The 56,786-nt window shown below is 74.8% G+C and carries 47 protein-coding genes, 4 tRNA genes and 1 pseudogene (2 of these 52 only partly in view); 26 read left to right on the forward strand and 26 right to left on the reverse strand.

Annotation, left to right across the window (positions count from 1 at the left end; genetic code table 11):
* The 4 genes from ACIF8T_RS06140 to ACIF8T_RS06155 form a co-directional block, all read right to left on the reverse strand.
* On the reverse strand, window positions 1-785 hold the 5' portion of the coding sequence (locus ACIF8T_RS06140) for an ATP-binding protein (RefSeq protein WP_400031695.1). 910 nt of this gene lie to the left of the window's left edge; the window shows 785 of its 1,695 coding nt (coding positions 1-785); it begins with the start codon at window positions 783-785; its stop codon lies beyond the left edge, outside the window.
* Window positions 782-1,522, reverse strand: coding sequence for a response regulator transcription factor (locus ACIF8T_RS06145; protein ID WP_400031697.1), 741 nt, complete (start codon window positions 1,520-1,522; stop codon window positions 782-784). Before ACIF8T_RS06145 ends, ACIF8T_RS06140 begins: the two co-directional genes overlap by 4 nt.
* A 171-nt stretch (window positions 1,523-1,693) precedes the next feature.
* Window positions 1,694-2,137 (reverse strand): antibiotic biosynthesis monooxygenase family protein, encoded by a 444-nt coding sequence (locus ACIF8T_RS06150; RefSeq protein WP_400031699.1) that lies wholly within the window; start codon window positions 2,135-2,137, stop codon window positions 1,694-1,696.
* Window positions 2,138-2,240: 103 nt separating this feature from the next.
* Entirely contained in the window at window positions 2,241-3,116 is an 876-nt protein-coding gene (locus ACIF8T_RS06155; protein ID WP_400031701.1) for a DUF2797 domain-containing protein, read from the reverse strand.
* Window positions 3,117-3,592: 476 nt separating this feature from the next.
* Here ACIF8T_RS06155 and ACIF8T_RS06160 point away from each other — a divergent pair, with 476 nt between their 5' ends.
* Window positions 3,593-4,030: a hypothetical protein gene (locus ACIF8T_RS06160; protein WP_400031703.1), complete on the forward strand. Its 438-nt coding sequence runs from the start codon at window positions 3,593-3,595 to the stop codon at window positions 4,028-4,030.
* Window positions 4,031-4,114: 84 nt separating this feature from the next.
* Here ACIF8T_RS06160 and ACIF8T_RS06165 read toward each other — a convergent pair.
* Both ACIF8T_RS06165 and ACIF8T_RS06170 read right to left on the reverse strand, forming a co-directional pair.
* A tRNA-Arg gene (locus tag ACIF8T_RS06165) sits at window positions 4,115-4,187 on the reverse strand.
* A 203-nt stretch (window positions 4,188-4,390) separates the two neighbouring features.
* Window positions 4,391-4,481 (reverse strand) — tRNA-Ser (locus ACIF8T_RS06170).
* A 176-nt stretch (window positions 4,482-4,657) separates the two neighbouring features.
* Between ACIF8T_RS06170 and ACIF8T_RS06175 the strand changes: the two genes are divergently transcribed.
* Window positions 4,658-5,185, forward strand: coding sequence for an SSI family serine proteinase inhibitor (locus ACIF8T_RS06175; protein WP_400031705.1), 528 nt, complete (start codon window positions 4,658-4,660; stop codon window positions 5,183-5,185).
* Between the two features lie 317 nt (window positions 5,186-5,502).
* Window positions 5,503-10,617, forward strand: a complete 5,115-nt coding sequence (locus tag ACIF8T_RS06180; protein ID WP_400031707.1) for a PAS domain-containing protein — start codon at window positions 5,503-5,505, stop codon at window positions 10,615-10,617.
* A gap of 28 nt (window positions 10,618-10,645) precedes the next feature.
* Here ACIF8T_RS06180 and ACIF8T_RS06185 read toward each other — a convergent pair whose 3' ends face one another.
* Window positions 10,646-11,227 carry a TetR family transcriptional regulator gene (locus ACIF8T_RS06185; protein ID WP_400031709.1) on the reverse strand — a complete coding sequence of 194 codons (582 nt, stop codon included), beginning with the start codon at window positions 11,225-11,227 and terminating at the stop codon, window positions 10,646-10,648.
* Window positions 11,228-11,357: 130 nt separating this feature from the next.
* Between ACIF8T_RS06185 and ACIF8T_RS06190 the strand changes: the two genes are divergently transcribed.
* Window positions 11,358-12,563: an MFS transporter gene (locus ACIF8T_RS06190; RefSeq protein ID WP_400031711.1), complete on the forward strand. Its 1,206-nt coding sequence runs from the start codon at window positions 11,358-11,360 to the stop codon at window positions 12,561-12,563.
* Between the two features lie 15 nt (window positions 12,564-12,578).
* Here ACIF8T_RS06190 and ACIF8T_RS06195 read toward each other — a convergent pair whose 3' ends face one another.
* The 3 genes from ACIF8T_RS06195 to ACIF8T_RS06205 form a co-directional block, all read right to left on the reverse strand.
* On the reverse strand, window positions 12,579-14,234 hold the full coding sequence (locus ACIF8T_RS06195) for a long-chain fatty acid--CoA ligase (RefSeq protein WP_400031713.1): 1,656 nt from the start codon (window positions 14,232-14,234) through the stop codon (window positions 12,579-12,581).
* A gap of 125 nt (window positions 14,235-14,359) precedes the next feature.
* Window positions 14,360-14,920, reverse strand: coding sequence for a SigE family RNA polymerase sigma factor (locus tag ACIF8T_RS06200; RefSeq protein ID WP_400031715.1), 561 nt, complete (start codon window positions 14,918-14,920; stop codon window positions 14,360-14,362).
* A gap of 283 nt (window positions 14,921-15,203) precedes the next feature.
* Window positions 15,204-15,491 (reverse strand): hypothetical protein, encoded by a 288-nt coding sequence (locus ACIF8T_RS06205; protein ID WP_400031717.1) that lies wholly within the window; start codon window positions 15,489-15,491, stop codon window positions 15,204-15,206.
* Window positions 15,492-15,846: 355 nt separating this feature from the next.
* Here ACIF8T_RS06205 and ACIF8T_RS06210 point away from each other — a divergent pair, with 355 nt between their 5' ends.
* From ACIF8T_RS06210 to ACIF8T_RS06220, 3 genes are all read left to right on the forward strand, one after another.
* A complete protein-coding gene (locus ACIF8T_RS06210; protein WP_400031719.1) occupies window positions 15,847-16,719 on the forward strand; it encodes a bifunctional DNA primase/polymerase in 873 nt (290 codons plus the stop codon).
* Window positions 16,720-16,915: 196 nt separating this feature from the next.
* Window positions 16,916-17,374, forward strand: a complete 459-nt coding sequence (locus tag ACIF8T_RS06215; RefSeq protein ID WP_400031721.1) for a hypothetical protein — start codon at window positions 16,916-16,918, stop codon at window positions 17,372-17,374.
* Between the two features lie 41 nt (window positions 17,375-17,415).
* Window positions 17,416-17,979, forward strand: coding sequence for a DinB family protein (locus ACIF8T_RS06220; RefSeq protein ID WP_400031723.1), 564 nt, complete (start codon window positions 17,416-17,418; stop codon window positions 17,977-17,979).
* A 137-nt stretch (window positions 17,980-18,116) separates the two neighbouring features.
* On the opposite strand, the gene ACIF8T_RS06225 is transcribed toward ACIF8T_RS06220, so the two are convergent.
* The 3 genes from ACIF8T_RS06225 to ACIF8T_RS06235 form a co-directional block, all read right to left on the reverse strand.
* Window positions 18,117-18,968 carry a DUF2637 domain-containing protein gene (locus ACIF8T_RS06225; protein WP_400031725.1) on the reverse strand — a complete coding sequence of 284 codons (852 nt, stop codon included), beginning with the start codon at window positions 18,966-18,968 and terminating at the stop codon, window positions 18,117-18,119.
* A 594-nt stretch (window positions 18,969-19,562) separates the two neighbouring features.
* A tRNA-Ser gene (locus tag ACIF8T_RS06230) sits at window positions 19,563-19,649 on the reverse strand.
* 63 nt (window positions 19,650-19,712) lie between these two features.
* Window positions 19,713-21,188 (reverse strand): trypsin-like peptidase domain-containing protein, encoded by a 1,476-nt coding sequence (locus ACIF8T_RS06235; RefSeq protein WP_400031727.1) that lies wholly within the window; start codon window positions 21,186-21,188, stop codon window positions 19,713-19,715.
* Between the two features lie 295 nt (window positions 21,189-21,483).
* Here ACIF8T_RS06235 and ACIF8T_RS06240 point away from each other — a divergent pair, with 295 nt between their 5' ends.
* The 3 genes from ACIF8T_RS06240 (at window position 21,484) to ACIF8T_RS06250 (ending at window position 24,224) form a co-directional block, all read left to right on the forward strand.
* Window positions 21,484-22,311 carry a glycerophosphodiester phosphodiesterase gene (locus ACIF8T_RS06240; protein ID WP_400031729.1) on the forward strand — a complete coding sequence of 276 codons (828 nt, stop codon included), beginning with the start codon at window positions 21,484-21,486 and terminating at the stop codon, window positions 22,309-22,311.
* A 254-nt stretch (window positions 22,312-22,565) separates the two neighbouring features.
* Complete coding sequence (locus ACIF8T_RS06245) at window positions 22,566-23,117, forward strand: ATP-binding protein (RefSeq protein WP_400031731.1); 552 nt, start codon at window positions 22,566-22,568, stop codon at window positions 23,115-23,117.
* A 141-nt stretch (window positions 23,118-23,258) separates the two neighbouring features.
* Entirely contained in the window at window positions 23,259-24,224 is a 966-nt protein-coding gene (locus ACIF8T_RS06250) for a DUF5926 family protein (RefSeq protein ID WP_400031733.1), read from the forward strand.
* 211 nt (window positions 24,225-24,435) lie between these two features.
* Here the strand turns inward: ACIF8T_RS06250 and ACIF8T_RS06255 are convergent, their stop codons facing one another.
* Both ACIF8T_RS06255 and ACIF8T_RS06260 read right to left on the reverse strand, forming a co-directional pair.
* Complete coding sequence (locus ACIF8T_RS06255; RefSeq protein ID WP_400031735.1) at window positions 24,436-25,020, reverse strand: hypothetical protein; 585 nt, start codon at window positions 25,018-25,020, stop codon at window positions 24,436-24,438.
* Window positions 25,021-25,076: 56 nt separating this feature from the next.
* On the reverse strand, window positions 25,077-25,742 hold the full coding sequence (locus ACIF8T_RS06260) for a bifunctional DNA primase/polymerase (protein WP_400031737.1): 666 nt from the start codon (window positions 25,740-25,742) through the stop codon (window positions 25,077-25,079).
* A 503-nt stretch (window positions 25,743-26,245) separates the two neighbouring features.
* On the opposite strand from ACIF8T_RS06260, the gene ACIF8T_RS06265 reads away from it, so the two are divergent.
* From ACIF8T_RS06265 to ACIF8T_RS06275, 3 genes are all read left to right on the forward strand, one after another.
* Window positions 26,246-27,760 (forward strand): PP2C family protein-serine/threonine phosphatase, encoded by a 1,515-nt coding sequence (locus ACIF8T_RS06265; RefSeq protein WP_400031739.1) that lies wholly within the window; start codon window positions 26,246-26,248, stop codon window positions 27,758-27,760.
* 84 nt (window positions 27,761-27,844) lie between these two features.
* On the forward strand, window positions 27,845-29,302 hold the full coding sequence (locus tag ACIF8T_RS06270) for an aminopeptidase P family protein (protein ID WP_400031741.1): 1,458 nt from the start codon (window positions 27,845-27,847) through the stop codon (window positions 29,300-29,302).
* A gap of 141 nt (window positions 29,303-29,443) precedes the next feature.
* Window positions 29,444-30,811, forward strand: a complete 1,368-nt coding sequence (locus ACIF8T_RS06275; protein WP_400031743.1) for a PLP-dependent aminotransferase family protein — start codon at window positions 29,444-29,446, stop codon at window positions 30,809-30,811.
* Window positions 30,812-31,014: 203 nt separating this feature from the next.
* Here ACIF8T_RS06275 and ACIF8T_RS06280 read toward each other — a convergent pair.
* A pseudogene (locus tag ACIF8T_RS06280) lies at window positions 31,015-31,859 on the reverse strand (triphosphoribosyl-dephospho-CoA synthase).
* A 280-nt stretch (window positions 31,860-32,139) separates the two neighbouring features.
* Window positions 32,140-32,598 carry an ATP-binding protein gene (locus ACIF8T_RS06285; RefSeq protein WP_400031745.1) on the reverse strand — a complete coding sequence of 153 codons (459 nt, stop codon included), beginning with the start codon at window positions 32,596-32,598 and terminating at the stop codon, window positions 32,140-32,142.
* Window positions 32,599-32,820: 222 nt separating this feature from the next.
* On the opposite strand from ACIF8T_RS06285, the gene ACIF8T_RS06290 reads away from it, so the two are divergent.
* The 9 genes from ACIF8T_RS06290 to ACIF8T_RS06330 all read left to right on the forward strand — a co-directional run bounded on the left by ACIF8T_RS06290 (window position 32,821) and on the right by ACIF8T_RS06330 (window position 43,037).
* Window positions 32,821-33,639 (forward strand): hypothetical protein, encoded by an 819-nt coding sequence (locus tag ACIF8T_RS06290; protein ID WP_400031747.1) that lies wholly within the window; start codon window positions 32,821-32,823, stop codon window positions 33,637-33,639.
* A gap of 312 nt (window positions 33,640-33,951) precedes the next feature.
* A complete protein-coding gene (locus ACIF8T_RS06295; protein ID WP_400031749.1) occupies window positions 33,952-34,695 on the forward strand; it encodes a YcnI family protein in 744 nt (247 codons plus the stop codon).
* A gap of 153 nt (window positions 34,696-34,848) precedes the next feature.
* Window positions 34,849-35,502: an SCO family protein gene (locus tag ACIF8T_RS06300; protein WP_400031751.1), complete on the forward strand. Its 654-nt coding sequence runs from the start codon at window positions 34,849-34,851 to the stop codon at window positions 35,500-35,502.
* Window positions 35,499-35,975 (forward strand): copper chaperone PCu(A)C, encoded by a 477-nt coding sequence (locus ACIF8T_RS06305; protein ID WP_400031753.1) that lies wholly within the window; start codon window positions 35,499-35,501, stop codon window positions 35,973-35,975. The genes ACIF8T_RS06300 and ACIF8T_RS06305 overlap by 4 nt, the downstream gene beginning before the upstream one ends.
* A gap of 13 nt (window positions 35,976-35,988) precedes the next feature.
* On the forward strand, window positions 35,989-38,112 hold the full coding sequence (locus ACIF8T_RS06310) for a copper resistance protein CopC (RefSeq protein WP_400031755.1): 2,124 nt from the start codon (window positions 35,989-35,991) through the stop codon (window positions 38,110-38,112).
* Window positions 38,113-38,120: 8 nt separating this feature from the next.
* Window positions 38,121-39,413 carry an iron uptake transporter deferrochelatase/peroxidase subunit gene (gene efeB, locus ACIF8T_RS06315; RefSeq protein WP_400031757.1) on the forward strand — a complete coding sequence of 431 codons (1,293 nt, stop codon included), beginning with the start codon at window positions 38,121-38,123 and terminating at the stop codon, window positions 39,411-39,413.
* A gap of 61 nt (window positions 39,414-39,474) precedes the next feature.
* On the forward strand, window positions 39,475-40,407 hold the full coding sequence (gene pheA, locus ACIF8T_RS06320) for a prephenate dehydratase (RefSeq protein WP_400031759.1): 933 nt from the start codon (window positions 39,475-39,477) through the stop codon (window positions 40,405-40,407).
* Between the two features lie 537 nt (window positions 40,408-40,944).
* On the forward strand, window positions 40,945-42,222 hold the full coding sequence (gene serS, locus ACIF8T_RS06325) for a serine--tRNA ligase (RefSeq protein WP_400031761.1): 1,278 nt from the start codon (window positions 40,945-40,947) through the stop codon (window positions 42,220-42,222).
* On the forward strand, window positions 42,219-43,037 hold the full coding sequence (locus ACIF8T_RS06330; protein ID WP_400031763.1) for an HAD family hydrolase: 819 nt from the start codon (window positions 42,219-42,221) through the stop codon (window positions 43,035-43,037). The genes serS and ACIF8T_RS06330 overlap by 4 nt, the downstream gene beginning before the upstream one ends.
* A gap of 65 nt (window positions 43,038-43,102) precedes the next feature.
* Here the strand turns inward: ACIF8T_RS06330 and ACIF8T_RS06335 are convergent.
* The 6 genes from ACIF8T_RS06335 to ACIF8T_RS06360 all read right to left on the reverse strand — a co-directional run bounded on the left by ACIF8T_RS06335 (window position 43,103) and on the right by ACIF8T_RS06360 (window position 47,378).
* Window positions 43,103-43,189: transfer RNA gene (locus ACIF8T_RS06335), tRNA-Ser, on the reverse strand.
* A gap of 284 nt (window positions 43,190-43,473) precedes the next feature.
* A complete protein-coding gene (locus ACIF8T_RS06340) occupies window positions 43,474-43,749 on the reverse strand; it encodes a hypothetical protein (RefSeq protein WP_400031765.1) in 276 nt (91 codons plus the stop codon).
* A 107-nt stretch (window positions 43,750-43,856) separates the two neighbouring features.
* Window positions 43,857-44,579, reverse strand: coding sequence for an ABC transporter permease subunit (locus ACIF8T_RS06345; protein WP_400031767.1), 723 nt, complete (start codon window positions 44,577-44,579; stop codon window positions 43,857-43,859).
* A gap of 9 nt (window positions 44,580-44,588) precedes the next feature.
* Window positions 44,589-45,500, reverse strand: coding sequence for an ABC transporter ATP-binding protein (locus ACIF8T_RS06350; RefSeq protein WP_400031769.1), 912 nt, complete (start codon window positions 45,498-45,500; stop codon window positions 44,589-44,591).
* On the reverse strand, window positions 45,497-46,414 hold the full coding sequence (locus ACIF8T_RS06355) for an ABC transporter permease (RefSeq protein WP_400031771.1): 918 nt from the start codon (window positions 46,412-46,414) through the stop codon (window positions 45,497-45,499). Before ACIF8T_RS06355 ends, ACIF8T_RS06350 begins: the two co-directional genes overlap by 4 nt.
* Window positions 46,404-47,378, reverse strand: coding sequence for an ABC transporter ATP-binding protein (locus ACIF8T_RS06360; RefSeq protein WP_400032347.1), 975 nt, complete (start codon window positions 47,376-47,378; stop codon window positions 46,404-46,406). Before ACIF8T_RS06360 ends, ACIF8T_RS06355 begins: the two co-directional genes overlap by 11 nt.
* 216 nt (window positions 47,379-47,594) lie before the next feature.
* Between ACIF8T_RS06360 and ACIF8T_RS06365 the strand changes: the two genes are divergently transcribed.
* From ACIF8T_RS06365 to ACIF8T_RS06380, 4 genes are all read left to right on the forward strand, one after another.
* Entirely contained in the window at window positions 47,595-49,349 is a 1,755-nt protein-coding gene (locus ACIF8T_RS06365) for an SDR family oxidoreductase (RefSeq protein WP_400031773.1), read from the forward strand.
* A gap of 138 nt (window positions 49,350-49,487) precedes the next feature.
* Complete coding sequence (locus ACIF8T_RS06370) at window positions 49,488-50,036, forward strand: RNA 2'-phosphotransferase (RefSeq protein ID WP_400031774.1); 549 nt, start codon at window positions 49,488-49,490, stop codon at window positions 50,034-50,036.
* Window positions 50,037-50,129: 93 nt separating this feature from the next.
* Entirely contained in the window at window positions 50,130-51,032 is a 903-nt protein-coding gene (locus tag ACIF8T_RS06375; protein WP_400031776.1) for an LLM class flavin-dependent oxidoreductase, read from the forward strand.
* An 84-nt stretch (window positions 51,033-51,116) separates the two neighbouring features.
* Window positions 51,117-52,004 (forward strand): Cof-type HAD-IIB family hydrolase, encoded by an 888-nt coding sequence (locus ACIF8T_RS06380; RefSeq protein WP_400031778.1) that lies wholly within the window; start codon window positions 51,117-51,119, stop codon window positions 52,002-52,004.
* A gap of 70 nt (window positions 52,005-52,074) precedes the next feature.
* Here the strand turns inward: ACIF8T_RS06380 and ACIF8T_RS06385 are convergent, their stop codons facing one another.
* From ACIF8T_RS06385 to cydB, 3 genes are all read right to left on the reverse strand, one after another.
* Window positions 52,075-53,118, reverse strand: coding sequence for a peptidoglycan DD-metalloendopeptidase family protein (locus ACIF8T_RS06385; RefSeq protein WP_400031780.1), 1,044 nt, complete (start codon window positions 53,116-53,118; stop codon window positions 52,075-52,077).
* 157 nt (window positions 53,119-53,275) lie between these two features.
* Window positions 53,276-56,770, reverse strand: a complete 3,495-nt coding sequence (cydD, locus tag ACIF8T_RS06390) for a thiol reductant ABC exporter subunit CydD (protein WP_400031782.1) — start codon at window positions 56,768-56,770, stop codon at window positions 53,276-53,278.
* A gap of 12 nt (window positions 56,771-56,782) precedes the next feature.
* A protein-coding gene (gene cydB / locus ACIF8T_RS06395; RefSeq protein WP_400031783.1) for a cytochrome d ubiquinol oxidase subunit II crosses the window boundary here: on the reverse strand, window positions 56,783-56,786 show its final stretch. It continues 1,001 nt past the right edge of the window; the window shows 4 of its 1,005 coding nt (coding positions 1,002-1,005); its start codon lies off the right edge, out of view — the gene reads right to left on this strand; it ends in the stop codon at window positions 56,783-56,785.

The following is a 56,786-nucleotide window of genomic DNA, read 5'->3' on the forward strand; positions in this document are numbered from 1 at the left end:
CCGGTGTGCAGGGGGAGTTCGGCGACGCGGGTGGCGGTCGCGGCGACCTTGCGCAGCGGGCGGGTGGCGACGCCGACCAGGACGGAGCTGGCGATGCCGGCGGCGACCAGGCCGGCGCCGGTGACGCTCACCTCGACGAGGATCAGGGTGTTGACGGTGCCGGTGACGGACGCGGTGGGCAGGGCGGCGTAGAAGGAGTCGCCGTCGCCGCCCGGGGTGACGGTGAAGATCACGCGGTATTCGCCCAGGCCCGGGATGTCCACCGTGTGGAGCTCGGCGTCCCGGGGCACGGAGGCGAGCGCGGCCTTCTGGGCGTCGCCGAGGTCGACGGCCGTCGTGCGCCGGTATCCGTCCTCGGACTCCTTGGCGACGACCGCCCGGCCGACCTCGCCGTCGGCCCCGATCTCCGCGGCGACGGTGTTCTCCTGGGTCGGCCCCCGGGTGACGAAGTTCTCCAGCCGGTCCTCGTCCGGCTCGTCCGTGCCCTCCGTGTCCTCCGTGTCCTCCGTGCCGTCCGCGTCGTCCGGCTTGCCCTCGCCGGGCTTGAAGGGCGCCGACAGGCGCTTGCCGGCCTCGGCGACCTGCCCGTTCAGCTGCTCGTACAGGTGCGAGCGCAGCGCGACGGCGGTCACCGTGCCGATGACCGCGCAGACCACGGCGATCAGGACCAGGGACGCGACGACGAGCCGGGTCCGCAGCGTCCGCGGCTTGCCCGTGCGCCGCACGGCCGTGCGCCGCTGCCCGCCCGCCCGCTGCCGCGTCCGCGGCCGTCGCCGCCCGGTCACGACACCGCGGGCTTGATCAGGTAACCGGCCCCGCGCCGGGTGTGGATCATCGGCTCCCGCCCGGCGTCGATCTTCCGCCGCAGGTAGGAGATGTAGAGCTCGACGACGTTGGCCTGGCCGCCGAAGTCGTACGACCACACCCGGTCGAGGATCTGCGCCTTGCTGAGCACCCGGCGCGGGTTGCGCATGAGGAAGCGCAGCAGCTCGAACTCGGTGGCGGTCAGGTGGATGGAGTCCCCGCCCCGGGTGACCTCGTGGCTGTCCTCGTCCAGGGTGAGGTCGCCGACGACCAGCAGGGAGTCGGAGCGCCGGTCGGCGGCGCCGGAGCGGCGGATCAGCCCGCGCAGCCGGGCGACGACCTCCTCCAGGCTGAACGGCTTGGTGACGTAGTCGTCGCCGCCCGCGGTGAGCCCCGCGATCCGGTCCTCCACCGCGTCCTTGGCGGTCAGGAACAGCACCGGCACGTCCGGCAGTTCGCGGCGCAGCCGGCCGAGCACGGCCAGTCCGTCCATGTCCGGCAGCATCATGTCCAGCACGACCGCGTCGGGCCGGAACTCGCGCGCGGTCCGGACGGCGCCCTGGCCGTCCCCCGCCGTGCGGATCTGCCAGCCCTCGTACCGCAGGGCCATGGACAACAGTTCGGTGATCGACAGCTCGTCGTCCACCACCAGCACGCGGACGGGGCTCCCGTCCGGCCTCAGCAGTTCGGTGCGCCCCTGGGGCGAGGTCGTGGTCATGCTCCACACCCTGGCGGGGCGCTCTGAGAGCGTCCTTTCGGGAACCTGTGATTTCCCTGAGAAACGCACAGGCACCTCTCAGGGAGCACCTGGGAACGCCACGGCCGCACCGGACGGGAGCCCCGCCGCCGGTCCTGCGGCCGCACCGGACGGGAGCCCCCCTCGCCGGTCCTACGGCCGGGCCTCCTCGCCCTCGGACGCCTCACCCGCCTCCGCGCCCGCCCGCTCGAAGGTGTGACTGCGCTCGACCTTGGCGACGTGCAGGGTGTACCGCTCGTACCACTGGGTGCGTCCCCTGCGCTGGGCCGTGCGGTGCTCCGCGTCGGCGCGCCACCGCTCGACGGCGGCGGCGTCGCGGAAGTAGCCGACGGTGATCGACAGGCCGCCGGGGGTCCGCGCGTGGTCCATGCCGAGGAATCCGGGTATCCCGCGGACCAGCTCCTCCATCCGATCGGCGGTCTCGCCGTAGCCGTCGTCGTCGTCCGTGCGGACGGAGGTGAACACGACCGCGTAGTACGGCGGCCGGTGGGCGGGGACGGGCACGGCCGGGTCCGGCGGGCCGTCCGGTGCCGTGGCGTGATCGGGGGGACCGGGCTGATCGTCGTGATCGCTCATGGGGCCCACGATCGGCCCTGGCGGGGCGGCGGGTCCACCGCATTGCCGAAAGGGATCCGTACGGGATCCGGTTCTTTGCCCGCCCTCCTGCCCCGCCCGGACCTCAGAACAGCCCGTCCTGCATCCCCGTCGCCCGCGGGAACTCCCGCACCGGCACGGCCGGCCCGCCGCTCCCCCCGGCGGGCAGCAGCGGCCACCCGGTCATCAGCCGCGTGTCGAGCACGACGACCCCGCGCTCCGTCGCCAGGTGCAGGTCGGGACCGGCGGCCGCCACCAGCTCCCCGCCCACCGCCCCGCCGGCGACCAGTGCGCTCACCTCGCCGACGGCGGCGGGCAGGTCCGCCAGCCCGAACACGCCGACGTGGTCCACGGGCCGGAACGGCCGGGGCGCGAGCGCCTCCGGCCACCCGCCGAGCGCCACCGCCCGCGCGTGCAGCTCCGCGAGCTCGGCCGCCCGCCCCGCCTCCTCGCCGGGCAGCGCGGAGCGCACCACCCGCTTCTGCGCGTACGGGATCCGGTCCGGCACGCCCAGCGCGGCCCGCAGCAGCTCCTCGGCCCGCCGCGCGGCCATCAGCGGACCGGCCCCGAGCCAGCTGAAGCAGACGGCGCCCTGCTCCAGCAGCCGGGCCGGGCCCCGCTCGACCGCGGTGATCCCGACCTTGGCCAGGCCGGGCCCGAACCACGCCAGGTACACGTGGTACGGCCGCGGATCGTCCGCGAGGGTGTCGGCGGCCACGGAGTGCGCCCGGTCCAGCCGCGCGCACTCCTCGCACCGCGCCCCCGTGCTCCGCGCCGGTACCCCCGCCCGCACCGGACACGGATGCCCCCGCGCCCCCACGCACCTGCGCCCGTCCCCCGCCGCGACCGCGAAGGCCACCCGCTTCCCCCGGGTCAGCGCACTGCGCCGCCCGCCGTCCCACGCCAGCGCGGGACCGTCCGCCGACCACCGCAGCCCCGCACACGTCCACGTCCGTGCCATCACCGCCGAGCCTAGGACCCGGCACCGACAACGGGCTCCCGCTGGCGGCCCCCCCTCAGTCCGCAGACTCCCCAGCCGCGCCGCGTCCGCTCCCGGCGGCCACCGCCACGGGCACCGGCGCTCCCGTCCGCCGCCGGCCCGCCCCGGCTCCGGCTGCATGACCTCCCGCGGCGGCCCGCGCCCGCGAGGTGCACGAACCGCGCACGCGCCGTACGACGCCCGCCTCACCGCCCTGTCCGCCGACCGCGGCCCCGTCCTGTCCGCCGACCGCGGCCCCGGCGGGACCGCCGTCCCGCACGACCGGTTCGGCCGCGCGGGCGCCCTGGCGGCGGCGTACCGGGAGGAGCACCGCGGAGGCGGGCGACGCCCCCGCGCCGAGGTGCCGAGCGGCCCGGACGGTGCCAACCTGAAGGGAACGCCGCAGCGCTCGGGGGCACCGGCGGAGGCTGCGGCACGCTTCTCCGAAAGGCGGGCGCATGGCCGGCAACGTCAGCGGGACCCGTGGTCACCGGACCGACTGGGAGGCTCCGAGCGCCTGGGCCACGGGATGGACCGCGGCCGCCGCGATCCTCATGATCTTCGGCGGGATCATGGCGGTCTTCCAGGGCATCGCCGCGATCGCCCAGGACGACGTCTTCGTCGTCGCCCGGGACTTCACCTACGCGTTCAGCCTCACCGGCTGGGGCTGGATCCACCTGATCCTCGGCGTCGTGGTGACCGCGGCGGGGATCGCCCTCTTCAACGGCGCGACCTGGGCCCGGGCCGTGGGCGTCACGCTCGCCGGGCTCAGCATGATCGCCAACTTCGTGTGGCTGCCGTACGCGCCGGTCTGGGCGATCGTGCTCATCGTCATCGACGGGTTCATCATCTGGGCCCTGTGCGCGCCACGGCGCGAGGTCCCCTCCCAGCCGTGACCGGAGGACCGCCCCCGGGACCGCGCCGTGCCCCCGGGCCGGAACGCCGAAGGCCCCGGATCTCTCCGGGGCCTTCGCTCTGTGTGCACTCGGCAGGATTCGAACCTGCAACCTTCTGATCCGTAGTCAGATGCTCTATCCGTTAAGCTACGAGTGCTTGTTCTGTTGTTTCGCCGCTCCCGGCCCTTCCGGCCCGCTCGCGGCGACAGGAAGAACATTACATGACTGCCGCCGCCATGTGAAATCCGATTGCCCCACCCCTTGTGACCTGGGAAAACGTCTCTCGGGGCAGGAATCGCGGTACCGGCGGCGACAACGACGAAGCCCCGGTCCGAGGGACCGGGGCTTCGTGATCGACCGCGGAGGCGGAGGGATTTGAACCCTCGATGGGCTTTAAGGCCCAAACCGCATTAGCAGTGCGGCGCCATAGACCGGACTAGGCGACGCCTCCAGCACAACGTCCCGCGCGAGCGCGAGCGGATCGTGCGTGCCGATGATGACACAGTCGAGCGTGCTGTCACCAATCGCCCCCCACGGTACTAGGCGGAAAGGCCACAGGGCAAAGCCCTTCCCGCCGGGCGGGGGACGGGCGCGCAACGTCCCGGGGCGTGCCGCGTTAGTCGGGTCATGACACAGGTCAACCGCCGGGCCGTCGCCCGGCCCGCTTCCCGGTCCACCGCCGGCCCCGTGCTGCGGCGTCTCGTCGCGGGCGCCGCCGCCTCCGTCGCCGCCGTCACCTCGCTGTCCGCCGCGCCGCCGGCCGCGTACGCCCTGCCCGCCGCCGGCGCGCCGGCGGTCCCGGTCCGCGGCGAGGAGCGGGACCACCTCACCGTCACCGTGCGGAACGCGGGAGGCGGGGCGGACGGGACGTTCGAGCTGTACTGCCACCCCGCGGGCGGCACCCACCCCGACCCGGCCGACGCCTGTGCCGCCGTCGAGAGCGGCACGCGGTGGGGGCGGGACGCCTTCGCCCCGGTGCCCGAGGGCACCCTGTGCACCATGCAGTACGGCGGCCCGGCCACCGCGCACGTCACCGGCACCTGGGCGGGGCGGCCCGTCGACGCCTCCTACGACCGCGGCGACGGCTGCGGGATCGCCCGCTGGGACCGGCTCGTCCCCCTCCTGCCCGCCGTGGGCTCCGCGGGCCGGCCGTAGGACGCGGGGCGGTCGCGGGACGTGCGGCGGCGGCCGTCCGGAACGGCCGGAAAGAGGACTTCGCGCAAGGGGCGCGTGAAGGTCCCGCGCGGGTCCCGCGACGTCCGTGCAGGCAGTCGGCGGGCGGGCGGCCGACGGGCGCGCGCCGTACGCCGTACGGGCGTCGCTTCCGCGTCACTTCCTCGTGCGACCTCCCTCTCATCCGGCGTCGCGAGCGCAATCCCAGCCCTTAGACTCCCTCGCGTGACACGCTGCGGACCGGTTGGCAAGATGGCCCGAGCGGTCGGCAAGGTGCGGTAACAGGGAGGAAGCGTCTCGTGAGCAGCAGGCCATCCCGAGGCGCTGCTCGCCTCGCAGCCATACTGGACGCGCTCCCCGACGCGTTGGTGCTGGTCAACGCCAACGGGACGGTGGTCAACGCCAACACCATCGCGCTGGAGGCGTTCGAGACGCCGGGGACCGCGCTGGTGGGCCGGGGACTGCTGGACCTGCTGCCGCAGTTCGACTCCAAGCTCATCCCGGGCTCCATGCGGCGGCCCGACCACATCGACCCGCGGGCCAGGACCAAGCCGACCCGGATGATCGCGCGGCGCACCGACGGCAGCGAGTTCCCCGTCGAGGTCACGAGCGCGAATCTGGAGACCGGGAAGCAGGCCTACGACACCTACGGCTACACCGGCGACGAGCTGCTGATGCTCGTCGTGCGCGACCTGTCCGGCACCGTCGACACCGAGGCCGAGCTGGCGCGGTCGCAGCGGCAGACCGAGATGATCCTGCGGGCCGCCGCCGAGGGCGTGGTGGGCACCGACACGGACGGCCGGATCGTCCTGGTCAACCCCGCCGCCGCCCAGATCCTGGGCTACCGGGCCAGCGACCTCGGCGGACGCGAGCTGCACACCCTCGTGCTGCACTCGCGCGCCGACGGCTCCCCCTTCCCGTACGACGAGTCGCCGCTCGCCGACACCCTCAAGTCCGGGCGCAAGCACCGGGTGCGCGGGCAGGTGCTGTACGCCAAGAACGGCGACCAGGTGTCCGTCGACCTGACGACCGCGCCGGTGCGCGACGGCGACCAGCTCGTCGGCGCCGTGATGACCTTCACCGACCGGCGGCCGTACGACGCGCTGGTGGCGGAGAAGGAGGAGGCGGAGAAGCGGCACGCCGAGGAGCTGGAGCGGATCGCCGAGGAGCACGCCTCCGAACTCACCGCCCTGCGCCAGAAGCACGTCACCGAGCTGGAGGAGCTCGCCGAGCAGCACGCGGAGGAGCTCGCCGCCGGCGAGGAGCGGTACGCGGCGCTCGGGGAGCGCGAGAAGGACCGGTACGAGGCGCTCGCCGCCCGGCACGAGCAGCTGCTGACGCTGCTCGGGCAGTCGCTGCGCGGCCCCCTGGAGGAGCTGCGCCGCGAGCTGTCGGCGCTGGCCGCGGACGACGCCGGGCAGCTGTGGCCCGAGGCCAACCAGGTGCTGCACCACCTGTCGGCGGGCTACTCGCGGATCACCACCCTCATCGACAACGTCCTCGGCTACCAGCGGCTCGACACCGGGAGCGAGGCGGTCGCCCGGACGAAGGTGATGCTGGACGCCGTCGTCGCCGCCGGTGTCGACGGGGCCGTCGAGCTGGTCGGGCCCGGACGGGTCCAGTTCGCCGTGCACGCGCCGCCCATCGAGGCCGAGGTCGATCCCCGGCTGCTCGCCACCGCCCTCGCGCACCTCGTCGCGGACGTGGCGGGCGTCGACGCGACCGGCAACGCGCCCGTCTCCGCGGGCGGTTACATGGACAACACCGTCGTGGTGGCGGCGGCGCAGCGCGGCGAGGTCGTCCGCATCGAGGTGCGCGGGCCGTACGCCGGGGGCGACCCGGTGCACGAGCCGATCGTGCGCGGGATCGTCCGGGCCCACGGCGGCGTGCTGCAGACGCACGAGGTGCCGGGCATGAGCGGCAGCGCCTACGTGCTGGAGGTGCCGCTCGGGGGCGGGGCGGGGGCCGTCGCGGCCGGGGCGCCCGCTCAGGCCGGGCCTCCGGCGCTGGGTCCGGCCGGCGAGGAGGCCGCGGCGGAGGCCTCCGCCGCGGAGCCGGCCCCGGGCGGCGGGCGGCGCCGGGCGCGGCGGGCCTCCGTCGACGCCTTCCTGGACGGCGAGGTCCCGGGCGGGGCCGAGGGCGCCGAGGCGGCGGAGGACTCCGAGGGCGCCGGCGGCCCCGGTGCGGAGGGCGCGGTGCCGACCGGGCGGCGCAGGCGGCGGGCGGCGGCCGCGGAGCCGGCCGCGCAGGACCGGGCGGCGGAGGCGGCCGCCGAGGGCGGTGCCGTCTCGGGCGGTACCGGGCGGCGGCGCGGGCGTCCCGCCGAGGGCGTCGGCGCGGAGCCCGCCGAGGACGGCGCCGGTACGGGAGTGCCCGCGTCCTCGGGCGTCTCGGAGGGGGCCGTCGTCACGGCCGCCGAGCACGCCGCCGGGACCGCCGCCTCGGGGACGGGGCTGGGCGGGACCGTACCGCCGCAGGGCGTGCCCGCGCCGTCGGGACGGCGTGCCCGGCGCGACACCGGCGAACAACACGCCCTGCCGCCGGCGCTGCCCGCGCCGTCCGGCGGGGCGGGGACGCCGCAGGCCCAGCTTCCGCAGGCCCAGGAGCAGACACAGACCCAGAGCCAGCCGACCGGGCGGCGCCGGCGGGCCCTGGCCGCCGCGAACGAGCGGGCCGCCGCGCAGGAGGCGGCGCCCCGCGCGGTGTTCGCCCTGCCGCCGGCCGAGGCGGACCAGGGGCCGGACGCGGCGGCGTCCGCGGCGCAGGTGGGCACGGTGCCCGGCGCCGTGCCGGCGCCCGTCCCCGGGCCCGCCGCCTCGGGTGACGCGCTGATCGACGAGGAGCGGCACGACGCCGTACCGCACGACCGGTCCGACGACCACACCCCGCCGCAGCCCCATCCCACCAGTGCGCCGACGGGCCGCCGCCGACGGGCGGTCGCCCGGCCGGCGGAGGCGACCGGGGATCCCGGGGCGTCCGGGATCCCCGCGCAGGCGGCCGCCGCGCAGGGGGTGCCCGGACAGGCGGGCGCGGTGGAGGCGACTCCCCCGGCGCCGGGTACGGCGGTGGCGCCCCAGGGCAACGCCGCGGTGCCTCCGCAGGGCGTGGCGGTTCCCGCCCAGGGCAACGCCGTGCCTCCGCAGGGTGCGCCTGTACCGCCGCAGGGTGCCCCCGTGCCTCCGCAGGGGGTTCCGGCCCTCGGGCAGGGCGTGGCGGCTCCCGCCCAGGGCAACGCCGTACCCCCGCAAGGTGCCCCCGTGCCTCCGCAGGGGGTTCCGGCCCTCGGGCAGGGCGTGGCGGTTCCCGCGCAGGGGAACACCGTGCCGTCTCAGGGTGTGGCGGTAGCCCCGCAGGGCCTTGCGGTGCCGCCGCAGGGAGTCGCGGTGCCCCCGCAGGGGAACGCGGTGGCGCAGCCGGGCGCGGCCGTGCCGCCGCAGGGTGTCGCCGTGCCGCCGCAGGGCAACGCGGTGTCTCCGCAGGGCGTGGCCCCGCAGGGCTCCCCCGTTCCCCCGCAGGGCGCGGCTCTGACGCCGCAGGGCGACGCCGTGCCGCCCCAGGGCTCTCCCGTCCCCCCGCAGGGCGCACCTGTGCTCGCGCAGGGCAACACCGTGCCGCCGCAGGGCGTCCCGGTGTCCCCGCAGGGCGTCCCCGTACCCCCGCAGGCCACCCCGGCCCAGGGCGTGCCGGCCGCCGGTCCGGCCCCCGTCACGCAGCCCCAGCCCCACGGTCAGCCGCAGCCGCAGTCACAGCCGCTGCCCCCGCCGCAGGCCGTCCCGCAGGACGCGTCCGGGCAGGTGGCGCTGCCCGCGCAGCAGGCCGTCCCCGCCGGTCAGCCGCTGCCGCAGCCGGCCGCACCCGGGCAGGCGCCCGCCGGCATCCCGGCCGAGGCCGCCGCGCCGGGTCAGGTCCCGCCGGCGGCGGACCGGCCCGCCGCCGACCAGCCGCTGACGGCCGGGCAGGGCCCGGGCCCGCAGGCGTGGCCCGCCGCCGGCACGCCGGGTGCCGGGACGCCCGTACCGCCGCACGAGACCGGGCCCGTACCGCAGCACCCCGGCACCCCGGTCCCGCCGCACGCGACCGGCCCCACCCCCGTACCGCCGCCCGACGGCGCTCGGCCCGCCGTCCCCCCGCACGCGGACGCGGGCCCCGTACCGGCTCCGGTCCCGCCGCAGGCGACGCCCGCGCCCGGCACCCCCCTGCCGCCCGACGGCGCGGCGCGGCGGGTGGCGCAGCCGTTGCCCGCCGAGGCCGGGGCGCCGGTGGACCCGAACTCGACGCAGGGGCGGGCGATCAGCGTGCGGACGCTGGGGCAGGGCGTGCCGTTCAACCGGCAGGCGGCCCAGGTCCAGCAGCCCGCGGCCGGTCCCGCACCGCAGCCGTCGGCCACGCCCGCGCCGCACCAGCCGGGCGGCTCGGGACGCCGCCGCAAGCTCGGGACGCCGCCCGAGCCGGCCGCGCGCCCGGAGCAGGCCGGACAGCCGCCGCAGGCCGCGCAGGCCGCGGCCCAGCCGCACCTCCAGCACGCGCCGGCCGGGCAGTCCCGGCTCGCGCCGGGCACCGAGGGCGCCGGCCGGTCGTACGCCATAGGCGCGCCCGACGAGAACGCCGCCGAGGGACCCGAGCCGCTGGACGGGCCCGGCGGGGCCGTCGAGGTCGCCGACCCGCCGCGGCCGCAGCCGATGGACGACGAACTGCCGCCCGAGCCGCTGGACAACCCGCGCCGGCTGCTGGTGTGGCCCGCGCCGGACGTCGGCACGCAGCAGGCGCTGAGCGACCGCGGCTACCGGCCGGTGATCGTGCACTCGCGCGAGGAGGTCGACGCGCAGATCGCGGCGTTCCCCGCCGCGCTGTTCGTGGACCCGCTGACCGGTCCGATCACGCGCACGGCGCTGCAGTCGCTGCGGCAGGCCGCCGTGGCCGCCGAGGTGCCGGTGCTGGTGACGGCCGGGCTCGGGCAGGCCTCGCGGGACGCGGCCTACGGCGCCGACCCCGCCGTCCTGCTCAAGGCGCTCGCGCCCCGGGACAGCGAGCAGCACCCGCCGCGCGTGCTGCTCATCGAGGAGCACGCCGAGATCGCGCTGGCGCTGACCGCGACCCTGGAGCGGCGCGGGATGCAGGTGGCGCGGGCCGCGAGCGACGCGGACGCGGTGGCCCTGGCCGGGCAGTTCCGGCCGAACCTGGTCGTGATGGACCTGATGCAGGTGCACCGGCGCCGGGCCGGGATCGTGGACTGGCTGCGTGCGAACGGGCAGCTCAACCGCACCCCGCTCGTCGTCTACACCGCCGCCGTCGACCCGGCCGACCTGCCGCGTCTGGCGTCCGGCGAAACGGTGCTGTTCCTCGCGGAACGGTCCACCAGCGGCGAGGTGCAGGCGCGGATCGTGGACCTGCTGGCGCGGATCGGCACCAACTGAGCGGGCGGCCCCGGGGCGGCCCGGGGCGTCAGCCCGTGGCCGCCAGCCGGCGGACCGCCTCCCGCACGGACGCCCGCAGCCGCTCCTGGTCCGCCTCCCGGTCGCCGACCAGGATGCGCCGCATCTGCGGGACGACCACGGCCCAGTTGACCACCGCGGTGAGCAGGAACAGCAGGTCCCGTGCCGGGACGGCGTCGGTGACGACACCCCGGTCCTGGCCGTCCCGCAGGGCGGCGACCTTGCGGGCGTAGTGCTCCTGGCGCTCGTCCTCGTGGGGCAGTTCCGCCGTGCCGTACTCCAGGCCCTCCCAGAAGAGCAGGCGGAGCAGTTCGGGGTGGGCGGCGTGGTAGTCCATCAGCCGGTCGGCCCAGCCCTCGATGTCGTCCGGGTCGACGGGGACGGCCTCGGCGAGGTCCACCATCTTCTTCTCCAGGACGGACGCGAACAGCTCCGCCTTGTTGCCGAAGTAGGCATAGATGAGCTGCTTGTTGGCCTTCGCCTCGGCGGCGATGCGGTCGATGCGGGCACCCGCGATGCCGTGCCGGGCGAACTCGGCGACCGCCGCCTCGAAGATGCGGGCTCTGGTGGCCTCGGGGTCCCTTGTTGCCATGGGCACAGGGTAGCGCGCGGGGTAACCAACTGTTTGGTTGACAGGGAATGGGAACCCTCCGCACACTGTTCCACCCGAAGTCCAACCAACCGGTTGGTTACTGGAGCAGGCTCGAAGGAGTCCCCGGCTCATGGCCTCAGCGAACACCGCCCGCCGCACCGCCCGCCCAGGGTCCGCCCGGCGGCCGCGCGCCGCGGCACCCGCCCTCTTCCTCACCCTGCTGTCCGTCTGCAGCGCGGTGACGGCGGCCAACATCTACCTCGCCGCCCCGCTGCTGTCCCTGATGGCCCGCGACTTCGGCTCGGCCCCCTCGGCCGTCGCCTGGATCGCCTCGGTCGCGCAGGCCGGCTACGCCGTCGGCCTGCTCTTCTTCGCCCCGCTGGGCGACAGCGTGAACCGGCGCCGCCTGGTCGCCGCCCTCACGCTCGTCACCACCCTCGCGCTCGCGGCGAGCGCGGCGGCGCCGGGGACGACCGCGCTGGCCGCGGCCGTCTTCGTCGCCTCGGCCGCCACCGTCGTCCCCCAGCTGCTCGTCCCGCTGGTCGCCGAACGCGCCCCCGCCGACCGCCGCGCCCGCCACGTCGCGGCCGTCGTCGCCGGGCTGTTCACCGGCATCGTCGCGGCCCGGGTGCTCGGCGGACTGGCCGGGCAGGCGTTCGGCTGGCGGTGGGTGTTCGCGGGGGCCGCCGTGCTGACGGCCGCCCTGGGGCTGGCGACCGCCTTCGTCCTGCCGTCCGGGCGGCGGGCCCGGGCCGGCTCCCCGCTCTCCGTCCTCGCCACCCTGCCGTCGCTGGTCCGCCGCTCGCCCGACCTGTGGCGCGCGTGCCTGCGGCAGGCCGGGATATTCGGCGCCTGGAGCGCGCTGTGGACCTCGCTCGCGCTGCTGCTGACGGGCCCGGACTACGGCCTGTCCACCGCCACCGCCGGCCTCTTCGGCCTCTTCGGCCTCGCGTCCAGTGCGGTGGCGCCACTGGCCGGCGGGCTGGTCGACCGGTTCGGCGCCGCCCGGGTCGTCGGCTCCGCGTACCTGCTGGCCGCCGTGTCCGTGCCACTGTTCTGGCTGGGCGGGCACCTGATGGCGGCCCTGTCCGCCGCCGCGCTCGCTATCCACGCGGCGCTGGTGGCCTCGCACGTCGCCAACCAGACCCTGGCCCTGACGACCACCACCACCCCGGCCGCCGCCAACACGGCCTACGTCGTCTCCGGCTTCGCGGGCGGCGCCGCCGCCTCGGCCCTGGCGGGCCCCGCCTTCACCCACGCGGGCTGGGGCGGGGTGTGCGCGGTGGCGGGACTGTGGCTGGTGACCGGCTGGGGCGCCACGGCCGTACGGCGGTGACGCCCCGGCCCGGGCTCAGAGCCGGGTGACGTCCAGCGCGCCCTCCGCGTACTGCCGGCGCAGCACCTTCTTGTCGAACTTGCCGACGCTCGTCTTCGGCACCGACGCGATGACCGTCCACCGCTCCGGCAGCTGCCACCTGGCGATCTTGCCCTCGTCGGCGAGGAAGGCGCGCAGGGTCTCGAAGTCGGCGGTGGAGCCCTCCTTGAGGACGACCGTGGCCAGCGGGCGCTCGCCCCACTTGTCGTCCGGGACGGCCACGACGGCGGCCTCGGCGACGTCCGGGTGGGCCATCAGGGCGTTCTCCAGCTCCACCGAGGAGATCCACTCGCCGCCGGACTTGATGACGTCCTTGGCGCGGTCGGTGAGGGTGAGGAAGCCGTCGGGGGAGATGGTGCCGACGTCGCCGGTCTTCAGCCAGCCGTCCTCGCTGAACTTGTCGGCGGGGCGCAGCGGTTCGGCGTCGGGGCCGTTGTAGTAGGCGCCGGCGATCCACGCGCCGCGGACCTCCAGCTCGCCGGCGGACTCGCCGTCCCAGGGGAGGCGCTCGCCGCCGGGGCCGGTGAGGCGGGCCTCGACGCCGGCCGGGAAGCGGCCCTGGGTGAGGCGGTAGGCGAACTCCTCGTCGGTGCCGACCGCGTGCGCCGGGGGCCGGGCGACGGTGCCGAGCGGCGAGGTCTCGGTCATGCCCCAGGCGTGGCAGACCCGCATGCCCAGCTGGTCGAACGCCTCCATCAGGGAGGGCGGACAGGCGGAGCCGCCGATGGTGACCTGGGTGAGGGAGGAGACGTCGCGCGGCTTGGCGGTCAGCTCGGCGAGCAGGCCCTGCCAGATGGTGGGGACGGCGGCCGCGTGGGTCGGCCTCTGCGTCTCGATCATCTCGGCGAGCGGGGCCGGCTGGAGGAACCGGTCCGGCATCAGCATGTTCACGCCGGTCATGAAGGTGGCGTGCGGCAGGCCCCAGGCGTTGACGTGGAACTGCGGCACCACGACCAGCGAGGTGTCCTGGTCGGTCAGCCCCATCGACTGGGCCATGTTGACCTGCATCGAGTGCAGGTAGATCGAACGGTGGCTGTAGACCACGCCCTTGGGGTCGCCGGTGGTGCCGGAGGTGTAGCACATGGCCGCGGCCCGGCGCTCGTCCAGCTCCGGCCAGTCGTACGCCGTCGGCTTCCCGGCGATCAGCTCCTCGTACTCGTGCACCCGCGCGGTCGCGTCCGCGAGCAGGGAGCGGTCGCCCGGGCCGAAGACGACCACGTGCTCGACCGTCTTCAGGTGCGGCAGCAGCGGGGCGAGCAGCGGGAGCAGCGAGCCGTTGGCGATGATCACCCGGTCGGCGGCGTGGTTGACGATCCAGGCCAGCTGCTCCGCCGGCAGGCGCAGGTTGAGGGTGTGCAGCACCGCGCCCATGGAGGGGATGGCGAAGTACGCCTCCACGTGCTCGGCGTTGTTCCAGGCCAGGGTCGCCACCCGCTCGTCCTCGACGACGCCGAGGTCGTCCCCGAGCGCGTGGGCCAGCTGGGCCGCGCGGGCGCCGATCTCGGCGAAGGAGCGACGGTGCGGTTCGCCCTCACCCGTCCAGGTGGTCACCTGCGACGTCCCGTGGATCGTCGACCCGTGGGCCAGGATCCTCGAAATCAGCAGCGGTACGTCCTGCATGGTGCTCAGCACGGCGTCCTCCCGGGCGACATTGCCTGCGTGGCGGTAGGGGTCGCGCTGATTCTGCGCACATACCACGCGGTATGTCACTAGCCACGGATGATCGATCACCCGACGTCATGCGACGCGTTGCCCCACTATCGGACAATTCCCAGCTCAGGATCGTCCCGGAGCTTGCCCAGCGCGCGGGAGACGGCCGACTTCACCGTGCCGGTCGAGACGCCGAGCACCTCGGCGGTCTGGGCCTCGCTGAGGTCCTCGTAGTACCTGAGGACGACCATCGCCCGCTGCCGGGCGGGCAGCCGCATGATCGCCCGCCACATCGCGTCGCGCAGGGCCTGCCGCTCGGCCGGGTCGCCGCCCCAGCCGGGCAGGGTCTCCGGCTCCGGCAGCTCGTCGGTCGCGAACTCGTCGACCCGGCGCTTGCGCCACTGCGAGGTCCGCGTGTTGACCAGGGCCCGGCGCACGTAGCCGTCGAGCGCGCGGTGGTCCTCGATGCGCTCCCAGGCCACGTACGTCTTGGTGAGCGCGGTCTGCAGCAGGTCCTCGGCGTCGCTGGGGTTCCCGGTGAGCGACCGGGCGGTCCGCAGCAGCACCGGCCGGCGTGCCTTCACGTACGACGAGAACGACGGGTACGCGAGGGCCTGCGTCGCCGGAGCAGCGGCGTTCGAGGCGCTGGTGCAGACGGGTGTGGTCATGGCTCCACGCTATGAGCGGGCACGCCTCCCGCGGATCGGCCGCAGGTGCCGAAGAGGAGTCCCCCTCAGGTTGTAGGGGCCGGGGCGGCCGCACCTCCTGAAGGTGGAGGAGGAGAGGAGGCGCCCTGGGGGTTCACCCCTGCGGGGCGCGGCCGCGGTTCACCCCCGGGGAGTGCGCACAACGTCCGCGCGGCGGTGCCGGAGCACCGCCGCGCGGACGTTGTCACCCCATCGAGCACACCTGCACCGGGGACGAGGGGGCCGGCGCACCGGCCCCCTCAGCTCACCACCACAGCGGCGTGAAGGAGACGGCCACGTTGTCGTTGCCCTGGTTGACGGCCGTGAACGCGGATCCGTTGACCTGGGCGGTGTTGCTCTGGTTCGAGGCACCGGAGCCCAGGGCCTGCTGCTGGGTGGTGGCCGAGGTGCCGAAGTTGTCGCCGCCGACGCCGCTGCCGACGACCCCCGCCAGCGCGCCGTTGTCCGCCGCCGCGACACCGGCGAAGAGGGCGGCGGCGAGCGGCAGGGCGGAGACGGCGGCGATGACACGGGCGGTACGGATGCTTGCCATGTGTGTTCCTCCAGAACCCAGTACGCACCGGCTCATGGCCGTGGGTGCGTGAAGTACGGCTGTCACCGGGGGAGTCGGCCGTCCGCCCCGGTGTGGTGCACGACGTCGCGAGATCAGGGTTGCCCACCGCATCCCGGCGAACCACCTCGGAAGCCGCCCTTCGCACGCAAGCGTGATGACTTGTCGATAAACCCTGTTGCGCCCCTTCCGTCACAGGCCGGGACACTCCGGTCTGCCCCACCCCAAGCACCGCAAGAGGGAAATCGTTTCGGTGAACATCCCGCCCCTTTCCGCGCCCCGGCGTGTCGCCTCCCACCCTCTTCCTTTTTTCGAACGTATGTACGAACATGGAGTCATGGCCACCCCCGACCGGCAGGCCACGACGCTGGCCCTCGCGCACGCCCTGTCAGCCGCCGAACGCGGCCTGGCCGTCCTCCCCCTGTCCCGGACCAAGCTCCCGGCCCTGCGCTCCCCCCACCGCGACGACCCGGACCCGGCGGGCCCGCCCTGCCACGGCGAGTGCGGCCGCCCCGGCCACGGGGTCCACGACGCCACCACCGACCCGGCCCGCATCCGCGCCCTGTTCGCCGCCGCGCCCTGGGCGACCGGCTACGGCATCGCCTGCGGCCTGCCCCCGCACCACCTGATCGGCATCGACCTGGACGTGAAGACGGGCACGGACGCCTCGGCCGCACTGCGCGAACTGGCCCTGCGGCACCTGTTCACGATCCCCGCCACCGTGGTCGTGCTGACCCCGAGCGGCGGCCGCCACCTGTGGCTGAGCGGCCCGCCCGACGCCGTCGTGCCCAACTCGGCGGGCCGCCTGGCCCCCGGCATCGACGTCCGGGGCGCCGGCGGCTACCTGGTCGGCCCCGGCTCCCGCACCGACCACGGCCTCTACACCGCCGCACCGGGCACCCTGCACCTGGCCCCCGCCCCCTGCCCGCCGGCCCTGCTGCGCCTGCTGGTCCCGCCGCCCCGCGCGCACCACGCCACGCCCCCGTCGGCGGGCGGGCACGGCCAGGGCCTGGTCCAGTTCGTCCTCGCGGCGCACGAGGGCCAGCGCAACACCCGCCTGTTCTGGGCCGCCTGCCGCGCCTACGAGGACGGCATCGGCCCCGCCCTGGCCGAGTCCCTGGTCGGCGCGGCCCGCCGCACCGGCCTGTCCGAACGCGAGGCCCGCGTGACGATCGCGTCGGCGGCCCGCATGACGGGACACCGGCCGTGAGGCGGCGGGGGCCACGGGACGGCCGGGGCGGGACCGGGACGCGCGGGCCCCGGCGGGGCGGGCCGGAGGGGCGCACGTGACGGCGCGGACGGGTCGCGGAGCACGACGGCGGCCCGCGGCCCGTGACGAGGCGAAGGCCGGACGACCCGCCCGCGAGCAGGGGCCGAACACCGCCCCCGGACACCGGAAGACCCCCATGCACCACCGCACCGGAGGACCGGCCCTGGCGCTCGCCCGCGTCGTCCTCACCTCCGGCCGCTCGGTCGACCTCTCCGACCTGCGGTTCACCGCGACGTACGGCGCGCTGCCGGACGGCTACCCCTGCAAGCCCGTGAACGACCTGAGGATCGAGGGCCTGCTGCGGGCCGCCGAGCGCGCGTTCCCCGCCACGCCGGTCCACCTCCTCACGCCCCCGCGCGACCGTCCCGACCAGTACGCGGGCGCCCTCGGGCCCGTGGAGGTGCTGCCGGCCGTGGCCTGCGTCGGCGGTTTCCACTCCACGGCCCTCGACCCGGCCCGCGACCCGGTCCTGTACCGCTCCCGCCTCACCGTGGTCTGGTTCCAGCAGGCCCCGCGCCTCCCGTCCGGCCGCGACGCGGAACCGGCCCTGCGCGAGCTGCCGTGGGAGTCGCTGGCCCGGGACCAGGAGCTCTGAGGACGCTGTCGCCTCCGGGCCGCGTGCGCGAGGGTCGGCCCATGAGCGACGCGCGCGTTCCACGGACCCGGTCGCTGCGCCGGCAGTTCGAGTTGACCTGGTCCCTGTTCGAGTACCACCCGGAGCGGCTGGAGCCGGAGGACTTCCTGTGGGAACCCGCGGCGCACTGCTGGACGGTGCGCCGGGCCGCCGACGGCACCTGGGTCCCGGACCGGGCCGGCACCGAGCCGGACCCGGTGCCCGTGCCGACCGTCGCGTGGCTGAGCCGGCACCTGGGCTGGTGGTGGAGCACGGCCCTCGACCACGCGCGGGGGCTGCCGCCCCGGGACCGGGCGGACGTCACCTGGCCCGGCGAGGGCGCCGCGGCCGTCGCGTGGCTGCGGGGCCTGCGCACGGACTGGCTCGCGGTCCTGGACGGCCTCACCGACGCGGACCCGGACGCCACGGCCCCGTTCCCGTGGCCGCCCGGCTCCGGGTACCGCGTCGCCCACATGATCGGCCGGGTGAACACCGAACTCACCGAGAACGCCGCGGAGATCGGCCGGCTGCGCCTGCTGCGGGCCGCCTCGCCCACCGCTCCCGCCCCGCCGCCGAGGGGGACGTGATCACCGCCGGGCGCCGCCACGCGCCGGTGGTGCGCGGTCGGGCCCCGCGGGACGGCACGGGGCCGCCGGCCGCCTGTGACGAGCCGTGGCCTGCCGGTGCGCGCGGGCGTTCCCGCGCGACGCGCCGGCCGGCCCGCTCACCGCGCCTTATGGGGCGGCACCTGGGGTGCCCGGCCCGGAGGGGCCGGAGCCGGTCCGGTGCCGGGGGCTTCCGGGGCGGAACCCCGCAGCCGGTGCCGGGGCGTCGTGCGCCGCGGGGGACGGGTGAGGGTGATCAGGCGGACCAGCTGCTGGAAGCAGGCCAGCGACGCGATGCACGGCAGGGCCGCCGCCAGCTGGCCCGTGACCGACCTCGGCGACTGCAGGACGCACATCAGGACCGCGGTCGCCGAGAAGAAGAGCACCACGCACCAGGAGTGGACGGCGCGCCGCTGGTGCAGCGCGGCCCTCAGGACGGAGAGGGCTCCCACCAGCCAGGGCCCGTACACGAGCAGGGGCCACCAGGGGACCACGCCGCTCGACGCGCGGGACGCGGCCACGAAGTGCAGGGGGCTGTAGGCGACGATGCCGCCGAAGAGGCTCACCGCGGAGGCGACCACCGCGGCCAGTCCGGCGATGGACAGGCTGAGCACGCGCAGGCGGCCGGGACGCCGGCGTCCGCGGGCTCTGCGGTGCCCCCCGGAGACCTGCCGCAGCGGCGGCAGTTCCGCCGTGATCTCCTGCAGGTTGCTCATCGGTGTGCCGGGCGCCGGATCGGTGACCGGCGCCTCCCGGCGGGCCGCGGGGATCCGCGGGCGCGGCTCGCGGTTCTCCTCCATGGCGTCCTGCAGCATGAAGGCCAGTTCTTCGGCGGGATCCCAGATCAGGTCCGCGGGGACCGGGTGGTCCAGGAAGACGTCCGCCGGAGCCCGGTGCCGGCCCGTGCCGGCCTCCTGGAACACGTCCGGCCGACCGAAGAGGTCACGGTGATCGATCTGTTCGTCGTACACGATGCGTCCCGACTATTCCGCCGGGGAGAGAACGGAGCGGCCCTGAGTTCCGAGCCAGCGGCGGGAGAGATCCGCTTCCAGGCGGCTCATCGCCTCCAGGAATTCCCGGAACAACGGCTCGGTCACCCGGAGCGTCACCGGCAGTCCGCCTTTGGTCAGAGTTCCGTTGACAGTGGCCGACGAGTGTCTCGGAGCGGGGATGTACGTGTACGGACCGAGTACCACCGCTCGGCCGACCGGCTCACCCACTCGCTCCCGACCTGCGAGAAGCCTGGTGAACCCGACCTCGGTTGCCTTCGTCATGTACCAACTAACGCCCGCCCACTTTCACGGACACTGCGGCGAAAGAGTGAAGGAATTCACGGAAAAGTATTTTGTCGCAGTCGCCGCGGAACCTATTTATCGCTGTATGACAATCAATACGGATATCTGCCGACCGGTGGCATCGGGCGGAAAATACTTTTCCGCCGCGATGCGGTCGTCCGAGAAAGACGTGGTCGTCCGAGAAAGCACACCGCCCCTGCGGGCGGGGCCGGCCACGCGAAAGGCCCCCGGCCGGCACTCGGTCGGGGGCCCTGCTCACTGCTCATCGCGCGGAGGCGGTGGGATTTGAACCCACGGTGACATCGCTGCCACGACGGTTTTCAAGACCGTTCCCTTAGGCCGCTCGGGCACGCCTCCCCGCGCCGGCCGTGATCGGCGGCGCGGGGACAAGGGTAACGGGTCGGCCGGCGCGCGCGGGGGTCAGTTGTCGCCGACGCGGGAGCCGAGGGTGAGCTCGACCGTGCGCTCCTTGCCGTCGCGCTCGTAGGTGATCGTGACCTTGTCGCCGGGCTGGTGGGTCCAGATCTCGCCGATCAGGGTCGGGCCGGAGTCGATCACCCGGTCGTCGAGCTTGGTGATGACGTCGCCGGGCCGCAGACCGGCCCGGTCGGCGGGACCGCCCGACTCGACCGGATCGGAGCCGCCGGCACCCTGGTCGGTGATCTGCGCGCCGCCGGAGGTGTCCTCCAGGGAGACCGAGGCGCCGATCTTCGCGTACACGGGCTTGCCTGTCTTGATCAGCTGCTGGGCGACGTACGTGGCCTGGTTGATCGGGATGGCGAAGCCGAGGCCGATCGAGCCGGACTGGCCGGTGCCGAAGCCGCCGTTGCCGGTGGACTGGATCGCGGAGTTGATGCCGATCACGTTGCCCTGGGCGTCCAGCAGCGGGCCGCCGGAGTTGCCCGGGTTGATCGAGGCGTCGGTCTGCAGGGCGCTCATGTAGGAGGCCTGGCTGCCGGTGCCGTCGCTGGAGGCCACCGGGCGGTTCTTGGCGCTGATGATGCCGGTCGTCACCGTGTCGGACAGGCCGAAGGGGGCGCCGATGGCGATCGTCGAGTCGCCGACGGCCACCTTGTCGGAGTCGCCCAGGGTGAGCGGCTTCAGGTCCGAGGGCGCGCTCTTGAGCTTGATGACGGCGACGTCGTAGCCCTGCGCGTTGCCGACCACCTCGGCGTCGTACTTCCTGCCGCTCGGGAAGGTCGCGGTGAGCTTGCCGCCGTCGACGGCGCTGGCCACCACGTGGTTGTTGGTGACGATGTGGCCCTGCTTGTCGAAGACGAACCCGGTGCCGGTGCCGCCCTCGCCGCTGGAGCTCTCGGCCTCGATGGTGACCGTGCTCGGCAGCGCCTTGGCGGCCACCGCGGCGACCGTGCCCGGGTCGCGCTTGACGTCGCCGCCGCTGGTGGAGGCGGAGACCGTGGTCGAGCCGGTGCCGTCGTCGTTGTTCCTGGCCAGGGTGTAGCCGAGGCCGCCGCCCAGGCCGCCCGCGACCAGCGCCGCCGCCAGGACCGCGGCGACCAGGCCGCCGCGGCCGCCGCGCGCCTTCGGCTCCGGCTGCTGGTAGGAGGAACCCCAGCCGCCCGCGCCCGGTCCGGCACCGCCGCCGAAGGCCGGGCCGGGGGTGCCGGGCGGCGGGGGCGGGGGCCAGGAGGCGTCGGGCGCCGAACCGGAGCCGGCCGGTGCCGGACCGGGCGCGGAGCCGTGGGCCGACGGATCGGGCACGGGGGCCTGGGCCGACGGGCCGGGGTATCCGGAGGGCCGGTCGCCGGGCGCGGCCGGGGCGCCGCTGTCCGGAGCCGCGTGCTCCTGGTGCGTGCGAGCAGCGGGAGCGTCCACCGGCACGGGGGGTGCGGACGGGGCGGGCGGTACCGCGGTGCCCTCGTTCTCGGTGCTCACAGCTTCTCTCCTCGATCCACGGCTGTTGTCCTAGGTCGCACTCGGTCGCTTTCGGTCACGTTCGCTCACGCGGTTACGGTCCGGCGCGATCAGCTGTGCCTGTCCTTTTGTATGCCGTCAGCTTTTCCCACGGGCCGTCAGGGCACCATAAGCGGTGGCTGTGGGTCCGGGGTCATTCTTTATATAGGGCATTAGTAACGAAAGAGGCGCAATCCCTATGCCTCCGTCCGGACCGTCACCGCCGGGGCGTCCGTCCGACCGGACGTCTACCCGCGCGCGGTGGCACCATGACGCGGTGACCCACGCACGGCAGCACCTGATCCGAGTCGTCGCTCACCGCGGGGCCTCCGAGGACGCCCCGGAGCACACCCTGGCCGCGTACCGGAAGGCGATCGAGGACGGTGCCGACGCCCTCGAATGCGATGTGCGCCTGACGGCCGACGGACACCTGGTGTGCGTCCACGACCGTCGCGTCAACCGTACGTCCAACGGCCGCGGCGCGGTCTCGGCGCTGGAACTCGACGACCTCGCCGCCCTGGACTTCGGCTCGTGGAAGACGCGCGACGCCTTCCGGGGACGCGACGAGGAACCCGACTGGGAGCACCGCCCGGAGGACCGGGAGGCCACCTCCGTCCTCACCCTGGAACGGCTGCTGGAACTCGTCGCCGACGCCGGGCGCCGGGTGGAGCTGGCCATCGAGACCAAGCACCCCACGCGCTGGGCGGGCCAGGTCGAGGAGCGGCTGCTGCTCCTGCTGAAGCGGTTCGGGCTGGACGCGCCGGCCGACCCGCGGGAGTCGCCGGTGCGCGTCATGAGCTTCTCGGCGCGCTCGCTGCACCGCGTGCACGCCGCCTCGCCGACGCTGCCGACCGTCTACCTGATGCAGTTCGTGACGCCCCGGCTGCGCGACGGGCGGCTCCCCACGGGCGTCCGGATCGCGGGCCCCTCGGTGCGGATCGTGCGCGGTCACCCGGCGTACGTCGAGCGCCTGAAGCAGGCCGGGCACGAGGTGCACGTCTGGACGGTCGACGCGCCGCGGGACGTGGAGCGCTGCGTCGACCTGGGCGTCGACGCGATCATCACCAACCGGCCGCGCGCGGTGCTCGACCAGCTCGGCCGCTGACCACCCGCCCTGTCACCGAACATCACGTCCGTCCCACATTTCCCGCACGCCTCTTGACCCCCGCCGCACGGCGGCCCCATCCTCACCTCCCGGCCACACCGACGAAATCCAGCCATCTGCTGACAGGGAGTGCTCCGGCGCATTCGCTCCGTGTCCGACCGTTGCGGGTGCGTCTCCGGCAGGCGACCGGCCGGTTTCCGGTACAGGCCAATGGGGCATCCACACCGTGGCGTGGGGCGAAGGAGGTCTCGGGGGTGGCGTTGGTGGTGGCACAGGAAGTGCCCACGTCGTCGAGCATGGCCGTACCCCATGGCCCTGCGGGCGTGGGGGAGGCGCGGCACCGGATGCGTGACCAGCTGCGCAGGGGCGGTGTCGCGGAACCGGTCATCGACGACGCCGTACTGATCCTGTCCGAGCTGTTGAGCAATGCGTGCAAGCACGGCCGGCCCCTGGGCGGCGCCCTGGCGGGGGACGGTGACGTCCGCGCCGCCTGGCGCGTGGACCCCTGCGGCCGGCTCGTCGTCGAGGTCACGGACGGCGGCGGCCCGACCCGCCCGGCGCCGGCCACCCCGTCGGTCACCGCGCACGGCGGCCGCGGGCTGAACATCATCACCGCGCTGGCCGACGACTGGGGCGTGCGCGACGACGTCCGGGGCGAGGTCACGGTGTGGGTGGTGGTCCACGACGACGTGTACGACCCGGACGCGGGCCACCGGCGCGACGACTTCGCGACGCGCGTCGCCGCCCCGCCGGTGTCCTCCCTGCCCGGGCTGGACTTCGCGGACGCCTTCGAGGACCTGGACTGACCCGCGCCCCGCTACACCGCGGGCCCCGCGGCGTCCCGTCGCCGCCCCGGTCGGCACGCCCCCTCCGGCATCCCGTCGCTCTCCGCGCGAACGGCTAGGCTCGGCGCCCGTACGAGACGCCGTAACCGGGAGACACCCACGATGGCCAAGAAGCGACCCCAGACGAAGGCCGAGCGCCCGCAGCTCACGGACGGGGAGATCCCGGTCGTCGGCGCCCGCGAGCCCTGCCCGTGCGGCAGCGGCCGCCGCTACAAGGCGTGCCACGGCCGGGCCGCCGCCCAGGCCGCGACCGAGCTCGTGCACCGCCCGTTCGAGGGCCTGCCGGGCGAGTGCGACTGGGTGGCGCTGCGCGAGCTGGTGCCGGCCGCCACGGTCGGGCTGACCCTCAAGGACGGCCTGCCCGAGGGCGTCCCGTCGGTCACGCTGGCCACGGTCCTGCCCATGGCGTGGCCCGCCCTGCGCCGCGACGACGGCTCGGTGCTGCTCGGCCTGCAGAACGACACCGCCTCCGGCGACATCAGCCGCGACCTCGCCGACACCCTCCGGCGCGCCCTCCAGGCGCAGCCCGGCACGCCGGTGCAGGGCCGGCGCGCCCCGGCCGACGGCCCGCGCCTGCAGGACCTGCTCGACCCGGAAGGCGGGTTCGAGCCAGTTGTGCACAGCGGCTTCGAGTTCTGGGTGCCGGACCCGGAGAACGCCACCCCGGAGGTCGCCGCCTCGCTGGAGCGGGCCAACGCCGCGGCGATCCCGACCGTCAGGCTGCAGGGCGTGGACGCCGCGTACTGGTGCGAGACCCCGGAGAAGAACCACCTGCGCTGGGTCATGCCGCACCCGGAGGAGCAGCTTCTGGACGCCCTCGCGCGGCTGCACGCGGCGGGCCGGTCGAGCCTCGGCGAGGGCACCCGCCTCGTGGGCTCCTTCCGGGCGCACGGGCTGACCGTGCCGGTGTGGGACCTGCCGAGCGAGGTCGGCGCGCAGGACGTGGAGAAGCCGGCCGCCGCGTTCGCCGAGCGGCTCGCCGAGGCCCTGGCCGTCCAGGAGCCGCTCACCGCGGACGAGCGCCGGGCGCGCGGCGGTCTGACCAACCGCCAGGTCACCCTCAGCTGACCTGCGGCCCGGCCCGGCGCGTGCGCGGCGGCCGGGCCACCGCACAACTCCCCGCGCGGACAAGCCAGTCGGTGACCGGAAAGACCGAGATCGAATTTGCGAACCGCCGATCTCTTGTTACCGTTCCCGTAGCCCGGTTGCTGGTGCATCCCCCGTCGCCAGCAACCGGGTCTTTCCGTTCCGGCGGCCGCTCACCCACCGCAGCCGTTCGTCAACTGCCCGTTTCCTCGGGCGAGTTGCTCCCCGAGCGCAGCAGCAGCGGCCCCCGCCCGATCCGGTCCGCGAACTCCGCGACCGCGGTGTACGCCGCCAGGTCCCCGCGGCTCGGCTCCCTCGGCGTCTCGCAGGTCCCCGGCTCGTCCCCGGCGCCCACCGGGCAGTGGATCTGCACGGTCCGGCCGCCCGGCCCCATGAAGCTGAGCACGGCGCCCAGCGCCCGCCCCGTCGCGTTGCGGTAGTACGTCCGCGCCCAGGTCCGCGTGCCCTGCACGAGCACGCACGTCTGCGCCTCGATGCCGTCGGGGGACGCCAGGTCGGGACCGCAGCGCACGGCGGTGGACAGGCCGGCGCCGAGCGGCAGCGGGGAGGAGGGCGGCGCTTTTCCGTCACCGCGCGGGGTGGGGCGTACGGGACCGGGCGCGAAGGTGCGGACGCCCGCGTCCCGTTCCTCGCGTACGGAGCCCGCCGACGCCACCGCCCAGGGCAGCACGACCGCGCACGTCACCACCACGCCCGCGAGGGCGAGGGGACGGGTTCTTCGAGGGTCCCGGGCTCGGCCCCCGGCATGACGCGGCATGGCCCCGGAAGATAACGCCCCGGGGCGGGTGCCGGGCGGGAGCGCGCCCGACACCCTCAGAACTCGGGCGCGCTCACACCCGTACGAGTGAGGGCCTCGACCACGGCGTCCACCACGGCCTCCACGTCCGGCACCCACGGCGCAGCCGAGCCGGGCAGCGGGGCGCGCTCCCAGCGGACCTCGCCGCGCCCGGTCCCGGAGGGGGGCAGGGCCAGGTAGCCGCCCTCGCCGTGGAAGCGCAGGGAGCCCGGCACGAAGTCCTGGGCGTACAGCAGCTCGCCGAGCCGCTCCATGGAGTACGGCTGGACGAGGATCGCCCAGCGCTCGGCGGAGGCGACGACGGGGCCGAGCCGCATGCCGCGGCGGTCCAGGGCGGCGAGGGCGCGGGCGGCCGGCAGGGCGGGCAGCGAGACCGCGCAGGGCGCCCGGCCGCCGGTGGCCAGGATGATCGGCGCGCCGGGCCGGTTGGTCCACCACCAGCGCACCATGCGGGCGTCGGTGGTGGCCGCGAGGAGGCCGGGGTCGAAGGGGTGCGCGCCGGGAACCGTGCACTCCGGGTCGGGGCAGCCGCAGCGGGACCTGCCCTGCGGGTCCGCCGCCACGCCCGGGAGCACGGGCCACCGCCACTGCGTCGCGAAGGTCAGGGCCGCGCCGATCACCTCAGACCCCTCGTCCTTCCGCCGGGACAGGAGCCTGCGTCGCCTTCCGAGGATCTCGCGCATGAGCGCTCGTTCCTTTCCGTTGCACGCCTGGCAACACCGTGGGTCACATCACACCATGTGTCGATCACTTCACTGTGCGTACCTGTTGGCGCATCACACCCCAGCCGGAGGCACGGGGAACCCCTGGGGGCCGTGCACGGGCTGCATCCGCTGCCGCTCCGCCCCTACTGCGTCGGTCGAAAGCACGGGCCTGGCGTGGGGTGGCGAAGTCTGGCGTTTTGCCGTCGCGCGTATTTCTCTCCGCCTCCACCACGGGAGGATGGGGCACGGCCGTCGGTGGATAGGACGCCCGGGTCCGTCACCAGGTTCCGGGCGGTCGCCCGCCACCCCTGGCCTTCACCGAGTACGTACCCATCACGACCGCTGTGACGCTCCGTCGAGCAGGCCCAGTCGACCGCAATAACCCGTCCCCTGCGGCAGTTTTAAGCCAACTTCGCATTTCCGCAAGGGGAAGAGAAGAAGTTCCCTTCAGCCTCACGGACACCAGGAATCCCAGCAGGACAATGCTGGACATCTCCTCACGAGTGCGTGTACATGTGGAGACACTGCTAGCGACGCAGAATGACATGGGGGTTTGCGATGCTTTTGAGCAGTACGTGCCGGTCGGAAAGCCGGACGCCATGAACGCCCCGCACCCTCCGAAAGTGGCTGGAATCGACTCGACGGTTCCGGCCCCCGCACACACTGTCGCGCCTGTCGCGACGGGTGCCTCCCCGACCGCCCCGCCAAACCCCCTGAACGCACCCGGCGCGGTCCTCCAGGACCGGCTCGCCGGCTGGGTGTCGGACCTCACCACCCTCCACGAACTCACCGAGCGCCTGGCCCGCACGGACGTGCTCCCCGCGGCGCTCGAGGAACTGCTCCGCGCCGGGGCCGCCCTGGTGGGCGCCCGGCGCGGACTCGTCGTGCTGGAACCCGCCGACGGCCGCGGCCCCGACACCACCATCGGCCTCGGCCTCGGCCTCGCCGACCTCGGCCACATCGAGACCGTGCCGCGCAGCTCCCTGTCGTACGGGCGGATCCTCGACGGGCTGCCGGGCGGCGACCGCGAGATCGCCCAGCCCGACCTGTTCGCCGAGGAGGGGCTCGACCCCCGCCACCGCGAGGTCGCCGCCCGCCTCGGCTACGCCGCCAGCTACGCCCTCCCCCTGTCCACCGACGCCACCGGCCGCCTGGGCGCCGCCGTGTGGCTCTACGACGAGCCGGCCGAGCCCTCCGAGCGCCGCCGCCACCTCGTCGGCCTGTACGCCCGCTACGCCGGGGAGCACCTCGCCCGGCTCCTGGAGGTCGAGCGCACGCGCGCGTGCATGGCGACCCTGACGGAGGAGCTGCTCCCCTCCCGCCTGCCCCGCGTGCCCGGCGTCCAGCTCGCCGCCCGCCGCCGCACCGGCCCGCGCGGCGGCGGCGACTGGTACGACGCGCTGCCGCTGCCGGACTCGGCGCTCGGCCTGGCCGTCGGGTCGGTCACCGGGTCGGGGCCCGGCGCCGTCGCCGCGACGGGCCGGCTGCGGGCCTCCCTGCGGGCGTACGCCGTGATGGAGGGCGAGGACCCGGTCGCCGTCCTGTCCGACCTGGAGCTGCTGCTGCGGCTGACCGAGCCCGCCCGGTCGGCGACCGCCCTGTTCGGCTACTGCGAGCCCGCCGCCCGCAAGATCACCCTGGCCGGGGCCGGGCACAGCCCGCCGCTGCTGATCGGCCGGCACCGCACGGAGTTCGTGGAGACCTCCGTCTCCGCGCCCCTGGGCATGCTCGCCTGCTGGGAGGCGCCGAGCGTGGAGATCCACGCCGAGCCCGGCGAGACGGTGCTGATGTACACCGACGGGCTGCTGCACCGCACCGGGGAGGCCACCGACCGCGCCTTCGCCCGGCTGCACGCGGCGGCCGCCGGCGTCCCCCGGGCGCTGCGCGGCGACCCGGGCGCCGTCGCCGACCACGTCCTGCGCGGCGTGCTGCCGGACGCGCGGGGAGGCGCCGACAGCGAGGAGGACGTGGTGCTGCTGGCGGCGCGCTTCGAGTGACGCACCTCGCCCGATCGGCCCCGGGCCCCTTCCGCCGCGACCGTACGATGGGGGTGGTCCACTGCCGTATCGAGGAGGATGACCGTGGCCGAGGAGCTCCCGGAGACCCCGGAGACCGCCGAGGAAGAGCCGATCAAGCAGCGCAAGAACGGCCTGTACCCGGGCGTGTCCGACGAGCTCGCCGAGAACATGCGGACCGGCTGGGCCGACACCGAGCTGCGCGACCTGGAGCCGATCCCCCAGGCCGCCCGGACCGCCGCCCGCCGCGCCGCGCTGTCCGCGCGCTTCCCGGGCGAGCGCCTGGTGATCCCCGCGGGCAACCTCAAGGTCCGCTCCAACGACACGGACTACCCCTTCCGCGCGTCGGTCGAGTACGCCTACCTCACCGGCAACCAGACCGAGGACGGCGTCCTGGTCCTGGAGCCCCGGGGCGAGGGCCACGAGGCGACCGTCTACCTGCTGCCGCGCTCCGACCGCGAGAACGGCGAGTTCTGGCTGGACGGCCAGGGCGAGCTGTGGGTCGGCCGCCGCCACTCCCTCACCGAGGCCGAGAAGATCTACGGCATCCCCGCCTCCGACGTGCGGGAGCTGGCCGGCGCGCTGCGCGAGGCCACCGGCCCGGTGCGCGTCGTGCGCGGCCACGACGCCGGCGTCGAGGCGGCGCTGACCGACAAGGTCACCGCCGAGCGCGACGAGGAGCTGCGCGTCTTCCTCTCCGAGATGCGCCTGGTCAAGGACGACTTCGAGGTCGGCGAGCTGCAGAAGGCCGTCGACTCCACCGTGCGCGGCTTCGAGGACGTCGTGAAGGTCCTCGACAAGGCGCAGGCGACGTCCGAGCGGTACATCGAGGGCACCTTCTTCCTCCGCGCGCGCGTGGAGGGCAACGACGTCGGCTACGGCACCATCGCCGCCGCCGGCCCGCACGCCTGCACGCTGCACTGGGTGCGCAACGACGGCCCGGTCCGCGCCGGCGACCTGCTCCTGCTGGACGCGGGCGTGGAGACGCACACGTACTACACCGCCGACGTCACGCGCACGCTGCCGGTCGACGGCCGGTACACCCCGATCCAGAAGAAGATCTACGACGCCGTGTACGAGGCCCAGGAGGCCGGCATCGCGGCCGTCAGGCCGGGCGCCAAGTACCGCGACTTCCACGACGCGGCGCAGCGCGTGCTGGCCGCGAAGCTCGTCGAGTGGGGCCTGGTCGAGGGTCCCGTCGAGCGGGTCCTGGAGCTCGGTCTGCAGCGCCGCTGGACGCTGCACGGCACCGGCCACATGCTCGGCATGGACGTCCACGACTGCGCGGCCGCGCGCACCGAGACGTACGTCGACGGGACCCTGGAGCCCGGCATGGTGCTCACGGTCGAGCCCGGCCTGTACTTCCAGGCCGACGACCTGACCGTGCCGGAGGAGTACCGCGGCATCGGCGTGCGCATCGAGGACGACATCCTCGTCACCGAGGACGGCAACCGGAACCTCAGCGCCGCGCTGCCCCGCCGGTCGGACGAGGTCGAGGAGTGGATGGCCGCGCTGAAGGGCTGACGGCGGACCGAGGGGCCGGGCACCGGGGAGGTGCCCGGCCCCTCGTCTGCGGGTAGACGGTGGCCGGCGCGCCCTCGCGGCGCGCCGCACATCGGCACGGCTCCGCGCCGCCTCCGGCGCGGGCACTCACGGGGGGTAGTGGTGGACGCGTTCTGGTCGGGTGTCGGGGACGGGCTGCGGGCGGAGTCCGACTCCCCGGAGGGGCGCAGAGCGGGGCTGGAACGGGCTCTGCGGGACGCCGTACGGGACGGGCGGCTGGCGCCCGGGACGCGGCTGCCGGCGACCCGGCGGCTCGCCGCCGAGCTCGGCCTCTCGCGCGGCACGGCGAAGGCGGCGTACGACCAGCTGGTCGCCGAGGGGTACCTGACGGCGCGGCAGGGCTCGGGCACCCGGGTCGCCGCGCTGCCGGCCGTCTCCGACGAACGGCCGGACGCGCCGGCGCACACGCGTGCCCCGCGGCTCGACCTGCGGCCGGGCAGCCCCGACGTCGGGGCGTTCCCGGCGGCGGCCTGGCTGCGGGCGCTGCGCCGGGCCATCGCGACGGCGCCGTCGCTGGCGTACGACTACGGGGACCCGCGCGGGCGGATCGAGCTGCGGACCGCGCTGTCGGGGTACCTCGGGCGGGCCCGCGGGGTCGTCGCGCCGCCGGAGCGCATCGTGATCACCTCGGGCTACGTGCAGGGGCTGGCGCTCCTGACGCGCGTGCTGGACGGCGCCGAGGTCGCCATGGAGGACCCCGGGCTGCCCTTCCACCGGGAGGTGGTGCGGCGCAACGGCGGGACCGTGGTGCCCGTACGGGTCGACGAACGCGGCGTCCGCGCCGAGGAGCTGGGCGATGCCCGGGCGGTCGTCGTCACGCCCGCCCACCAGTACCCGACCGGCGTGACCCTGCGCCCCGAGCGGCGCCGGGCGCTCACCGACTGGGCCCGCGCGCGGGGCGGGCTGATCGTCGAGGACGACTACGACGGGGAGTTCCGCTACGACCGGCAGCCCGTCGGCGCCCTCCAGGGGATGGCGCCGGGCCAGGTCGCCTATCTGGGCACCGCCTCCAAGACCCTGGGGCCCGCGCTGCGGCTCGGCTGGATGGTGCTGCCGCCGCACCTCGTCGACGAGGTCGCCGAGGCCAAGCTGCACAGCGACCACCACACCGAGTCCATCGGCCAGCTGGCCCTCGCCGAGCTGATCGAGAGCCACGCCTACGACCGGCACGTGCGTGCGTGCCGGCTGCGCTACCGGCGCCGCCGCGACCAGCTCCTGGACCGGCTCGGCCCGCGGCGCGCGGTGCGCGGGATCGCGGCCGGGCTGCACGCGCTGGTCGACGTCGACGACGAGGCCGAGGTCCTGGCGCGGGCGGAGGCGGAGGGCCTCGCGCTCGGCCGCCTGGCCGACCACTGGCACACGCCCGGCGAAGGGCGGCCGCAGGGGCTGGTCGTGGGGTACGGGACACCTCGGGAGCGGGTGTACCCCGAGGCGCTGGAGGTGCTGGGGAAGGTGCTGGACGGGGGCTGAGCCGCCTCTTCGGGATCCTGTCGGCTGCTTCGGGACCCCGTCGGCCGCTTTGAGACCCCGTCGGCCGCTTTGAGACCCCGTCGGTCGCTTCGAGGCTCCGCCGGCGGCTTCGAGGCTCCGCCGTCGGCCGGGCGCTTCCGGTCGGGCCGGCATGCCTCCGGTCGAGCCGGCCCGCTCCCGGTCGGACCGGCCCGCTCGTCCGGTCAGGCCGGCCGCGCCCCGCCCGGTCCGGTGACCGCGGCCGGCAGGGCGTCCAGGTACAGGGCGCCCGCCAGGAGGCCCGCGCTGCCCCGCGGGCTCCACGCGCGCGCGTGCAGGTCGGCGTCGAGGGCGGCCAGGGCCGCGGCACCCGCCTCCGTCGCCGTGCCGCCCGCCTCCAGGACGGCCCGGGCGCCGGACCGGACGTGCCGGAGGCCGATCGGACCGCGGTGTGGAGCAGTTCGGTGTCCTGGAGGGAGGACATCACGGGCAGCAGGGCGTCCGGGCGGGCCTGCGCCTCGGTGGCGCCGCGGGCCCGGGTGCCGGCGAGGGCGTCCAGGGCCCGCCGCACGTGCGGGAAGCCGGCCCGGGCCTCGCCGCGGGCCCCGGCCGCGCCGTACCGGGCCGACACGGAGGAGCCGCGCGACGGGCGGCGCGGGGCGCCCCGGTCGGGGTGCGCCGCGATCCGCCCGGCCGTCGCCGCGATGTCCCGCGGCGCGGCGCCCGGGTCGAGGGCGGTCGCGGCGACGAGCAGCCCGAGCGTCCACAGGGCGCCCCGGTGGCCGCCTTCGGCGAGGGCCACCGAGTGCTCGGCGGACCGCCCGATCGCGCCGAGCTCCGCGCGCAGCCCCGCGCCGGGTCCACCGGTGCGGCGGGCCGCGGCGGCCATCGCCGCGAGGCCGGGGGCCAGCGCCCGGGCCGACCGGCACAGGGCGCGGTGGTCCCGGCCGGTGGCCCGGGCGGCCAGGTCGCGCGGGTCGGGCAGCCCCGGCTTCGGGGCCAGCGTCAGCTGCCCGGTCAGCGCGTCCACGGCCGCCTGCGCGAGCGTCTCGTCCGCGGGGCCGCGCATCGCCGCCCCGCTCAGGACGCGGCCGGGGCCGAGGGCGAGGAAGCCCGTGCGACCTCGGCGGGGGCGCTCGTGTGCACGGCCCCGGACGCGAAGACCTGGTCGCGGATGTCCTGGTGATGTCCCGTCATGGGCCGGACCGTGGACAGGCCGCCGGTGAGGGAGGCGGGTCCGGGCTGGGAGCCGCCTGGGAAGGGGCCGCGGGCAACGGTGACGGCCCCCGCCGCACGGCGGAACGGTGACGGCCCCCGCCGCACGGCGGCGCGAAGGCGGCCGGCCGGCGCTACACCACCATCAGCGGCGCGTCCTTGCGCCACTTCAGGATCTTGTCGAAGCTGACCACCGTCCCGCCGCGCCCCGGCTTGTTGCCGATGTGGACGTGGTCGGCGAGGTGTTCGATCAAGCACAGCCCGCGGCCGTGCTCCGCGTCGTCCGGCGGCTCGGGACGGCCCGGCCGGGCGCGGCCCGCGCCGGGGAAACCGGGACCCGCGTCGGCGACCTCGATCCGGCACTTCTCGCCGTCCAGGTACGCGGTCACCCGGTACGCCTCCGAGGAGCCCTCCCGCGCGGTGTCCCCGCCGTGCTCGACGGCGTTGGCGCAGGCCTCGCTGAGGGCGACGGACAGGTCGTAGGAGATGTCGGGGTCCACGCCCGCGGTCTCCATCGTGCCGATCAGGAGCCGCCGGGCGAGCGGCACGCTCGCAGCTTCGCGCCGCAGATGGAGTGACCACCAGATGCTCATGCTCCAGCCTCCTGGCTGCGGCTCGACATACCGTTACGTATTGCCCTGAGTGCCCGTGTGTAAGCGTGAAGTTGACATGATGCCGCCCATACGGCGGATGCGCGCCGGGCGTGACCGGTGTATGCGGGGGCGGCTCGGGCCAGAAGGTGACGTTCCGGTCGTACGGCATCTTGCGGACCTGCCGCACGGCGGCGGGACGGCCAGTGCGATGATGGGCCCGCCATGTCTGCCCCCCACCCGCGCACGGCGCGCCCCGGACTCGACCTCCGGATGCTGCGGGCCGCGGTGTTCGCCGCGGTCTGCGTCGTGCTGGCCGGGGCCGGGCATGCGCTGGCCTCGTGCGCCGCGATCCCGCTGTGGACGCTGGGCGTCGGGTTCCTCGGGACGGCCGCGGTCGCGGCGCCGCTCGCCGGGCGCGCGCCGTCGCTGCCGGGGACGGCGGCGCTGCTGGCGGCCGGCCAGACCGTTCTGCACACGCTGTTCGGGCTCGGCCAGCACGGTACGGCGGCCGCCGCGGGCTCCGCGGGCACGGTCTCCGACGCGACGCTGGTCCAGCAGGCCGCCCGGCTGGTGTGCGGGGCGACGGCGGCGGCGATCAGCCCGGCCGAGGCCCAGCGGATCCTCGTCGAGGCGCGGGTCCACCCGGCGGCCACCGCCCACCACCCGGCGGACGCCATGTCGACCGCCGCGGACTCCTCCGCGTCGCTGCTGCCGTCCCTGCCGATGCTGCTGGGCCACGTCCTGGCGGCGCTCGCCGCCGGGTGGCTGCTGCGCCGGGGCGACCTGGCCCTGCTGCGGCTCATGGAGATCTCCGCCCAGTCGGCGCACGGACTCGCCGAGGGGGCGCTCGTACGGTCCCTGCGCGCGGCACTCGCCCTGGTGCGCGCCCTGCGCGCCGGGCTGCCGGGCGCGGCCGGGAGGCTCCCGCGCCCGTCGCGCACCGACTCCCCCGCGCCGGCCGCGTGCCGCAGCACCGCGCTCCAGCACACGGTGATCAGGCGGGGCCCGCCGGAGGCCGGCGCGCTCGCCCTGGCCGCCTGACCGACCCGACCGCCACTCCGCCGCAGGAGGGGGGAGCGTCGGCGAGCGGCACGCGCGTGCGCGCCCGTTCCCGCGTTCTTCTCGCGTGCGTGCGCCGGCCGGGAGCCGGCCGGAGTCCACCGGAAGGCGGCCGGAAGCCGAACCGGAGCCCCTCGGGAGCCGGCCGGAAGCCGTTGCGCGGCCTCTTCCGTGGAGCCCGCCGGGAACCGGTCCCGGCCGGACCGGGACCGGGGCCGTCCGGCCGACGGCACCCCCGCGCACGCGTGCCCCTCTTCCTCACCGACACCACATCCGAAGCGGAGTGCACCTGCCATGAAGGTTTCCCGTATCACCGCCGTCGCCGCCGTCGCCGGCACCGCCGTCCTCGCCGTGTCCGCCCCCGCCTTCGCGCACGTCACCGTGCAGCCCGAGGGCGACGCCGCGAAGGGCGGCTACGCGGTCGTCGACTTCAAGGTCCCCAACGAGCGCGACGACGCCTCCACCACCAAGCTGGAGGTCACCTTCCCCACCGACCACCCCATCGCCTCCGTGCTGCCCGCCCCGGTCGACGGCTGGGACATCGAGGTCACCAAGTCGAAGCTGCCCAAGCCGCTCGAACTGCACGGCAAGCAGATCACCGAGGCCGTCACCAAGGTCACCTGGACGGCCGACGGCAAGGGCATCGAACCCGGCTTCTTCCAGAAGTTCCCGGTCTCGGTCGGCGCGCTGCCCGAGGACACCGACGAGATCGTCTTCAAGGCCCTGCAGACGTACTCCGACAAGGACGTCGTCCGCTGGATCGAGGTGCCGCAGGAGGGCCAGGAGGAGCCCGAGAAGCCGGCCCCGGTGCTGGAGCTGTCCGACGCCGAGGACGGCCACTCGCACGGCGCCTCGGACGACACGGCCTCCGGCGACGCCGAGGAGGCCGAGAAGGCCTCCGCCGACACCACCGCCGCCGAGGCCGACACCGACGACACCGACACCACCGCCCGCGTCCTGGGCGTCGTCGGCATCGTGGTCGGTGCGGCGGGCGTGGCGTACGGCGTGCTCGCCGGCCGCCGGCGCACCGCTGCCTGATCCGTTCGGGGGCGCCCGCGCACCGTGCGGGCGCCCCGGCCGAAGCCGGCCCGGCCCACCGGGGCCGGCCGCCGTTCGCGGCGGGCACCGGGGTCCGACCACGGGTCCGGACCCCGGTGCCCGCCGGAGCACTCACATCTGGGACATTTTTCTATGCGCACCAAGACCTTCGCCGCGGCCGCCCTGCTCGCCGCCGCCTCCCTGACCCTGACCGCCTGCGGCAGCGGCGCCGACAGCGACAAGCCCGTCGCGGTCGTCTCCGAGGAGGCCGCCTCCGACCGGGCCGCCACCGTCCTCGACAAGCCGTTCGAGAAGCCCGACCTCGTCCTGACCGACACCCGGGGCGAGAAGTACGACCTGCGCGAGGAGACCGCGGGCAAGCCCACGCTGATCTACTTCGGCTACACCCACTGCCCCGACGTCTGCCCGTCGACGATGAGCAACATCGCCGTGGCGAAGAAGGCACTGCCCAAGGCCGAGCAGGACGCGCTGCGCGTGGTCTTCGTCACCACCGACCCGGACCGGGACACCCCGGCCGAGCTGGGCAAGTGGCTCACCGGCATCGACACCGAGTTCATCGGCCTGACCGGCGACTTCGCGACCATCCAGGCCGGCGCCCGCACCCTCGGCATCTCCATCGAGCCGACCACGAAGGACAAGAACGGCAAGCTGGTCTCCGAGCACGGCACCCAGGTCGTGGCCTTCTCCCCGAAGACCGACGGCGGATACGTGCTCTACGGCGAGGACGCCTCCGTCGACGACTACACCGAGGACCTCCCCGAGCTGGTCAAGGGGGAGAAGCCGTGAGGCGCCCCGCCCCGGCGGCCCTGGCCCTGGCGGGGGCGCTGACCCTGGCGGCCCTCTCGGGCTGCGGCGCGGACACCGGCCCGGACGCGTCCGGCGGGACGGCGGACCTCTCCGTCGGCTCCGCCTACATGCCGCAGCCGGTCTCCGACGAGCTGGCGGCCGGCTTCCTCACCATCACGAACGACGGCGGGTCGGCCGACGAGCTGACCTCCGTCACCAGCGACATCGCCGGTCAGGTCACCGTGCACGAGACCACCGGCGGAGCGATGCGCGAGGTCGGGCGCCTCACGATCCCCGCCCACGGGAAGCTGGTGCTGGAGAGCGGCGGCAACCACCTGATGTTCGAAGGGCTCAAGCGCAAGCCGAAGGAGGGCCAGACGGTCTCCGCCGAACTGCGCTTCGCCCGCTCCGCCCCCGTCACGGTCGAGATACCGGTGAAGCCGGCGACGTACACCCCGCACTCCGGACACTGAGGGAAGGACCACTGTGACGCCGACCATCGCCCCCCGCGTCCGGCTGCTGGTGCTGCTGCTCCTGGCCGTCACGGGCGCGCTGTTCGCGGGTGCCGCGCCGGCCTCCGCGCACGCCGCGCTGACCGGCAGCGACCCCGGGCAGGGGACGGTGGTCGACGAGGCCCCGGCCCGGGTCTCGCTCACCTTCTCCGAGCCGATCGCGCTCTCCGACGACGCGCTGCGCGTGCTCGACCCGCGGGGCGAACGCGTCGACACCGGCAAGCCGTCCTGGGCGAGCGGCACGACGTACGCCGTGCCGCTGCACAGCGGCCTGCCCGACGGCACGTACACCGTGACCTACCAAGTGGTGTCCGCCGACAGCCATCCCGTGACCGGCGCCTTCACCTTCTCCGTCGGCGCCCCCTCCGCGACCTCCGTCACGTTCGCCGACCAGGGCGCGAACGGCGGGGTCGTCGGCTGGCTCTACGGCTTGGGACGGTACGTGTCGTACGCCGGGTTCGTCGTGCTGACCGGCGGGGCCGCCTTCGTGCTCGCCTGCTGGCCGCGCGGCTCCGGCGTACGGGCGGTGCAGCGGCTGGTCGTCTCCGGCTGGGTCGCCCTGACCGCGGCCACGCTGGGACTGCTGCTCCTGCGCGGCGCCTACACCGGCTCCGGGGAGGTCGCCGACGTCTTCGACCTCGCGCTGCTCGGGCAGGTGCTGCAGACCAAGACGGGCGCGGCGCTGGTGTCCCGGCTGCTGCTGCTCGCGGCGGCGGCCCTGTTCATCGCCGTGCTGTTCGGCGCCTACGACAAGCGGGAGGAAGAGGAGAAGCGGGACCTGACCTTCGGACTCGCGGTCGGCGGGGGTGTCGTGGCGGCGGGGCTCGCCGCGAGCTGGGCGATGTCCGAGCACGCCTCGACCGGGCTCCAGGCGGCCCTCGCCATGCCGGTGGACATCGTCCACCTGCTGGCCGTCGCCGCCTGGCTCGGCGGCCTGTGCGCGCTGCTGGTCGCGCTGTACCGGGCGCCCGCGGACGCCCCCGTCGGGTCCGCCGCCGTGCGCCGCTTCTCCCGCCTCGCCTTCGGCAGCGTGCTCGCCGTGGTCGTCACCGGGACCTACCAGTCCTGGCGGCAGCTCGGCTCCTGGTCGGCGTTCACCGACACCCGGTACGGGCAGCTGCTGCTCGTCAAGATCGCCCTCGTCGCGGTGCTGGTCGGGGTGGCGTGGACCTCCCGGCGGTGGACGGGCCGCCTGGCGGACCCCGCCCCGGACCGGAGCGCACGGGAGGCGGAGCGCGTCGGGACGGCGGCGGCCGCCGGCTCCGCCCCGAAGTCGCACGGAGCGGCCGACCGCGGTGAGGAAGGCGGCACGGCCCCCGACGCCGCCCGGGACGAGGACCCGGCCCCCGGCACCGGCCCGGCCGACGGTCCCGAGGCCGGCTCCGGTCAGGACGCGCACGGAACGGCAGACCGCGGCCGGGACGGCGAGACGGCGGCCGACCCTGCCGGGGACGAGAACCCGGCCCCCGGCACCGGCCCGGCCGACGGTCCCGAGGCCGGCTCCGGCGGTCTCGACCCGGAGCGCGCCGCGCAGCTCGCCCGGCAGCGGGCGGCGGTGGCGGCGGCCCGGCAGAAGCGGGCCCGCGACGCGGACCCGCACCGCTCCGGCCTGCGCCGCTCCGTGCTCGCCGAGGCGGGCGTCGCCGTCGTGCTGCTCGCCGTCACCACCGTGCTGACCCAGACCGAGCCGGGGCGTACCGAACAGCAGGCCCGGGCGGCCGCCTCGTCCTCCGCCGCCCGGTCGACCGGCGCGTCGGGGGCGCTGACCCTGACCATGCCGTTCGACACCGGCGGCGCGGACGGCAAGGGCGTCGTCACGATCGACCTCGACCCCGCGCGGGTGGGCGGCAACGCCCTGCACGTCTACGTGGAGCGGCCCAACGGCCGGGCCTTCGACATCCCCGAGGTGAAGGTCGCCCTCACCCTCACCGCGCAGAAGATCGGGCCGCTGCCCGTCGTCCCCGACCACCTCAGTACCGGACACTGGTCGGCGAGCGGAGTGCAGATTCCCATGGCGGGCGACTGGAAGGTCGCCGTGACCGTGCGGACCTCCGACGTCGACCAGGTGACCGTCTCCAAGAACGCGCAGATCGGCTGAACCCCGCCATGCCCGACCAGTCCCTTCCGCAGGCCCCGACCCCCGAAGAGGCCTCTGACCAGGCCGTACCCGGGAACGCCCGCACCGCGGAGGGCGTCTCCCGGCGCCGTCTCCTGGGCACCGCCGGCGCCGCCGGTCTCGTCCTCGGCGCGGCCGGCGGGGCCGTGGGCTACGCCGCCCGGCCCGCCGAGACGGCTCCGCTCACCTCCCTGGGCAGCGACGAGGTGATGTTTCACGGGAAACATCAGCCCGGCATCCTCCAGGGACTCCAGGCCCGCGGCCACCTCGTCGCCTTCGACCTGACCCCGGGTGCGGGCCGCAAGGAGGCGGCCGCCCTGCTGCGCCGCTGGTCGCAGACCGCCCGGCGGCTGATGGCCGGCGAGCCGGCCCCGCACGACGACACCGACGTGGCCCGCGACGCCGGACCGTCGTCCCTGACGGTCACCTTCGGCTTCGGCCACAGCTTCTTCGCCCGGACCGGCCTGGAGAAGCAGCGCCCGGCCGCCCTGGACCCGCTGCCGGACTTCTCCTCCGACCGTCTCGACAAGGCGCGCAGCAACGGCGACCTGTGGGTGCAGATCGGCGCCAACGACGCCCTGGTCGCCTTCCACGCCCTGCGCGCCCTCCAGAAGGACGCGGGCTCCGCCGCCCGGGTCCGCTGGCAGATGAACGGCTTCAACCGCTCGCCCGGCGCCACCGCCCACCCGATGACGGCCCGCAACCTGATGGGCCAGATCGACGGCACCCGCAACCCCAAGCCCTCCGAGTCCGATTTCGAGAAGCGGATCTTCGTGCCGGCCGGTGGCGAGCCCGCGTGGATGGCGCACGGCTCCTACGTCGTCGTACGCCGCATCCGGATGCTGCTCGACGACTGGGAGAAGCTGTCGGTCGCGCGGCAGGAGGCCGTGATCGGGCGGCGCAAGGCGGACGGGGCACCCTTGTCCGGGGGCACCGAGACGACCGAGATGGACCTGGAGAAGACCGACGCGAACGGCGACCTGGCCGTCCCGATCAACGCCCACGCGCGTATCTCGCGCCCCGACCAGAACGGCGGCGCGGCGATGCTGCGGCGCCCCTTCTCGTACCACGACGGCATCGACGCCGACGGCGTGCCCGACGCGGGCCTGCTGTTCATCTGCTGGCAGGCCGACCCGTTGCGCGGTTTCGTGCCCGTGCAGCGCAAGCTGGACCGCGGCGACGCCCTGGCGCCCTTCGTCCGGCACGAGGCGAGCGGGCTGTTCGCGGTGCCCGGCGGGGCCGCGGAGGGCGAGTACGTGGGACAGAAGTTGCTGGAGGGATGAGGGTCACCCTTGAGTGGGCGTGTGGCGGATGCGCTTTCCACAAGCCCATTAGGGTGAGCTCATGCCAGCGAGCTATGCGTATCTCGGTCCCGAGGGCACCTTCACCGAAGTCGCCCTGCGGACGCTCCCCGAGGCGGCGACCCGGGCGCTGATCCCGTACGTGTCCGTGCAGTCCGCGCTCGACGCGGTGCGAACCGGTGAGGCCGAGGCGGCGTTCGTGCCGATCGAGAACTCCGTCGAGGGCGGTATCACCACCACCCTCGACGAGCTGGTCGCGGGCAGCCCGCTGATGATCTACCGCGAGGTGCTGCTGTCGATCACCTTCGCGCTGCTGGTGCGGCCCGGCACCCGGCTGGCGGACATCAAGACCGTCTCCGCCCACCCGGCCGCCCAGCCGCAGGTGCGCAACTGGCTGAGGAAGAACCTCCCGGACGCCACCTGGGAGTCCGCCGCCTCCAACGCGGATGCCGCGCGCCTGGTCCAGGAGGGCCAGTACGACGCCGCCTTCGCGGGCGAGTTCGCGGCCGCCCGGTACGGTCTGGAACCCCTGGAGACCGGGATCCACGACGCGGAGAACGCCCAGACGCGGTTCGTGCTCGTCGGGCGGCCCGCCCGGCCCGCGGCGCCGACCGGCGCGGACAAGACCTCCGTCGTGCTCTGGCAGCGCGACGACCACCCCGGCGCCCTGCGCGACCTGCTGGGCGAGTTCGCCTCCCGGGGCATCAACCTGATGCTGCTGCAGTCCCGGCCCACCGGCGCCGGCATCGGCAACTACTGCTTCTGCATCGACGCCGAGGGCCACATCTCCGACCGCCGGGTCGCCGAGGCCCTGACGGGGCTCAAGCGGATCTGCCTCCAGGTCCGGTTCCTCGGTTCCTACCCCCGCGCGGACGTGCGGCCGGGTGATGCGCGGTCGCCGCTGCCCGGGACGTCGGACGCCGAGTTCGCGGCCGCGGCGGACTGGGTGGCGCGCTGCCAGGACGGCCGGTTCTGACCGGCGCGACCTCGGGTTTCGTTATCCACAGGAGTTATCCACAGGTGGGCTTCTCGACCTGGGGACAAGTCGATACGGAAACATGATCCTGTCGACAAATCGCCCTACAGGCCGTCGATGCGCTCACCTGCACGCATCCTGCCCTTCGTCCATCATATTCCTTCGAGTAACTCTTCAGGGTGACCCACGTCCACTCGAAAGTGTGGGTGAGACGGGTTTGTGCCGAGAATTCCAAGGACTGGCCCCTGTAGCGGAGCGATCAATTCCGAAGTCCACAGATCTTGCACACAGCCTGTGGACAACTCTCCGGGACGTGTGGACGGCTGTGGACAACCACATCCCAAGTCCCGTTCTCCACAAGGAAATCCGGGCGGCGGGCACCCCGCCGCCGCTACGTCCCAAAGGGTGAGACGCTTTTCCTTCGCCGCTGGGTACATAGCCCTCATTTCCTCCCGGACCGGGGTACGAGCCGCGTCCGGACCCTGACGCGGAAGAGGGAGTCGTGGGCTGTCATCCCGCACCGGTAGCCTTGACCGCGTGATTGACCTTCGCCTGCTCCGTGAGGACCCCGACCGTGTGCGCGCGTCGCAGCGCGCCCGTGGAGAGGACGTCGCGCTCGTCGACGCCCTCCTGTCTGCCGACGAGCGGCGGAGGTCGTCCGGCGTCCGCTTCGACGAGCTGCGCGCCGAGCAGAAGTCACTCGGCAAGCTCATCCCCAAGGCCTCGCCGGACGAGAAGGCCGACCTGCTGAAGCGGGCCGAGCAGCTCAAGGCCGACGTGAAGGCCGCCGACGCCGAGCGCGACGCGGCCGACGCCGAGACCCAGGAGCTGCTGCTCCGGCTCGGCAACCTCGTCCACCCCGACGTGCCCGTCGGCGGCGAGGAGGACTTCGTCACGCTGGAGACGCACGGCACGATCCGCGACTTCGCCGCCGAGGGCTTCGAGCCGAAGGACCACCTGGAGCTCGGCCAGATCCTCGGCGCCATCGACGTCGAGCGCGGCGCCAAGGTCTCCGGCTCGCGCTTCTACTTCCTGACGGGCGTCGGCGCGCTGCTGGAGCTGGCGCTGGTGAACGCGGCGATCGCCCAGGCCACGGCGGCCGGCTTCACCCCGATGCTGACCCCCGCGCTGGTCCGCCCCCAGTCCATGGCGGGCACCGGCTTCCTCGGCCAGGCGGCCCAGGACGTCTACCACCTCGACAAGGACGACCTGTACCTGGTCGGCACGTCCGAGGTGCCCCTCGCCGCGTACCACATGGACGAGATCATCGACGCCGACCGCCTGCCGCTGCGCTACGCGGGCTTCTCGCCCTGCTTCCGCCGCGAGGCCGGCTCGCACGGCAAGGACACGCGCGGCATCTTCCGCGTGCACCAGTTCGACAAGGTCGAGATGTTCTCCTACGTCGCTCCCGAGGACTCCCAGGCGGAGCACCAGCGCCTGCTGGAGTGGGAGAAGCAGTGGCTGACCTCGCTGGAACTGCCGTTCCGCGTGATCGACGTCGCCTCGGCCGACCTCGGCTCCTCGGCCGCCCGCAAGTTCGACTGCGAGGCGTGGATCCCGACCCAGGGCAAGTACCGCGAGCTGACCTCGACCTCGGACTGCACCGAGTTCCAGTCCCGCCGCCTGTCGATCCGCGTCCGCGACGGCAAGACGGTCCGCCCGCTGGCCACGCTCAACGGCACCCTGTGCGCCGTGCCGCGCACCATCGTGGCGATCCTGGAGAACCACCAGCGGGCCGACGGCTCCGTGTACGTGCCCGAGGTGCTGCGTCCCTACCTGGGCGGCCGGGAGATCCTGGAACCGGTCGGCAAGTGAGCGAGGCGACCGCCCCCGCGGGCCTTCCCTACCGGCTGATCGCGACCGACCTCGACGGGACGCTGCTGCGCTCCGACGGGTCGGTCTCACCGCGCACGCGTGACGCGCTCGCCGCGGCCACCGCGGCGGGCGCCGCGCACATCGTCGTCACCGGCCGCGCGGTCCCCTGGACCCGGCACATCCTCGACGACCTCGGCTACGACGGCCTCGCCGTCTGCGGCCAGGGCGCGCAGGTGTACCACGCCGGGGAGCACCGCCTGCTGACCTCGGTCACGCTGGACCGGCAGCTGGCCGGTCTGGCCCTGGCCAAGATCGAGGCGGAGACCGGTCCCCTGTACCTGGCGGCCAGCCGCGACGGCCTGGACGGCGAGGTGCTGGTGGGGCCCGGCTACGCGGTGCAGGGCACCCTGCCCGCGACGCCCTTCACGGACGCGTCGGACCTGTGGACCGCGCCCCTGAACAAGCTGTACATCCAGCACCCCGACCTCACGGACGACGAGCTCTGCGAGGTGGCCACGCGCACCGCCGGCGGTTTCGTCACCGTCACGATGGCGGGCGAGGGCATCGTCGAGCTGCTCCCCCTCGGCCTGTCCAAGGCCACGGGGCTGTCCCTGGCGGCCCGCCGCCTCGGCATGAAGGCCGTCGACACGATCGCCTTCGGCGACATGCCCAACGACCTTCCGATGTTCGCCTGGGCCTCCTACGGGGTGGCCATGGCCAACGCCCACGGGACGCTGAAGGCCGTCGCGGACGAGGTGACGTCCTCCAACGACGAGGACGGGATCGCGGTGGTGCTGGAGCGGATGCTGGGCTGAGCCGGGCTCAGCCCGCGGTTCGGCGTTCGGCGTTCGGCGTTCGGCGTTCGGCGTTCGGCGTTCGGCGGAGGATGCACGGATCGAACGTGCGCGGGCTGTCGGACCCGACCACGGTGTAGCAAACCGGTGCCTTACCACTCGGCCAATCCTCCGGGTGGGCGGCCCACGCGATGTGGGATTCGCGTGCTCGAAGCGGCCGCCCCGGGCAGTTCCCCGTGCGAGCGGGCTCTACGGAGGAGTGGCGATCACTCCGGAGCCCGTCGCGGACTGCCCTGTCGGGAGCGGGACGTACTGCCGTGCAGGGGCATCGTCCCGCTCCTCTCCCCGTACGTGACGCCGGACGATCCGGCGGCGCGGACATCGACCACTGTGCCCGGAGGGCGGGTCGGGCGCCACCGAATAACGGGCGGCGGGGGCGGACGGACGGACGCGTCGCCTACCGGCGCCGCCACCACCGGCGGCGCGCCTTGCTGAAGAACCAGCCCGCCGGCGGCTCGTCCGAACGCCACGGCTGCGGCTCCGGCTCCTCGCGGCGCCAGCGCGCGGCGAGCATCCGGGCCCGGGCCGACGGCTCGGAGGTCTCGGCGGACCGGACGAACGCGTCGTCCAGCACCAGGTCGTCCCAGACGTCCTCGGTCCGGCCGGTCCGGTCGGCCGGACCGGGCCGGCCGCCGGGACCGGGCACCTCGTGCTCGGGTTTCTCCTCCGTCATCCCGTCCTCCCCGCCGCGCGTCCCCCGTGCATCCGCCGGGCTCAGTGTGCCCGGGCGGAGGTGAAGCCCCCGTCAAGAGCGGTGGCCGCCGGGCCCGGCGGCACCCCTCACTCCTCCCCGGCCAGCGTGAGCGACCTCAGCTTCTGACCGGCGTACCAGGTGGCGAGCACGGTGACCGCCACCAGCAGCACCGCCGCCGTGGACAGTCCGACGTCCGAGGTCACGAAGGTGCCGCCGTCGGCGACCTCGTGGGCGACGGCCAGCGACCACTGCTGGACGCTGAGCGTGCGGGCGCCCGGCACCAGGGAGCCGAACAGGGCCTCCCAGACCAGGGCGTAGACCAGGCCGAACACCACGGCGTGCCGCGAGACCGTGCCGAGCAGCAGGAACAGGGCCGCGTAGGCGATGGACGCGACCAGGGCCGCCACCGTGTAGGCCACGGCGATCTGCTGGCCGTTGCCGTTGAGGACGAAACCGGCGATCAGCGTCGGCACCGCGGAGAACACCATGGTCACCGCGACGGCGACGATCAGCTTGGTGAAGATGATCGTCGGCCGCTTGATCGGCTTGGACAGCAGGTACACCACCGAACCGTCGTCGATCTCCGGGCCGATCGCGCCGGTGCCCGCGATGACGCCGATGATCGGCACCATCGTGGCGAGGGCGAGCCCGCCGAGCAGGTCGGCCGCCGTCTGGTCGTCGGCCCCGGCGAGGCCCCGCACCACCAGGGAGATGGCGATCAGCAGCAGGGGCAACGCGCCGAGGATGAGGGCCCGGCGGCGGCCGAGCAGGGCCCGGTAGGTGAGCCGGGCGACTGTGGGGTCGTACATCAGGGCCTCCTACGCCGCGACCAGGTACGAGAAGACGGACTCGAGGGACTCGTCGGACGGCGAGACCGTGAGCAGGCGGATGCCGTGCTCGCGCGCGACCTTCGGCAGCAGGGTCGTGAAGCGGGCGAAGTCGACGGCCTGGATGCGCAGCGCGCCCTCGGCGTGGTCGACCTCGATGCCGGACGTCGACGGGTCGGCGATCAGCGCGGCCGCGAGGGCGCGGTCGTCGCTGGAGCGCACCAGGTAGCGGTGCGGCCGGTCGGTCATCAGGCGGCGGATCCTGCGGAAGTCGCCGCTGGCCGCGTGCCGGCCGGCGACCACGACCTCGATGTGCCAGGCGAGCTGCTCGACCTCTTCGAGGATGTGCGACGAGAACAGCACGGTGCGGCCCTCGTCGCCCATGCGGCGCAGCAGGTCCATCAGCTGCATGCGCTGGCGCGGGTCCATGCCGTTGAAGGGCTCGTCGAGCAGCAGCAGCGACGGGTCGTGGACCAGCGCGGAGGCCATCTTCACGCGCTGGCGCATGCCCTTGGAGTACGTCTGGATCTTGCGGTCCTGCGCGTACTCCATCTCGACCGTGGCCAGCGCCTTCTGGGCGGCCTTGGCGCCCAGGCCGTGCAGCTCGGCGTTGGCGAGGACGAACTCGCGGCCGGTGAGGAAGTCGTACATCGCCTCCCGCTCGGGGACCACGCCGATGTGCCGGTAGATGGACTCGTTGCGCCACACCTGCTGCCCGTCGAGGGTGACGGTGCCGGTGGAGGGGGCCAGGAAGCCGCCCATCATGTTGATGAGGGTGGACTTCCCGGCGCCGTTGGGGCCGAGCAGGCCGGTGACGCCGGGGCCGATGGTCATGGTGATGTCGTTGACGGCGACCACGTTGCCGAACCAGCGGGAGACGTGGTCGAGGGAGAGCGTGGTCACAGTCCCACCTTCTTGTAGCGGCGCATCAGGAGGGCGTAGCTGCCGGCGATCACGGCGAGGCACACCAGGACGTAGACGGCGCCCTCGGCGCTGCTCGGCCCCGTCCCGCCGGGGAAGGCGGAGGTCGCGCCCAGGAACGCGGACTGCACGCCGTCGATCAGCGTCACCGGCGAGAACAGGCCGATCCACGGCACGGCACCGGTGCTGCCCTGCACGTCCGCGATGGCCTGGAGGGTGGAGACCGCGCCGTAGGTGATGGTCAGGACGGCGATCACGGCCGCGATGCCGAAGCCGCGGCGCGGGGTGACCGACGCGATGACCAGGCCGAGGCCGGCGAAGAGCAGCGAGAGCAGTGCCACGGAGACGAGTCCCTGCGCGAATCCCTTGGTCTGGTCGGTGAAGTCGAGCTTGGCGAGCAGCGCGCCCACGTACAGCACCAGCAGCGGGGCGGCGGTGAGAACGAACATCGCCGAGGCCAGCGCCGCGTACTTGGCCCGCACGTAGTCGGCGGTCTCGATGGGCCGCGAGAAGTACAGCGGGACGGTCTTGAACCGCAGGTCGCGCGAGACGGACTGGGGTGCCTGCGAGGCGACGTACAGGCTGATGACGGCCTGCATGATGATCGCGTAGCGGGTGTAGTCGACCGGCAGGTCGTTGACCTTGGTGGCGACGGCGACGGCGACCATGATGGCCGCGGGCACGCACATCACCACGAACAGCAGCATGGGCAGCACCTTGGACTTCGCCGAGCGGCCGAGGCCGTAGGCGCCGCGCAGGGACTGCGAGTACAGGGAGCGGCGCGCGTAGGAGCGGCCCAGGCGCGGGCCGTCGTAGCTGCGGTAGCCGATGTTGTGGATGCGGGTCTGGTCGCCCGACGGTGCGACCGGTGTTCCCAGGGGCTGCTCAACCGCCATGGCCGACCGCCTCCTTCCGCTGTGCTTCGCTGCCCTGTTCGCCGGCCGTGAAGACCTCCGAGATGTGGTGCCGGCGCTGCTCCATGCGGACCAGGCCGAGACCGAGGTCGGCGATCACGTCCCGCACCAGGTCGTACGTCTCCTCGCCCTGCGCGGTGAGCAGCAGGACGTGGCCGGCGCCCGGCAGGCCGCTGCCGTGCTCGACGGTCACCCCGCGCGCGTGCAGCGCGTCGCGCACCGCGCGGGTGCCGTCCGGGTGCTCGTCGGTGTCGGTGACCTCGACGGCGAGGGTGGTCGTGGTCTGGGTGAAGTCGGTGGTGGAGCTGGAGCGCAGGAGCTTGCCGCCGTCGATGACGACGACGTGGTCGCAGGTGCGCTCCAGTTCGCCCAGCAGGTGCGAGGTGACCAGGACCGAGATGCCGAAGTCGGTGTGGATGCGGCGGATCAGGCCGAGCATCTCGTCGCGGCCGACCGGGTCGAGGCCGTTGGTCGGCTCGTCCAGGAAGACCAGCTGCGGGTCGTGGACGAGGGCCTGCGCCAGCTTGACGCGCTGCTTCATGCCGGTGGAGTAGCCGCCGATGGGGCGGTAGCGCTCCTCGTACAGCCCGACGTGGCGCAGGGTGTCCGCGGTGCGCTCGCGCGCCGCGGTCGGCGGCAGGCCCGACATGCGCGCCATGTGGACGACGAACTCGGTGGCCGAGACGTCGGGCGGCAGGCAGTCGTGCTCCGGCATGTAGCCGACCCGCTCGCGGATGGCGGCGCCCTCGGTGGCGACGTCGAGTCCGAGCACGCGGGCGCGGCCCTCGGTGGCCGGGGAGAGACCCAGCAGAATCTTGATCAGTGTGGACTTGCCGGCGCCGTTGGCTCCGACGAGTCCGGTCACACCGGGCCCGACGTCCACGGAGAGCCGGTCAAGCGCGGTCACCCGGGGGAACCGCTTGCTCAGGCTTTCGGTCGCGATCACAGTCACCCTTCGACAGTAGTGACGCGGACCACGCCGGTCGTCAGACCGCAGAGCCGTCTTCGGATCAGACCTCAGGCGTACGGGCCCGTAGGGGACCTGCTGCTTGAGAGCTACGGACGGGGCGTCCGGGGCACCCGGGACGTGCCTCCGACCCTGTTGACGGCGCGTCTAACAAGTGCCACAGTCGGCGAGGCCACCTCACGGAGACGAGGACGGATGATGCTGAGCGGTGCACGCGAGCGGTGGGTGCGGACCGGCGGGGTCGAGCTGTGCGTCGCCGAGCTGGGCGACCCGGAGCGGCCGACGGTGCTGCTGGTGCACGGCTATCCGGACAGCAAGGAGGTCTGGTCGGAGGTGGCCGCCCGGCTGGCCGGCCGCTTCCACGTGGTGCTGTACGACGTCCGCGGCCACGGCCGGTCGACGGCCCCGCGTCCGCTGCGCGGCGGGTTCACGCTGGAGAAGCTGACGGACGACTTCCTGGCCGTCGCGGACGCCGTCAGCCCGGACCGGCCGGTGCACCTCGTGGGGCACGACTGGGGCTCGGTGCAGTCCTGGGAGTTCGTCACCGTCCGGCGCACCGAGGGCCGCATCGCCTCCTTCACCTCGATGTCCGGGCCCTCGCTGGACCACTTGGGCCACTGGACGAACCGGCGCCTGCGGCGGCCCACCCCGCGCCGGGTCGGCCAGCTGCTCGGCCAGGGCGCCCGGTCCTGGTACGTCTACCTCCTGCACACGCCCGTGCTGCCCGAACTGGCCTGGCGCGGCCCGCTCGGCAAGCGCTGGCCCGGGTACCTGCGGCGCGCCGAGAAGCTCCCCGGCGGCGACTACCCCACGGCGTCCCTGCCGGCGGACGCGGCCCACGGCGCCTGGCTGTACCGGGACAACGTCCGCCCCCGGACGCGCCACCCGCGCCCGGACGCCTACGCGCACGCGCCCGTGCAGCTCATCACGCCCCTGGGGGACCCCTTCCTGTCGGAACGGCTCTACGACGGGCTGGAGCGGTGGGCGCCGCACCTGACCCGGCGGACCGTCCCCGCGGGGCACTGGGTCCCGCGCACCCGGCCCGACCTGCTGGCCGGGTGGATCGGCGAGTTCGTGACGGCCGTCGAGGACGGACGGCCCCGCGTGACGGCCTCCGGCCGGCACGCCGACCGGTTCGGCGGGCAGCTGGTCCTGGTCACCGGCGCGGGCAGCGGCATCGGGCGGGCCACGGCGCTGGCCTTCGCCGGGGCGGGCGCGCGCGTGGTCGCCGTCGACCGGGACGCCGCGGCCGCCGCCCGCACCGCCGAGCTGTCCCGCCGGACCGGAGCGCCCGCGGCCTGGGCGGAGACGGCCGACGTCTCCGACGAGCGGGCCATGGAGAAGCTCGCCGACAGGGTCACCGCCGCGTACGGCGTCGTGGACGTCCTGGTGAACAACGCCGGCATCGGCCTGGCTGGCTCCTTCTTCGACACCACCCCCGAGGACTGGAGGGAGGTCCTCGACGTCAACCTGTGGGGCGTGATCCACGGCTGCCGGCTCTTCGGGAGGCGGATGGCCGAGCGCGGCCAGGGCGGCCACATCGTCAACGTCGCGTCGGCGGCGGCGTACCAGCCGTCCCGCGCGCTGCCCGCCTACAGCACCAGCAAGGCGGCCGTGCTGATGCTGAGCGAGTGCCTGCGCGCCGAACTGGCGGAGCGGGACATCGGCGTGACGGCGGTCTGCCCCGGCTTCGTCAACACCGGCATCACGTCCACGGCGCGCTTCGCGGGCGCCGACGCGGCGGAGGAGCGGCGCCGCCGCAAGCGCACGGCCCGCCTGTACGGGCTGCGCAACTACCCGCCGGAGAAGGTCGCCGACGCGATCCTGCGGGCGGTCGTGCGCAACGAGGCGGTGGTGCCCGTGACGCCGGAGGCCCGGAGCGCGCACGTGCTGTCGCGGCTGCTGCCGGGAGCGCTGCGGGCGATCGCCCGGGTGCGGCCGCCGGTGTGAGGGCAACGGGCCGCCCCGTGCGCGGAGTTGTCCACAGAACAACGGCCTCAGCCTGTGGAAAACCATGTGCGCTTGTGGATCAAACCTCGGTAGGTAAATCGATCGCGTGATTCACGTCTCTCCCGGCACGCTGGTGGCATGGACGAACGACGTACCGTGCAGGTGTCGAAGTACCTCTCCAAGCATCTGCGCCACCAGCCCGAGCGCATCGGGCTGACGCTCGACGAGGGCGGCTGGACCGAGATCGACACGCTGATGGCCGCGGCCGCCGCCCACGGCTTCCGCTTCACCCGCGAGGAGCTCGACCACGTCGTCGCCACCAACGACAAGAAGCGCTTCGCGATCCGGGGCACCCGCATCCGCGCCAGCCAGGGCCACAGCGTCGAGGTGGACCTCGGCCTGCCGCCGGCCGCTCCGCCGCCGTACCTCTACCACGGCACCGTGGCCCGCCACCTGGACGCCATCCGCGCCGAGGGGCTCCTGCCCATGGACCGGCACGACGTGCACCTCTCGCCGGACCGCGAGACGGCCACGCGCGTCGGTGCCCGCCGCGGCCGCCCCGTCGTGCTGGCGGTCGACGCGGGCGCCATGCACCGCGACGGACACGTGTTCCACGTCAGCGCCAACGGAGTGTGGCTGACGAAGGCCGTACCGGCGCGATACCTGCGCTTCCCCCAGGGCCGCTGAAGCGCGTCCGCTTCAGGCGGCGGGTCCCTGGATCACGTGAAACAGCGGTGACTGTTTCACGTGAAACACGGCCGCGCCCTTAGGCTCGTCCGTATGACTCTGCGCCTGAGCACCGTGATCCTGCCGTACCGCCGCTGGAACGAGGGCGGCTCCGCGGCCTGGACGCGCGCCGAGCAGCTCGGCTTCCACGGCGCGTACACCTACGACCACCTGTCCTGGCGCACCTTCCGGGACGGCCCGTGGTTCGGCGCCGTGCCGACGCTCACCGCCGCCGCGGCGGTCACCGAGCGGATGCGCCTGGGCACTCTGGTGACCTCGCCGAACTTCCGGCACCCGGTGACCCTCGCCAAGGAGCTGATCTCGCTCGACGACATCTCCGGCGGACGGATCACCCTCGGCATCGGCGCGGGCGGCACCGGCTTCGACGCCACCGCGCTCGGCCAGGAGCCGTGGACCCCGCGCGAGCGGGCCGACCGGTTCGCCGAGTTCGTCCCGCTGCTGCACCGGCTGCTGAGCGAGGACTCGGTGTCCTACGACGGCGACTTCTACTCGGCGCACGAGGCCCGCAACATCCCCGGCTGTGTCCAGCGGCCCCGGCTGCCGTTCGCGGTGGCCGCGACCGGGCCGCGCGGGCTCCGGCTCGCCGCGCGGTACGGGCAGGCATGGGTGACCACCGGTGACCCCAAGCTGTACGAGAACGGCACGCCCGAGCAGTCGGTCCGGGCCCTGCGCGCCCAGGCCGAGAAGCTGGCCGACGCGTGCGCCACGGTCGGCCGGGACGCGGCCGAGCTCGACCGGGTCCTGCTCACCGGCTTCACCCCGGACCGCGGCCGGCCGTTGCAGTCGCTGGACGCGTTCGTCGACTTCGCGGGCCGGCACCGGGATCTCGGCTTCACCGAGATCGTGATCCACTGGCCGATCCCCGACTCGGTCTTCGCGGCGGAGGAGAAGGTCTTCGAGCAGATCGCCATGGAGGCCCCGGCCCAGCTGCGCTGAGGACGCCTGCGCCACCGCCCCTGCCGGGACCCCGAGGACCCGGACCACTCACCTGTGCGGACTTCCGCACGGCCGTGCGGGCATATGCGGGACAATGGCCGGGTGACCTCAGCGACCCGAGAGACCGACACCCCGGCCGCCGCCCTCCCGCCGCGGCTGATCGCCACCGACCTCGACGGCACCCTGCTGCGGGACGACAAGTCGGTGTCCCCACGGACGGTCGCCGCGCTGGCCGCCGCGGAGGAGGCCGGCATCGAGGTCTTCTTCGTCACCGGCCGCCCGGCCCGCTGGATGGACGTCGTCAGCGACCACGTCCACGGCCACGGCCTGGCGATCTGCGGCAACGGCGCCGCCGTGGTCGACCTGCACGGCGGCCCGGGCGCCCACCGCTTCGTGAAGGTGCGCGAGCTCGCCCGTGAGAACGCGCTCGACGTGGTGCGGCTGCTGCGCGAGGCGGCGCCCGGCACGGTGTACGCGGTCGAGCAGACGTACGGCTTCTACCAGGAGCCGGCCTACCCGAAGCTGCACATGGAGGTCCCCGACCACCTCGCACCCGCCGAGGAGCTGCTCGCCCCGGACGGCCGCGCCGCCGCCGAGCCGGTGCTGAAGATCCTCGCCTACCACCCCGCGATCGATCCCGACGCCTTCCTCACCCTGGCCCGGCTCGCGATCGGCGACCGGGCCAACGTCACCCGGTCCAGCCCCAGCGCGCTGCTGGAGATCAGCGGCCCCGACGTCTCCAAGGCCAGCACGCTCGCGCTGTGCTGCGCCGAGCGCGGCATTTCGCACGAGGAGGTCGTCGCGTTCGGGGACATGCCGAACGACGTCGAGATGCTCACCTGGGCCGGCCGGTCGTACGCGATGGGCAACGCCCATCCGGACGTGATCGCCGCGGCGTCGGGACAGACGGTCGCCAACAACGAGGACGGCGTGGCGGTCGTGATCGAACGGCTCCTGGCGGAGCGGGCGTAGCCGCCTCGCGGGCCCTGCGGCGCCGGTCTCGCGGTCCCCGCGGCGTCGGTCTCGCGGACCCGCCGGCGCCCTATCCGATCGGCACCCCGCGCGCCGTCAGCCACCCCACCGGGTCCACCGCCGAACCGGCCTGCGGGGTGACCCGCACCTCGAAGTGCAGGTGCGGGCCGGTGGAGTTCCCGGTGGTGCCCGACTGGCCGATCCACTGCCCGGGGGCGACCCGCTCGCCCTGCTCGACGGCGACCGCGGCGAGGTGGGCGTACTGCGTGTAGTAGCCGTCCCCGTGCTGGAGCACGATCTCGATGCCGAACGGGCCCCCGCACGACACCCGGACCACCTGTCCGTAGCCCACGGCCCGCACCGGCGTGCCGATCGGCACCGCGAAGTCCTGCCCCGTGTGCCGGTTCGCCCACCGCGCTCCGCCGCTGCCGTAGGACGCGGACAGCACGTACGTCTCCACCGGGGCGACCCACTGGCTCGTGAAGCCCGTGGCCGGCTGGTCCAGGCGCACCGCCCCGCGGCAGGCTCCGGCCGCGGCCGAGGTGTCGGCCTGGCCCTGCAACCGCTGCCGGGCCTCCTCCAGCTTCTCCTCGATGTCCCGCTTCGCCTCGGCGAGTTCGGCGTTGCGCTGGTCGAGCGCCCGCCACTGCGCGGCGGCCCGCGCCTCGTCCGCGGCGAGCCGGGCCTCGGCGCGGCGGCTCTTGGCGATCGCGCGGTCGAGGGCGGCCTGCGCCCGCGACAGGGCCTGCTGACCCCGCATCACCTGGTCGGGGTCCTCGGCGAGGAGCATCCGCGCGGCGACCGGCAGTCCGCCGCCGTCGCGGTACTGCGCGCTGGCCAGACGGCCCAGGTCCCCGCGCAGCACGGCGATCTCCCGCCGCCGTCCGTCCAGCTGCTCCTCCAGCCGCTGGGCCCGCGCCCGCTGTTCCTCGGCCGCCCGGCGCCCGTCCTCGTACCGCCGGGTCGCCGCGGCCGCCTCCTCGTGCAGCCGTGCCACCTCCGCTCCGGTCCCGGTCCCGGAACCGCCGTCGACGTCGGTGGGACGGGCCGCGAGCACGGCGAGCGCGCACAGCAGCACCGGGGCGAGCAGCGGATGACGGCGGAAGAGGCGCATGCCAGCGATCCTGGCCCGCGCCCCGCGGCAGGACCCTGTTCACGTGGTACGGCCGGGGGACGGCACGCCCCGAACGGACCAGCGGTACGGCCGAACAGGTGCGGCATGCCGCCGGTTTGACGTCCCGTCACCGTCGCCGAGCCGGAGGCCCGCTGCCTCAGCGCGCCGCGACGAGCAGCTCCGCCTCCGCCTCCCGCTCGGCCATCGTCCTCAACGGCCCGTCCACCGCCGCCAGTTCGGCGTACGGTCCGCGCTGCACCACACGCCCCCCGTCCAGCACGACGACCTCGTCCACCGCGTCCAGGCCCGCCAGCCGGTGGGTGATGAGGACCGTCGTCCGGCCCTCGGTCGCGGCCAGCAGGTCGGCGGTGAGCGCGTCGGCCGTCGGCAGGTCGAGGTGCTCGGCGGGCTCGTCGAGCACCAGGACGGGGAAGTCGGCGAGCAGGGCCCGGGCCAGCGCCAGCCGCTGCCGCTGCCCGCCGGACAGCCGCGCCGCGTGCTCGCCGACGAGCGTGTCGAGCCCGTCGGGCAGGCTGTCGGCCCACTGCAGCAGCCGGGCCCGGCGCAACGCGTCGCGCAGGTCCGCGTCGGTGGCGTCCTTCCGCGCGAGCAGCAGGTTCTCGCGCACCGAGCTGTCGAAGAGGTGCGCGTCCTGCGCGCACAGCCCGACCAGCCGGCGCACGTCGTCACCGTCCAGGGCGGACGCGTCCACGCCCGCCAGCGTGTACGAGCCGGCGTCCGCGTCGAGGAACCGCAGCAGCACCTGCGCCAGGGTCGTCTTGCCCGACCCGGACGGACCGACCACGGCGATCCGGCGGCCCTCCTCCAGGGTCAGGTCGAGCCCGGCGAGCGCGTCCCGGTCCTGCCCCGCGTGGCGGGCGGTCAGTCCCCTGACGGCCAGCGGGAACGGCGAGGCGGGCGCCGGGCGGGGCCGCTCCGGCTCCCGTACCGGCTCGGGCGCGTCCAGCACCTCGAAGACCCGCTCGGCGCTCCTGTGCACCCGCTGCCGGAACTGCACGGCGAGGGGCAGGCCGAGGACGGCCTCGAACGCGGCCAGCGGCGTGAGGACGACCACGGCCATGACCACGCCGCTCAGCCGCCCGTCGGCGACGGCCTGCGCGCCGACGAGGGCGGCGGCCGCGACCGTGAGGCCGGAGACCAGCGCGGTGAGCCCGTCGCCGAGCGCGGTGGCGGTGGCGGCGCGCGAGGCGATCCGGGTGAGGTCGGTGTCGGCGCGCCGGGCCTCGGCGGCCCGTGCGGGCAGGGCACCGGCGACGGCCAGCTCCGCGGTGCCGGTGAGCAGGTCCGTCACGCGCGTCGCGAGCAGTCCGCGGGCCGGCGCCAGCCTGCGCTCCGCGCGCCGCGCCACCGCGCCGGTGAGCAGCGGCACCCCGGCTCCCGCGGCCAGCAGCCCGGCCGCGAGCACGGCGCCGGCCTCGGGCAGCAGCCATGCCGTGAAGCCGACGGACGCGGCGGAGACGGCGACGGCCGCACCGGCGGGCAGCAGCCACCGCAGCCAGTAGTCCTGCAACGCGTCCACGTCGGTGACCAGCCGGGAGAGCAGGTCGCCCCGGCGGACGCCGCGCAGCCCGGCGGGCGCCAGCCGCTCCAGCCGCCGGTACACGGCGACCCGGGTGTCGGCCAGCATGCGCAGCACCGCGTCGTGCGACACGAGCCGCTCGGCGTACCGGAACACGGCCCGTCCGATGCCGAAGGCGCGCGTCGCCGTCACGGCCACCATCAGGTACAGCACGGGCGGCTGCTGCGAGGCCCGCGAGATGAGCCACCCGGAGGTGGCCATGAGCCCGACGGCGCTGCCGAGGGCGAGGCTCGCGAGCAGCAGTGCGAGGGCGAGCCGGCCGCGCCGGGCTGCGGCCAGGGCGCGGACCCGGGCGAGGACACCGCCCGGCACGGGCGCCGTGCCGGGCAGGGCGGGGGCGGCCGCGGCCGCGGGTTCCCCCGCGACCGGGCGCACCGGGGGAGCCACGGCCTCCGCGGCGGCGACCGGAGCGGGCAGGTCGGCTTCCGCCAGACGCACCACCCGGTCCGCCACCGCCAGCAGCGCCGGACGGTGCACCACCAGCAGCACGGTCCGGCCAGCCGCCAGCCGCCCGACCGCCGCGACGACCTCGGCCTCGGTCCGCCCGTCCAGCGCGGCCGTCGGCTCGTCGAGCAGCAGCACCGGACGGTCCGCGAGGAACGCCCGGGCCAGCGCGATCCGCTGCCGCTGTCCGGCGGACAGCCCGGTCCCGTCCTCGCCGAGCACCGTGCCGGCGCCCTCGGGCAGCGCGTCCACGAACTCCAGCGCCCCCGCGTCCCGCAGCGCCCGCCGCACGGCGTCGTCGTCCGCCTCGGGCCGCGCCAGCCGCACGTTCTCGGCGATGGTCCCGGCGTACAGGTGCGGGCGCTGCGGCACCCAGGCGATCCGGGACCGCCACGCGTCCGGGTCGAGGCCGGCGAGGTCGGCTCCCCCGATCCGCACCCGTCCCCCGGTCGGCGGCACGAACCCCAGCAGGACGTTCAGCAGCGTCGACTTGCCCACCCCGCTCGGTCCCACCAGGGCGACCGTCTCCCCCGGTTCGACGGTGAAGGACACGTCCGACACGGCGTCCGCCGACCGTCCGGGGTAGCGCACCGTCACCCGCTCGAAGGACAGCGCGCCCGCCGTCGGCACCGGACCGGTGCCCGGTTCCGGCACGGGCGTCTCCAGGACCTCGAAGATCTCCTCGGCGGCCGCGAGTCCCTCCGCCGCCGCGTGGTACTGCGCCCCGACCTGCCGCAGCGGCAGGTACGCCTCGGGCGCGAGGACGAGGATGACCAGACCGACGTACAGGTCCATCTCGCCGTGCACCAGGCGCATGCCGATCGTCACGGCGACCAGGGCCACCGACAGGGTGGCCAGCAGCTCCAGGGCGAACGAGGAGAGGAAGGCGATCCGCAGCGTGCGCAGGGTCGCCCGCCGGTACTCGCCGGTGATGCGCCGGATGGACTCGGCCTGCGCCTTGGCACGGCCGAACACCTTCAGCGTCGGCAGCCCCGCCACCACGTCCAGGAAGTGACCGGACAGCCGGGACAGCAGCCGCCACTGCCGGTCCATCCGGGACTGGGTGGCCCAGCCGATCAGCACCATGAAGACCGGGATGAGGGGCAGCGTGCCGACGATGATGGCCGCCGACACCCAGTCCTCGGTGACGATCCGCGCGAGCACGGCCACCGGCACGACCACCGCGAGCCCCAGCTGCGGCAGGTAGCGCGAGAAGTAGTCGTCGAGGGCGTCGACGCCCCGGGTGGCCAGGGCGACCAGCGAACCGGTCCGCTGTCCGCTCAGCCGGCCGGGGCCCAGCGCCGTCGCCCGTTCCAGCAGCCGCCCCCGCAGCTCCGACTTGACCGCCGCGCTCGCCCGGTGGGCGGCCAGCTCGGTGAGCCAGCCGACCAGCGCCCGCCCGGCCGCGACGGCGACCAGCGCCAGCAGGGGAGCACGCAGCTCGGTGACCGGCCGCCCGTGCTGGAAGGCGCCCACCACCACCTCGGCGATGAGCATCGCCTGGGCGATGACCAGCCCCGCGCCGACGGCCCCCAGGCCGACGACCGCCACCAGGAAGAGCCGGGTGGCACGGGCGTACCGGAGAAGACGCGGGTCGATCGGTTTCACGTGAAACACACCTCAG

Origin of the sequence: Streptomyces sp. NPDC085946 (assembly GCF_044540485.1) — a bacterium.
In the GTDB taxonomy this organism is placed as follows: Bacteria; Actinomycetota; Actinomycetes; order Streptomycetales; family Streptomycetaceae; genus Streptomyces.

Coding starts and splice junctions, on each gene's coding strand:
- ACIF8T_RS06365 (WP_400031773.1), top strand. CDS start 47,595: ATGATGCTGAGCGGTGCACGCGAGCGGTGGGTGCGGACCGGCGGGGTC.
- ACIF8T_RS06345 (WP_400031767.1), bottom strand. CDS start 44,579: ATGTACGACCCCACAGTCGCCCGGCTCACCTACCGGGCCCTGCTCGGC.
- ACIF8T_RS06205 (WP_400031717.1), bottom strand. CDS start 15,491: ATGGCAAGCATCCGTACCGCCCGTGTCATCGCCGCCGTCTCCGCCCTG.
- ACIF8T_RS06185 (WP_400031709.1), bottom strand. CDS start 11,227: ATGGCAACAAGGGACCCCGAGGCCACCAGAGCCCGCATCTTCGAGGCG.
- ACIF8T_RS06190 (WP_400031711.1), top strand. CDS start 11,358: ATGGCCTCAGCGAACACCGCCCGCCGCACCGCCCGCCCAGGGTCCGCC.
- ACIF8T_RS06375 (WP_400031776.1), top strand. CDS start 50,130: ATGACTCTGCGCCTGAGCACCGTGATCCTGCCGTACCGCCGCTGGAAC.
- ACIF8T_RS06175 (WP_400031705.1), top strand. CDS start 4,658: ATGACACAGGTCAACCGCCGGGCCGTCGCCCGGCCCGCTTCCCGGTCC.
- ACIF8T_RS06215 (WP_400031721.1), top strand. CDS start 16,916: ATGCACCACCGCACCGGAGGACCGGCCCTGGCGCTCGCCCGCGTCGTC.
- pheA (WP_400031759.1), top strand. CDS start 39,475: ATGCCAGCGAGCTATGCGTATCTCGGTCCCGAGGGCACCTTCACCGAA.
- ACIF8T_RS06285 (WP_400031745.1), bottom strand. CDS start 32,598: ATGAGCATCTGGTGGTCACTCCATCTGCGGCGCGAAGCTGCGAGCGTG.
- ACIF8T_RS06255 (WP_400031735.1), bottom strand. CDS start 25,020: ATGCCGCGTCATGCCGGGGGCCGAGCCCGGGACCCTCGAAGAACCCGT.
- ACIF8T_RS06145 (WP_400031697.1), bottom strand. CDS start 1,522: ATGACCACGACCTCGCCCCAGGGGCGCACCGAACTGCTGAGGCCGGAC.
- ACIF8T_RS06200 (WP_400031715.1), bottom strand. CDS start 14,920: ATGACCACACCCGTCTGCACCAGCGCCTCGAACGCCGCTGCTCCGGCG.
- ACIF8T_RS06380 (WP_400031778.1), top strand. CDS start 51,117: ATGCGGGACAATGGCCGGGTGACCTCAGCGACCCGAGAGACCGACACC.
- ACIF8T_RS06210 (WP_400031719.1), top strand. CDS start 15,847: ATGGCCACCCCCGACCGGCAGGCCACGACGCTGGCCCTCGCGCACGCC.
- ACIF8T_RS06370 (WP_400031774.1), top strand. CDS start 49,488: ATGGACGAACGACGTACCGTGCAGGTGTCGAAGTACCTCTCCAAGCAT.
- ACIF8T_RS06295 (WP_400031749.1), top strand. CDS start 33,952: ATGAAGGTTTCCCGTATCACCGCCGTCGCCGCCGTCGCCGGCACCGCC.
- ACIF8T_RS06150 (WP_400031699.1), bottom strand. CDS start 2,137: ATGAGCGATCACGACGATCAGCCCGGTCCCCCCGATCACGCCACGGCA.
- efeB (WP_400031757.1), top strand. CDS start 38,121: ATGCCCGACCAGTCCCTTCCGCAGGCCCCGACCCCCGAAGAGGCCTCT.
- ACIF8T_RS06220 (WP_400031723.1), top strand. CDS start 17,416: ATGAGCGACGCGCGCGTTCCACGGACCCGGTCGCTGCGCCGGCAGTTC.
- ACIF8T_RS06340 (WP_400031765.1), bottom strand. CDS start 43,749: ATGACGGAGGAGAAACCCGAGCACGAGGTGCCCGGTCCCGGCGGCCGG.
- ACIF8T_RS06300 (WP_400031751.1), top strand. CDS start 34,849: ATGCGCACCAAGACCTTCGCCGCGGCCGCCCTGCTCGCCGCCGCCTCC.
- ACIF8T_RS06250 (WP_400031733.1), top strand. CDS start 23,259: ATGGCCAAGAAGCGACCCCAGACGAAGGCCGAGCGCCCGCAGCTCACG.
- ACIF8T_RS06260 (WP_400031737.1), bottom strand. CDS start 25,742: ATGCGCGAGATCCTCGGAAGGCGACGCAGGCTCCTGTCCCGGCGGAAG.
- ACIF8T_RS06385 (WP_400031780.1), bottom strand. CDS start 53,118: ATGCGCCTCTTCCGCCGTCATCCGCTGCTCGCCCCGGTGCTGCTGTGC.
- ACIF8T_RS06265 (WP_400031739.1), top strand. CDS start 26,246: ATGCTGGACATCTCCTCACGAGTGCGTGTACATGTGGAGACACTGCTA.
- ACIF8T_RS06290 (WP_400031747.1), top strand. CDS start 32,821: ATGTCTGCCCCCCACCCGCGCACGGCGCGCCCCGGACTCGACCTCCGG.
- ACIF8T_RS06160 (WP_400031703.1), top strand. CDS start 3,593: ATGGCCGGCAACGTCAGCGGGACCCGTGGTCACCGGACCGACTGGGAG.
- ACIF8T_RS06355 (WP_400031771.1), bottom strand. CDS start 46,414: ATGGCGGTTGAGCAGCCCCTGGGAACACCGGTCGCACCGTCGGGCGAC.
- ACIF8T_RS06155 (WP_400031701.1), bottom strand. CDS start 3,116: ATGGCACGGACGTGGACGTGTGCGGGGCTGCGGTGGTCGGCGGACGGT.